The organism is Pseudomonas lijiangensis, from assembly GCF_018968705.1.
Taxonomy (GTDB): domain Bacteria; phylum Pseudomonadota; class Gammaproteobacteria; order Pseudomonadales; family Pseudomonadaceae; genus Aquipseudomonas; species Aquipseudomonas lijiangensis.
Genome location: NZ_CP076668.1, coordinates 974,634 through 1,028,537 on the forward strand (window position 1 = coordinate 974,634; position 53,904 = coordinate 1,028,537).

Annotated in this window: 59 protein-coding genes and 1 riboswitch (2 of these 60 running past the window's edge); of the genes, 26 read left to right on the forward strand and 33 right to left on the reverse strand. The window is 58.4% G+C overall.

Annotation, left to right across the window (positions count from 1 at the left end; all coding sequences use genetic code 11):
* The 5 genes from prfA to KQP88_RS04280 all read left to right on the forward strand — a co-directional run.
* A protein-coding gene (gene prfA, locus KQP88_RS04260) for a peptide chain release factor 1 (protein ID WP_200995376.1) crosses the window boundary here: on the forward strand, positions 1 to 512 show its final stretch. It extends 571 nt beyond the left edge of the window; only the last 512 of its 1,083 coding nucleotides appear in the window; the start codon falls outside the window, past its left edge; its stop codon occupies positions 510 to 512.
* Positions 513 to 1,349: a peptide chain release factor N(5)-glutamine methyltransferase gene (gene prmC, locus KQP88_RS04265; RefSeq protein ID WP_216704931.1), complete on the forward strand. Its 837-nt coding sequence runs from the start codon at positions 513 to 515 to the stop codon at positions 1,347 to 1,349.
* Complete coding sequence (locus KQP88_RS04270) at positions 1,343 to 2,095, forward strand: molybdopterin-synthase adenylyltransferase MoeB (protein WP_216705886.1); 753 nt, start codon at positions 1,343 to 1,345, stop codon at positions 2,093 to 2,095. Before prmC ends, KQP88_RS04270 begins: the two co-directional genes overlap by 7 nt.
* The gene (gene murI / locus KQP88_RS04275) at positions 2,092 to 2,907 is read left to right on the forward strand and encodes a glutamate racemase (protein WP_200995379.1); all 816 of its coding nucleotides are present in this window, start codon (positions 2,092 to 2,094) and stop codon (positions 2,905 to 2,907) included. Before KQP88_RS04270 ends, murI begins: the two co-directional genes overlap by 4 nt.
* A gap of 116 nt (positions 2,908 to 3,023) precedes the next feature.
* Positions 3,024 to 3,542, forward strand: coding sequence for an acyloxyacyl hydrolase (locus tag KQP88_RS04280; protein ID WP_200995380.1), 519 nt, complete (start codon positions 3,024 to 3,026; stop codon positions 3,540 to 3,542).
* 193 nt (positions 3,543 to 3,735) lie between these two features.
* Here KQP88_RS04280 and KQP88_RS04285 read toward each other — a convergent pair whose 3' ends face one another.
* The 12 genes from KQP88_RS04285 to KQP88_RS04340 all read right to left on the reverse strand — a co-directional run bounded on the left by KQP88_RS04285 (position 3,736) and on the right by KQP88_RS04340 (position 13,716).
* Positions 3,736 to 4,050: a YkgJ family cysteine cluster protein gene (locus tag KQP88_RS04285; RefSeq protein ID WP_371856552.1), complete on the reverse strand. Its 315-nt coding sequence runs from the start codon at positions 4,048 to 4,050 to the stop codon at positions 3,736 to 3,738.
* Positions 4,047 to 4,562: a DUF2878 domain-containing protein gene (locus KQP88_RS04290; RefSeq protein ID WP_216704932.1), complete on the reverse strand. Its 516-nt coding sequence runs from the start codon at positions 4,560 to 4,562 to the stop codon at positions 4,047 to 4,049. The genes KQP88_RS04285 and KQP88_RS04290 overlap by 4 nt, the downstream gene beginning before the upstream one ends.
* Positions 4,555 to 5,826, reverse strand: coding sequence for an SAM-dependent methyltransferase (locus KQP88_RS04295; RefSeq protein WP_216704933.1), 1,272 nt, complete (start codon positions 5,824 to 5,826; stop codon positions 4,555 to 4,557). The genes KQP88_RS04290 and KQP88_RS04295 overlap by 8 nt, the downstream gene beginning before the upstream one ends.
* Complete coding sequence (locus KQP88_RS04300) at positions 5,810 to 6,613, reverse strand: DUF1365 domain-containing protein (RefSeq protein ID WP_200995383.1); 804 nt, start codon at positions 6,611 to 6,613, stop codon at positions 5,810 to 5,812. The genes KQP88_RS04295 and KQP88_RS04300 overlap by 17 nt, the downstream gene beginning before the upstream one ends.
* The gene (locus tag KQP88_RS04305; RefSeq protein ID WP_200995384.1) at positions 6,610 to 7,857 is read right to left on the reverse strand and encodes an NAD(P)/FAD-dependent oxidoreductase; all 1,248 of its coding nucleotides are present in this window, start codon (positions 7,855 to 7,857) and stop codon (positions 6,610 to 6,612) included. Before KQP88_RS04305 ends, KQP88_RS04300 begins: the two co-directional genes overlap by 4 nt.
* Positions 7,854 to 8,642 (reverse strand): SDR family NAD(P)-dependent oxidoreductase, encoded by a 789-nt coding sequence (locus KQP88_RS04310; protein ID WP_216704934.1) that lies wholly within the window; start codon positions 8,640 to 8,642, stop codon positions 7,854 to 7,856. The genes KQP88_RS04305 and KQP88_RS04310 overlap by 4 nt, the downstream gene beginning before the upstream one ends.
* Positions 8,639 to 9,061: a nuclear transport factor 2 family protein gene (locus tag KQP88_RS04315; protein ID WP_198726714.1), complete on the reverse strand. Its 423-nt coding sequence runs from the start codon at positions 9,059 to 9,061 to the stop codon at positions 8,639 to 8,641. Before KQP88_RS04315 ends, KQP88_RS04310 begins: the two co-directional genes overlap by 4 nt.
* The gene (gene phrB, locus KQP88_RS04320) at positions 9,054 to 10,502 is read right to left on the reverse strand and encodes a deoxyribodipyrimidine photo-lyase (protein ID WP_216704935.1); all 1,449 of its coding nucleotides are present in this window, start codon (positions 10,500 to 10,502) and stop codon (positions 9,054 to 9,056) included. Before phrB ends, KQP88_RS04315 begins: the two co-directional genes overlap by 8 nt.
* A gap of 9 nt (positions 10,503 to 10,511) precedes the next feature.
* Positions 10,512 to 11,420, reverse strand: coding sequence for a MerR family transcriptional regulator (locus tag KQP88_RS04325; protein ID WP_216704936.1), 909 nt, complete (start codon positions 11,418 to 11,420; stop codon positions 10,512 to 10,514).
* Positions 11,421 to 11,423: 3 nt separating this feature from the next.
* Positions 11,424 to 12,386, reverse strand: coding sequence for a YbgA family protein (locus KQP88_RS04330; RefSeq protein WP_216704937.1), 963 nt, complete (start codon positions 12,384 to 12,386; stop codon positions 11,424 to 11,426).
* A 131-nt stretch (positions 12,387 to 12,517) separates the two neighbouring features.
* A complete protein-coding gene (locus tag KQP88_RS04335; protein ID WP_025258617.1) occupies positions 12,518 to 12,733 on the reverse strand; it encodes a TIGR02450 family Trp-rich protein in 216 nt (71 codons plus the stop codon).
* On the reverse strand, positions 12,730 to 13,716 hold the full coding sequence (locus KQP88_RS04340) for an NAD(P)/FAD-dependent oxidoreductase (RefSeq protein WP_200995388.1): 987 nt from the start codon (positions 13,714 to 13,716) through the stop codon (positions 12,730 to 12,732). Before KQP88_RS04340 ends, KQP88_RS04335 begins: the two co-directional genes overlap by 4 nt.
* 303 nt (positions 13,717 to 14,019) lie before the next feature.
* Here KQP88_RS04340 and KQP88_RS04345 point away from each other — a divergent pair, with 303 nt between their 5' ends.
* Together KQP88_RS04345 and hemH are read left to right on the forward strand one after the other, a co-directional pair.
* Positions 14,020 to 14,922, forward strand: coding sequence for a TIGR01777 family oxidoreductase (locus KQP88_RS04345; RefSeq protein ID WP_216704938.1), 903 nt, complete (start codon positions 14,020 to 14,022; stop codon positions 14,920 to 14,922).
* Between the two features lie 22 nt (positions 14,923 to 14,944).
* Complete coding sequence (hemH, locus tag KQP88_RS04350) at positions 14,945 to 15,970, forward strand: ferrochelatase (RefSeq protein WP_216704939.1); 1,026 nt, start codon at positions 14,945 to 14,947, stop codon at positions 15,968 to 15,970.
* 68 nt (positions 15,971 to 16,038) lie between these two features.
* On the opposite strand, the gene KQP88_RS04355 is transcribed toward hemH, so the two are convergent.
* Both KQP88_RS04355 and upp read right to left on the reverse strand, forming a co-directional pair.
* Complete coding sequence (locus KQP88_RS04355) at positions 16,039 to 17,304, reverse strand: uracil-xanthine permease family protein (RefSeq protein WP_025258621.1); 1,266 nt, start codon at positions 17,302 to 17,304, stop codon at positions 16,039 to 16,041.
* Positions 17,305 to 17,308: 4 nt separating this feature from the next.
* On the reverse strand, positions 17,309 to 17,947 hold the full coding sequence (gene upp, locus KQP88_RS04360) for a uracil phosphoribosyltransferase (RefSeq protein ID WP_025258622.1): 639 nt from the start codon (positions 17,945 to 17,947) through the stop codon (positions 17,309 to 17,311).
* Between the two features lie 208 nt (positions 17,948 to 18,155).
* Between upp and KQP88_RS04365 the strand changes: the two genes are divergently transcribed.
* From KQP88_RS04365 to KQP88_RS04375, 3 genes are all read left to right on the forward strand, one after another.
* Complete coding sequence (locus KQP88_RS04365) at positions 18,156 to 18,713, forward strand: hypoxanthine-guanine phosphoribosyltransferase (protein ID WP_025258623.1); 558 nt, start codon at positions 18,156 to 18,158, stop codon at positions 18,711 to 18,713.
* Positions 18,714 to 18,798: 85 nt separating this feature from the next.
* Positions 18,799 to 19,290: a hypothetical protein gene (locus KQP88_RS04370; protein ID WP_200995391.1), complete on the forward strand. Its 492-nt coding sequence runs from the start codon at positions 18,799 to 18,801 to the stop codon at positions 19,288 to 19,290.
* 66 nt (positions 19,291 to 19,356) lie between these two features.
* Positions 19,357 to 19,644, forward strand: coding sequence for a PA4642 family protein (locus tag KQP88_RS04375; RefSeq protein WP_025258625.1), 288 nt, complete (start codon positions 19,357 to 19,359; stop codon positions 19,642 to 19,644).
* Positions 19,645 to 19,775: 131 nt separating this feature from the next.
* Here the strand turns inward: KQP88_RS04375 and KQP88_RS04380 are convergent, their stop codons facing one another.
* Together KQP88_RS04380 and KQP88_RS04385 are read right to left on the reverse strand one after the other, a co-directional pair.
* Complete coding sequence (locus KQP88_RS04380; protein ID WP_200995393.1) at positions 19,776 to 20,606, reverse strand: amino acid ABC transporter permease; 831 nt, start codon at positions 20,604 to 20,606, stop codon at positions 19,776 to 19,778.
* Positions 20,603 to 21,424, reverse strand: coding sequence for an ABC transporter substrate-binding protein (locus KQP88_RS04385; protein ID WP_025258627.1), 822 nt, complete (start codon positions 21,422 to 21,424; stop codon positions 20,603 to 20,605). Before KQP88_RS04385 ends, KQP88_RS04380 begins: the two co-directional genes overlap by 4 nt.
* A gap of 110 nt (positions 21,425 to 21,534) precedes the next feature.
* Between KQP88_RS04385 and KQP88_RS04390 the strand changes: the two genes are divergently transcribed.
* Positions 21,535 to 22,431, forward strand: a complete 897-nt coding sequence (locus tag KQP88_RS04390) for a homocysteine S-methyltransferase family protein (protein ID WP_025258628.1) — start codon at positions 21,535 to 21,537, stop codon at positions 22,429 to 22,431.
* Positions 22,432 to 22,502: 71 nt separating this feature from the next.
* Here the strand turns inward: KQP88_RS04390 and mqo are convergent, their stop codons facing one another.
* Positions 22,503 to 24,014, reverse strand: coding sequence for a malate dehydrogenase (quinone) (gene mqo / locus KQP88_RS04395; RefSeq protein WP_200995394.1), 1,512 nt, complete (start codon positions 24,012 to 24,014; stop codon positions 22,503 to 22,505).
* Between the two features lie 718 nt (positions 24,015 to 24,732).
* Positions 24,733 to 24,966: a hypothetical protein gene (locus KQP88_RS04400; protein WP_200995468.1), complete on the reverse strand. Its 234-nt coding sequence runs from the start codon at positions 24,964 to 24,966 to the stop codon at positions 24,733 to 24,735.
* 162 nt (positions 24,967 to 25,128) lie between these two features.
* Here KQP88_RS04400 and KQP88_RS04405 point away from each other — a divergent pair, with 162 nt between their 5' ends.
* Entirely contained in the window at positions 25,129 to 25,713 is a 585-nt protein-coding gene (locus KQP88_RS04405; protein WP_025258632.1) for a YajG family lipoprotein, read from the forward strand.
* A 69-nt stretch (positions 25,714 to 25,782) separates the two neighbouring features.
* On the opposite strand, the gene KQP88_RS04410 is transcribed toward KQP88_RS04405, so the two are convergent.
* A complete protein-coding gene (locus KQP88_RS04410; RefSeq protein WP_200995470.1) occupies positions 25,783 to 25,989 on the reverse strand; it encodes a hypothetical protein in 207 nt (68 codons plus the stop codon).
* Positions 25,990 to 26,109: 120 nt separating this feature from the next.
* Positions 26,110 to 27,276, reverse strand: coding sequence for a 1-acyl-sn-glycerol-3-phosphate acyltransferase (locus KQP88_RS04415; protein WP_122321111.1), 1,167 nt, complete (start codon positions 27,274 to 27,276; stop codon positions 26,110 to 26,112).
* A 102-nt stretch (positions 27,277 to 27,378) separates the two neighbouring features.
* Between KQP88_RS04415 and KQP88_RS04420 the strand changes: the two genes are divergently transcribed.
* The 4 genes from KQP88_RS04420 (at position 27,379) to KQP88_RS04435 (ending at position 29,582) form a co-directional block, all read left to right on the forward strand.
* Positions 27,379 to 27,561, forward strand: a complete 183-nt coding sequence (locus tag KQP88_RS04420; RefSeq protein ID WP_117182301.1) for a CPXCG motif-containing cysteine-rich protein — start codon at positions 27,379 to 27,381, stop codon at positions 27,559 to 27,561.
* Positions 27,561 to 27,821, forward strand: a complete 261-nt coding sequence (locus tag KQP88_RS04425; protein WP_198726857.1) for a putative signal transducing protein — start codon at positions 27,561 to 27,563, stop codon at positions 27,819 to 27,821. The genes KQP88_RS04420 and KQP88_RS04425 overlap by 1 nt, the downstream gene beginning before the upstream one ends.
* Positions 27,822 to 27,850: 29 nt before the next feature.
* Complete coding sequence (locus tag KQP88_RS04430; protein ID WP_198726740.1) at positions 27,851 to 28,477, forward strand: SOS response-associated peptidase; 627 nt, start codon at positions 27,851 to 27,853, stop codon at positions 28,475 to 28,477.
* A gap of 286 nt (positions 28,478 to 28,763) precedes the next feature.
* The gene (locus KQP88_RS04435; protein ID WP_216704940.1) at positions 28,764 to 29,582 is read left to right on the forward strand and encodes a M48 family metallopeptidase; all 819 of its coding nucleotides are present in this window, start codon (positions 28,764 to 28,766) and stop codon (positions 29,580 to 29,582) included.
* Between the two features lie 56 nt (positions 29,583 to 29,638).
* On the opposite strand, the gene KQP88_RS04440 is transcribed toward KQP88_RS04435, so the two are convergent.
* The 3 genes from KQP88_RS04440 to KQP88_RS04450 all read right to left on the reverse strand — a co-directional run bounded on the left by KQP88_RS04440 (position 29,639) and on the right by KQP88_RS04450 (position 32,463).
* The gene (locus KQP88_RS04440; RefSeq protein ID WP_198726744.1) at positions 29,639 to 30,223 is read right to left on the reverse strand and encodes a TMEM165/GDT1 family protein; all 585 of its coding nucleotides are present in this window, start codon (positions 30,221 to 30,223) and stop codon (positions 29,639 to 29,641) included.
* A 69-nt stretch (positions 30,224 to 30,292) separates the two neighbouring features.
* Positions 30,293 to 30,431, reverse strand: a riboswitch (yybP-ykoY riboswitch).
* 39 nt (positions 30,432 to 30,470) lie between these two features.
* Positions 30,471 to 31,469, reverse strand: a complete 999-nt coding sequence (locus tag KQP88_RS04445) for a class I SAM-dependent methyltransferase (protein ID WP_216704941.1) — start codon at positions 31,467 to 31,469, stop codon at positions 30,471 to 30,473.
* Between the two features lie 28 nt (positions 31,470 to 31,497).
* On the reverse strand, positions 31,498 to 32,463 hold the full coding sequence (locus KQP88_RS04450; RefSeq protein WP_200995478.1) for a 2-hydroxyacid dehydrogenase: 966 nt from the start codon (positions 32,461 to 32,463) through the stop codon (positions 31,498 to 31,500).
* A gap of 83 nt (positions 32,464 to 32,546) precedes the next feature.
* On the opposite strand from KQP88_RS04450, the gene KQP88_RS04455 reads away from it, so the two are divergent.
* The 6 genes from KQP88_RS04455 (at position 32,547) to KQP88_RS04480 (ending at position 42,548) form a co-directional block, all read left to right on the forward strand.
* Positions 32,547 to 33,176 (forward strand): LysE family translocator, encoded by a 630-nt coding sequence (locus KQP88_RS04455; protein WP_216704942.1) that lies wholly within the window; start codon positions 32,547 to 32,549, stop codon positions 33,174 to 33,176.
* 117 nt (positions 33,177 to 33,293) lie between these two features.
* Entirely contained in the window at positions 33,294 to 34,976 is a 1,683-nt protein-coding gene (locus KQP88_RS04460) for a fatty acid--CoA ligase (RefSeq protein ID WP_216704943.1), read from the forward strand.
* Between the two features lie 365 nt (positions 34,977 to 35,341).
* Positions 35,342 to 37,279, forward strand: coding sequence for a DUF1302 domain-containing protein (locus KQP88_RS04465; protein WP_025258644.1), 1,938 nt, complete (start codon positions 35,342 to 35,344; stop codon positions 37,277 to 37,279).
* Positions 37,280 to 37,305: 26 nt separating this feature from the next.
* Complete coding sequence (locus KQP88_RS04470; protein WP_216704944.1) at positions 37,306 to 38,670, forward strand: DUF1329 domain-containing protein; 1,365 nt, start codon at positions 37,306 to 37,308, stop codon at positions 38,668 to 38,670.
* Positions 38,671 to 38,944: 274 nt separating this feature from the next.
* Entirely contained in the window at positions 38,945 to 41,677 is a 2,733-nt protein-coding gene (locus tag KQP88_RS04475) for a LuxR C-terminal-related transcriptional regulator (protein ID WP_216704945.1), read from the forward strand.
* 163 nt (positions 41,678 to 41,840) lie between these two features.
* The gene (locus KQP88_RS04480; RefSeq protein WP_025258647.1) at positions 41,841 to 42,548 is read left to right on the forward strand and encodes an OmpA family protein; all 708 of its coding nucleotides are present in this window, start codon (positions 41,841 to 41,843) and stop codon (positions 42,546 to 42,548) included.
* 46 nt (positions 42,549 to 42,594) lie between these two features.
* Here the strand turns inward: KQP88_RS04480 and KQP88_RS04485 are convergent, their stop codons facing one another.
* The 3 genes from KQP88_RS04485 to KQP88_RS04495 all read right to left on the reverse strand — a co-directional run bounded on the left by KQP88_RS04485 (position 42,595) and on the right by KQP88_RS04495 (position 46,048).
* Positions 42,595 to 43,491, reverse strand: a complete 897-nt coding sequence (locus KQP88_RS04485) for an acyltransferase (RefSeq protein ID WP_198726760.1) — start codon at positions 43,489 to 43,491, stop codon at positions 42,595 to 42,597.
* An 82-nt stretch (positions 43,492 to 43,573) separates the two neighbouring features.
* Positions 43,574 to 45,664 carry a phosphate acetyltransferase gene (gene pta, locus KQP88_RS04490; RefSeq protein WP_216704946.1) on the reverse strand — a complete coding sequence of 697 codons (2,091 nt, stop codon included), beginning with the start codon at positions 45,662 to 45,664 and terminating at the stop codon, positions 43,574 to 43,576.
* Positions 45,665 to 45,730: 66 nt separating this feature from the next.
* On the reverse strand, positions 45,731 to 46,048 hold the full coding sequence (locus tag KQP88_RS04495) for a DUF3565 domain-containing protein (RefSeq protein ID WP_216705887.1): 318 nt from the start codon (positions 46,046 to 46,048) through the stop codon (positions 45,731 to 45,733).
* Between the two features lie 13 nt (positions 46,049 to 46,061).
* Between KQP88_RS04495 and KQP88_RS04500 the strand changes: the two genes are divergently transcribed.
* Together KQP88_RS04500 and KQP88_RS04505 are read left to right on the forward strand one after the other, a co-directional pair.
* Entirely contained in the window at positions 46,062 to 46,547 is a 486-nt protein-coding gene (locus KQP88_RS04500; protein ID WP_025258650.1) for an FKBP-type peptidyl-prolyl cis-trans isomerase, read from the forward strand.
* A gap of 125 nt (positions 46,548 to 46,672) precedes the next feature.
* Entirely contained in the window at positions 46,673 to 47,155 is a 483-nt protein-coding gene (locus KQP88_RS04505; RefSeq protein ID WP_025258651.1) for a glutathione peroxidase, read from the forward strand.
* Positions 47,156 to 47,191: 36 nt separating this feature from the next.
* On the opposite strand, the gene KQP88_RS04510 is transcribed toward KQP88_RS04505, so the two are convergent.
* Positions 47,192 to 48,370 (reverse strand): glycosyltransferase family 4 protein, encoded by a 1,179-nt coding sequence (locus KQP88_RS04510; protein WP_216704947.1) that lies wholly within the window; start codon positions 48,368 to 48,370, stop codon positions 47,192 to 47,194.
* Positions 48,371 to 48,784: 414 nt separating this feature from the next.
* On the opposite strand from KQP88_RS04510, the gene KQP88_RS04515 reads away from it, so the two are divergent.
* Positions 48,785 to 49,207 (forward strand): flagellar protein FlhE, encoded by a 423-nt coding sequence (locus tag KQP88_RS04515; RefSeq protein ID WP_200995490.1) that lies wholly within the window; start codon positions 48,785 to 48,787, stop codon positions 49,205 to 49,207.
* Positions 49,208 to 49,256: 49 nt separating this feature from the next.
* Here KQP88_RS04515 and KQP88_RS04520 read toward each other — a convergent pair whose 3' ends face one another.
* The 3 genes from KQP88_RS04520 to cysZ form a co-directional block, all read right to left on the reverse strand.
* Positions 49,257 to 49,760, reverse strand: coding sequence for a hypothetical protein (locus tag KQP88_RS04520; protein WP_200995491.1), 504 nt, complete (start codon positions 49,758 to 49,760; stop codon positions 49,257 to 49,259).
* A 55-nt stretch (positions 49,761 to 49,815) separates the two neighbouring features.
* Positions 49,816 to 50,100: a hypothetical protein gene (locus KQP88_RS04525; RefSeq protein WP_216704948.1), complete on the reverse strand. Its 285-nt coding sequence runs from the start codon at positions 50,098 to 50,100 to the stop codon at positions 49,816 to 49,818.
* Between the two features lie 289 nt (positions 50,101 to 50,389).
* Complete coding sequence (gene cysZ, locus KQP88_RS04530; RefSeq protein WP_200995494.1) at positions 50,390 to 51,115, reverse strand: sulfate transporter CysZ; 726 nt, start codon at positions 51,113 to 51,115, stop codon at positions 50,390 to 50,392.
* Positions 51,116 to 51,511: 396 nt separating this feature from the next.
* On the opposite strand from cysZ, the gene trxB reads away from it, so the two are divergent.
* Entirely contained in the window at positions 51,512 to 52,474 is a 963-nt protein-coding gene (gene trxB, locus KQP88_RS04535) for a thioredoxin-disulfide reductase (protein WP_216704949.1), read from the forward strand.
* Between the two features lie 92 nt (positions 52,475 to 52,566).
* Here trxB and KQP88_RS04540 read toward each other — a convergent pair whose 3' ends face one another.
* The 3 genes in view from KQP88_RS04540 to folM are tightly spaced (at most 40 nt apart) and all read right to left on the reverse strand, a layout consistent with a single transcriptional unit that may run on beyond the window.
* Positions 52,567 to 52,908, reverse strand: coding sequence for a HopJ type III effector protein (locus KQP88_RS04540; RefSeq protein ID WP_216704950.1), 342 nt, complete (start codon positions 52,906 to 52,908; stop codon positions 52,567 to 52,569).
* Positions 52,901 to 53,197, reverse strand: coding sequence for a DUF1244 domain-containing protein (locus KQP88_RS04545; RefSeq protein WP_117182335.1), 297 nt, complete (start codon positions 53,195 to 53,197; stop codon positions 52,901 to 52,903). Before KQP88_RS04545 ends, KQP88_RS04540 begins: the two co-directional genes overlap by 8 nt.
* 40 nt (positions 53,198 to 53,237) lie before the next feature.
* On the reverse strand, positions 53,238 to 53,904 hold the 3' portion of the coding sequence (gene folM / locus KQP88_RS04550; RefSeq protein ID WP_216704951.1) for a dihydromonapterin reductase. Its footprint extends 32 nt past the window's final position; only the last 667 of its 699 coding nucleotides appear in the window; its start codon lies beyond the right edge, outside the window — the gene reads right to left on this strand; its stop codon occupies positions 53,238 to 53,240.

Below are 53,904 nucleotides of genomic sequence, written 5' to 3' on the forward strand. Positions count from 1 at the left end.
AAACCGAGTCGCAAGGTCGTATCCATACCTCGGCCTGTACCGTGGCGGTGTTGCCCGAGCCTGACGAGCAGCAGGCGATCGAAATCAACCCGGCAGACCTGCGTATCGACACCTATCGTTCTTCCGGTGCCGGTGGGCAGCACGTCAACAAGACCGACTCGGCCATTCGCATTACCCACTTGCCATCGGGTATTGTCGTGGAGTGTCAGGAAGAACGTTCGCAACACAAGAACAGAGCCCGGGCAATGTCCTGGTTGTCTGCCAAACTGAATGATCAGCAGACCAGTGCCGCTGCCAATGCCATCGCCAGCGAGCGCAAGCTGCTGGTGGGGTCCGGTGATCGTTCGGAGCGTATTCGCACCTATAACTTCCCTCAAGGGCGAGTGACGGATCACCGCGTCAATCTGACGTTGTATTCACTGGACGAAGTTCTGGCCGGTGGCGTCGATGCAGTGATAGAGCCGCTACTCGCTGAATATCAGGCTGATCAACTTGCGGCACTGGGTGAGTAAATGACCATCATCGCCAGCTTGTTAAGAAGCGCTGAACTTCCCGACTCACCAACTGCGCGCCTGGACGCCGAGTTGCTGCTGGCCGCTGCCCTGGGCAAGCCGCGCAGCTTCCTGCATACCTGGCCCGAGCGCATTGTCAGCACCGAAGCGGCGCTGACGTTCGCCAGTTACCTGCAACGCAGGCGCACCGGTGAGCCCGTGGCTTATATTCTGGGTCAGCAGGGTTTCTGGAAGCTCGATCTGGAAGTCGCGCCGCACACACTGATTCCACGTCCCGAAACCGAAATGCTGGTCGAGGCGGCGCTGGAACTGATACCGGCGTTTGCGCCGGCTCAGGTTCTGGATCTGGGCACCGGCAGCGGGGCGATTGCCCTGGCACTGGCCAACGAGCGTCATCTGTGGAAGGTGACGGCCGTGGATCGGGTGCTGGAAGCCGTGGCCCTGGCCGAACGCAACCGCCAGCGTCTGCAACTGGACAACGCCGTGGTGCTCAACAGCCATTGGTTCAGTGCGCTGGAGCAGAACCGGCAGTTCGACCTGATCATCAGCAACCCGCCTTACATCGCCGATGCCGACCCGCATCTGGAGGCCGGTGATGTCCGTTTCGAGCCGAGCAGCGCACTGGTTGCGGGTGCCGATGGCCTGGACGACCTGCGAGCTATTGTCCAGCAGGCTCCAGCCTATCTGCGCAGTGGCGGCTGGTTGTTGCTCGAACATGGCTATGACCAGGGCACCGAAGTGCGCAACCTGCTGACTGCCAATGGTTTCGACCGGGTGCAGACCCGACGTGATCTGGGCGAGCACGAGCGCATCACCTTTGGATGCCTGCTGTGCTGACCGATCAGGAACTGCTGCGTTACAGTCGGCAGATCCTGCTGCAACACGTCGATATCGACGGGCAGATACGGCTCAAGAGCAGCCGTGCCCTGATCGTCGGCCTGGGCGGCCTGGGTTCTCCGGTGGCGCTCTATCTTGCTGCTGCCGGCGTGGGTGAGTTGCATCTGGCCGATTTCGACAGCGTTGACCTGACCAATCTGCAGCGTCAGGTCATTCATGATAGCCAGAGCATCGGGCAGGCCAAGGTGGATTCCGCCATGGCCCGTCTGACGGCCATCAATCCCGAAGTGACACTGGTCGCCCATCGCGCTGCACTGGATTCCGACTCCCTGAGTACTGCCGTGCAAGGCGTTGATCTGGTGCTCGATTGCTCGGACAACTTCGCGACCCGCGAGGCTGTGAATGCGGCTTGCGTCGCTGCCGGCAAGCCTCTGGTCAGCGGCGCGGCGATCCGCCTTGAAGGTCAGTTGTCGGTGTTCGACCCGCGCCGTGCCGAGAGTCCTTGCTATCACTGCCTGTACGGTCACGGCAGTGAGGCCGAACTGACGTGCAGTGAAGCTGGCGTCATCGGGCCTCTAGTGGGGCTGGTGGGCAGCCTGCAGGCCCTGGAAGCCCTGAAGCTGCTGGCGGGTTTTGGCGAGCCGCTGGTAGGACGTCTGTTGCTGATCGATGCCTTGAGCACCCGTTTCCGGGAACTGAAGGTCAAGCGCGATCCGGCGTGCGGTGTATGCGGTGCTGCTCAATGACCGGCACTTCCACGCCTTTTAGCCGTAATGCGCCAGTAGGGGTTTTCGACTCAGGTGTCGGCGGGCTTTCGGTACTCACCGAAATCCGTCAGTTGCTGCCCAACGAATCCCTGCTGTATGTCGCCGACGGCGGGAATATTCCCTACGGCGAAAAGCCCCCTGAATTCATCATCGAGCGTTGTCTCACGATTGCCGGTTTCTTCCGGGAGCAGGGCGCCAAGGCGCTGGTGCTGGCCTGCAATACGGCGACGGTGGCAGGTGTTGCGCACATACGCCAGCGCTACCCCGGCTGGCCTGTTGTCGGTATGGAACCAGCGGTCAAGCCGGCCGCTGCCGCGACTCGCAGCGGAGTGGTGGGGGTTCTGGCCACAACCGGCACCCTGCAAAGCGCCAAGTTCGCGGCTTTGCTCGACCGCTTTGCCAGCGATGTGCGGGTGATCACCCAGCCTTGTCCTGGGTTGGTGGAACTGATCGAAACCGGTGATCTGCTCAGCCCGACCATTCGCCAGTTGCTCTGGCGCTATGTCGAGCCTCTGCTGCTTGAAGGCTGCGACACCATCATTCTGGGTTGCACACACTATCCGTTTATCAAGCCACTGCTGCGTCAGATGATTCCTGATTCCATCAGCCTGATCGACACGGGCGCGGCCGTCGCCCGTCAACTCCAGCGTTTGCTGGCCCAATCCGATCTGTTGTCCACCGGTCCTGTGTGCGAAACATCCTACTGGACGAGTGGCAATCCAAATGATTTCAAAAAAATTCTGCCTGCCCTATGGCAAAGCGCTGGCAGTGTGCGAAGCTTAGGTTTGTAAAAAAATCGTGAAAAAGCTTTTTGGGCGCTGAACCAACGCTTTGCTGCTGCTTTCTATAACTGCGTCTGCCAAGTTCCAGCACTTTCCAATAACTACCATATGAAATGGATGTTTCTATGAAGCGACTTTTATGTGCGGCCGTGTTTTCGGCTGCTCTCGCAGGGCAAAGCTCGATGGTACTGGCTGATGGGGTCGAGTTTTCGGTAGGCCACACCAGCCAGTCGACCATGACCTATCGTCTGGGCGTACAGTTTGATTGGGACAAAAGCTGGCTGAAAAGCGATGTCGGCCGTCTGACCGGCTACTGGGACGGTGCCTACACCTACTGGGATGGCGATAAACGCTCCAGCAACAACAGCCTGTCGTTCTCGCCAGTGTTTGTTTATGAGTTCGCAGGCCAGAGCGTGAAGCCTTACATCGAGGCGGGTATCGGGGTTTCGGTGTTCTCCAACACCCAGGTCGAAGACAACAAGCTGGGCTCGGCCTTCAACTTTGAAGACCGTATCGGTTTTGGTCTGCGCTTCGCAGGCGGTCATGAAATCGGCATTCGTGCCACTCACTATTCCAACGCTGGCATCAAGCAGCCGAACGACGGGATAGAAAGCTACGCCCTGCATTACAAGATGCCGTTCTGATAGTGAACGACAAGGCGGGGGGAGAGTTTGTGGTAATGCTGATCAGTTAAGGTCACAAATCACTGTGTGGGAGGGGCCTTGGCCGCGACGATATGCTGAAGACAACACATTTTCAGCGCCTGAACTGGCTGTCGCGGCCAAGGCCCCTCCCATGGATTGTGTTCCAGCCACCTGTTTTTGAAGTCAGCCTCTTTCAAAGATAAGCCGTAGCAATCCCCAGCCGTTCATTCAGGCACTCTTCAGAACCCTCTTCGAATTCGCGGCAGATCAGCGGGCGTTTTTCGTAGATGGTGCACATCATGGTGTTGCGATCCAGCGCCGCGCACCAGCCGTCATCCAGGCGCAGCATGACTTCGCCGCCCCATTCATCGGTATCGATATAACGCGCGGGCACGCCTGTGTCTGTGATGAGCATCACTTCCAGTTGGCAACAGCAGGCTGCGCAGGTCGAGCAGGTGACTTTCGGTTCGCTTGGAATCTGGGTCAGGGTAATGAGCGGGGCTTTCAGTGGTGGGCTCCGGTGTGTCGGTTGATGAGTGGATGAGCAGCCAGCCCCTGAAGCAAAGGAAAGACGACGGCCCAGACCGCGCCCAGTATCAGCAGGCTTGGCCATAACCCCATTGGAAACTGGGCCTGCGCCAGTTGTGAGCCGGCATAGTAAGACATCGGACCGCCAATCGCGCCAAGCAGGCTGGCACGCCACCAGGGTTTGGCAGTCCAGGCCAGACAATGATTGAGCGTGGTTGCCAGCACCGCCCAGAGTAGTACCAGCCATGCAGGAATCAGTGGGCCACTGGTGCCGAAATCGAATACCCCGAGATTCATCAGGACACTGTCCAGCAGAGTCCCCAGAACTGTGACGGCCAGCAGCAATCTGCCCTCACGCGCCCAGGAACTTGTCCACAACAGGTGTATGACCAGTACACCGGCTGCAATCAGCAGCCAGTAACTGTTGCCGCCCAGCACACAGGTGAACCAGCCGATCTGGAACAGCACTGCATTGGCGACGGTTTTAAGCATCGAAGAGCCCCAGTACCGGAGCACGCAATGCCTCGGGTTTGGCCAGCAGCAACTGCGCGGTGCCGATGGTTCGCTCCAGAAAACCACCTTCGCAATAGCACAGATAGAACTCCCACAGACGCAGGAAGTATTCGTCGTAGCCCAGGTCCAGCAAGGCGCTGTGTGCCTGTTTGAAGTTTTCGTGCCACAGGTGCAGGGTGCGGGCGTAATGCAGGCCGAAGTCTTCCATGTGCAGCAGGTTCATGTCGGTGTCGCCGCCGACGATTTCCAGCATCTTGTGGACCGATGGCAAGGCACCACCCGGGAAGATATAGCGCTGGATGAAGTCCACGTTCTTCCTGGCCTGCTCATAACGCTGCTCGCGAATGGTGATGGCCTGCAAGAGCATCAGCCCGTTGCTCTTGAGCAGGTGCGAGCACTGCTTGAAGTAGGTCGGCAGAAACCTGTGGCCCACTGCTTCGATCATTTCGATGGACACCAGCTTGTCGTACTGGCCGGTGAGGTCGCGATAATCCTTGAGCAGCAGGGTCACGCGGTCCTGCAGGCCCAGTTGCGCCAGCCGCTGTTCGGTGTAGGCGAACTGCTCTTTTGACAGCGTGGTAGTGGTAACCCGGCAACCGTAATGCTGCGCGGCATAAATCGCCATGCTGCCCCAGCCTGTACCGATTTCCAGCAGATGATCCTCGGGTTTGAGGGCCAGTTTCTGGCAGATGCGCTCCAGCTTGTTCAACTGGGCTTGTTCGAGGCTGTCGTTCTCGTTCAGGAATTGAGCGGCGGAATACATCATCGTCGGGTCGAGAAACTGCTCGAACAATTTATTGCCCAGGTCGTAATGGGCCGAGATGTTTTTCTGCGAGCCTTTACGGGTATTGCGGTTGAGCCAGTGCAGGCCCTGGACCATGGGGCGTGTCAGGCGTGCAATGCCGCCTTCCATGGCATCGAGCACATCGAGGTTGCTGACGAACACCCGCACCACTGCCGTCAGATCCGGCGTGGTCCAGTAGCCATGAATAAAGGCTTCGCCTGCGCCGATGGAACCGCCGCTGGCAACCAGCCCCCAGATCGCGGAATCGCGGATATGGATTTCTGCCTGAATCAGCGCTCCGGCCTTGCCGAATACATGGCGTTCCGAGCCGTCATTGACTACCAGCTGGCCGTTGCGCAGTTTTGCGAGCTGGCGCAATACGCCACGGCGCAGGAAGTTGGTGGTCAGATTATGGGTACCCAGATTGGCAGAAAAACCACTACTACTGATGTTTTTCATTATGTCGATCCTTGGGTTGCGGGGTGCCAGTACGGTATTCACCGTCAGCAGTCTGATGATTGAAAATCGGGATGCGCTTGAGAAGCAGGCGTACGGCCTGCCAATAGATCGCAAGACAGGTTTTGGCGGTCATCCAGGGATAGGCAAGCAGATAGCGATGCAGCGTCTGGCGGCTGAGAGGCTGGCGATTGAGGTTGAGTGTGGCGTCGAACACCTTCAGCTCACCTTGCCAGTCAGCCATGTGCACGCCGATTCTTTCGGCGGGCTGGCTGAAGCTCATGCGGTATTCCAGGTCGCGTGGCAGAAACGGAGACACATGAAATGCCTTGGCCACGGCGAAGTGCTGATGGCCTTCGCCAGTGGCGGGCAGGACGTAGTGATACCGCTCGCCCCAGGGTGTATTGGTGACTTCACACAGGATGGCGGCCAGTGATCCGTCGACTTCATGGCAGTAGAAAAAACTCACCGGGTTGAACGACAAACCCCAACTGCGGGCCTGGGTCAGCAGGCAGACCCGACCCAGCGGCATATGACCCAGCGCTATCCCGACCCGCTCGCGTACCGCTTCGATCAGCGGCACGCCGCGCCCGGTCAGTTCCGGCAGATAGTCATGCTCCCGGAATGAAAACGGCGAAAAGCGCTTGTCCCCGGCCAGCGGTGACAAGTTGAGCACGGCGTCCTGCTCGTCCAGATCCAGATAGAGCAGGCCGATTCGATAGTTGAATTCGTGGGCCCTTGGCGCAAAGCGCCGATGGGTGATCCAGCCGCTGTAAAGGGCGCTGTTCACAGCGACTCACCCAAGGCTTCGGCCACGCGCAGGCCGCTGACGACACCGTCTTCGTGGAAACCGTTGGCCCAGTAGGCGCCGCAGTACAAGGTGTTTTCGACGCCGTTGATTTCCTGCCAGCGCGCCTGGGCCGCAATGGCATCCAGGCTGTATTGCGGGTGAGCGTAGCGATAGCGGCCGAGAATCTTCGCCGGGTCGATGGCGTCGGTCTGGTTCAGGCTGACGCAGAACGTGGTATCGCTCTGGATGCCTTGCAGAATGTTCATGTCGTAAGTGACCGCCGCCAGTTGCTGTTCGCCACCGCCAAGACGGTAGTTCCAGCTGGCCCAGGCCAGCGTGCGCTTGGGCAGCAGTTTGGTGTCGGTGTGCAGGACCACATCATTCTCGGCATAACGCAGGGCGCCGAGGATGTCCTGTTCGGTCTGCGAAGGCTGGGCCAGCAGTTGCAAGGCCTGATCGCTGTGACAGGCGAAGATCACCTTGTCGAAGCGTTCGCTGCCCGCCGCGCTGTGCAGTGTGACGCCTTCGCTGTCGCGTTCGACCCGATGCACGGGGCAGGACAGGCGAATACGGTCTTTGAACGATGCGGTCAGCGGCTCGATATAACTTCTGGAACCGCCCTCGATCACGCACCACTGTGGGCGGTGAGTGACAGAAAGCAGCCCGTGGTTCTTGAAGAAGCGCACGAAGAATTGCAGGGGGAAACCCAGCATGTCTGCCAGTGACATCGACCAGATGGCTGCGCCCATGGGCACGATGTAATGATCGATGAAGCGCTGGCCATAACGACCGTTTTTCAGATACTCGCCCAAGGTCGTGTCTGCCGCGATGCGCTGGTTTTCCAGGTCGGCCACTGACTGGCGATTAAAGCGCAGGATATCGCTCAGCATGCCCCAGAACTTTGGCGACAGCAGGTTGCTGCGCTGGGCGAACAGACTGTTGAGGTTGTTGCCGTTGTATTCGACGCCACTGCGCGGGTCATGCACCGAAAAACTCATTTCGGCCGGTTTGAATGACACGCCCAACTGGCCGAGCAACTTGATGAAGTTGGGGTAGGTCCAGTCATTGAAGACGATAAAGCCGGTATCGATGGCGTAGGCACGTCCCGCGACTTGCACATCCACGGTATGCGTGTGGCCGCCGATCCAGTCGGATGCCTCGAACACGGTGATCTCATGGGAGCGGTTGAGCACGTAGGCGCTGGTCAGGCCCGAGATGCCGCTGCCGATGATGGCGATCTTCATTGAACGTCCTTATTCGAGGTAGGGGTGCGAGCCATGCGTTTGCCAATGGCGAACCTTGCACGGGCTGGCAGCAGGGCCAGCAGGCGCAGGCTGAGAATGAACGGGCCGGGGAACGATATCTCCAGCGGGCGCCGGGGCAGCTCCATTTTTTTGGCAATGTAGCTGGCTGCCTTTTCCACCGGCCAGCGCATGGGCATCGGGAAATCGTTTTTTGCGGTCAGTGGCGTCTCGACGAAGCCCGGGCTGATCACGGTGACGTCGATATCTTCACAGGCCAGGTCCAGGCGCAGCGATTCCAGCAGGTAACGCATGCCGGCTTTCGAGGCGCCATAGGCTTCGGCCCGTGGCAGTGGCAGATAAGTCACCGCACTGGCCACGCCAGCCAGATGGGGTTTTATTCCTTTGCGCAACAAAGGCAGTGCTTCCTGAATACAGAAGCTGGTGGCCAGAAGGTTGGTACGAATCACCCGTTCAACCAGCGCGGCGTCGAAATGTTGGGCGTCAAGGTACTCGCAGGTCCCGGCATTGAGGATGGCGCTGTCCAGAGCCCCCCATTCCTGCTGGATACGATCGCCCATGTTCTTGACTTGCTCTCCATCGGTGATATCGCCGATGAGCACCATCACCTGACCCGGATAACGGTTCGACAAATCCTGCAAGGGCGCTTCGGTTCTGGCAGTCAGCGCCAGTTGGTGCTTCGCGTCGAGCAACTCTTTTGCCAGGGCGAGGCCAATACCGCTGCTGGCACCAGTCAACCAGATACGACGTGCATATGACGTGTTCATGCCAACCTCTTCTTCAGCCAGGCAATCAAGCCTCCCATGATGGGGAGGTGTTCATAGAGCAATGCGCCGGCATCGAAGTAATCCCGGTGCCGGTAAACCTTTTCGTGCCAATGCAGATGCGAACAGCCTTCGACCTTGATGACCCGACCCTTTTTCAGGCGCGGGTGTGAGTAACTCATGGTCCAGACCAGATAGCCTTCGCCGGGCCTGACTTCATCGAAGTGGTGGAAATCGAAATGCAGGTCACTGACATTGCTGTACAGCTGGGCGAAGTAGTCCTGCATGGCCGACAGGCCCTGAATATGGTGCAGCGGGTCTGTGAACGACACGTTGTCGCTGTACAGGTCGGCCACCCGCTCAAGGTTGTCCTTGTTCAGGGCTGCGAAGTCATGGGCGAAGCGTTGCAGGAATTCACTCATGGAGCGCATCCGCTGCAGGCTGGCGATGGGGCAGGGCCTTGAACGCGGCCAGGGCCCGCTCGCGGCTCTTGCTCAGGTCGACAATCGGGGACGGATAGTTGGCGACACCGAACAGCCCGCCCACAAGCGCCGGGTTATGCACCTCTTTCTTGTTGAGGCTGGCCAGTTCCGGCAACCAGTGCTTGATGAAACGCCCTTCAGGATCGAATTTTTCCGATTGCGACAGTGGATTGAAGATGCGGAAATAAGGGGCCGAGTCGGTGCCTGTGGATGAGCTCCACTGCCAGCCGCCGTTATTGGCTGCCAGATCCCCGTCGATCAGGTGGCGCATGAAAAAGCGCTCGCCCTCGCGCCAGTCGATCAGCAGGTTCTTGGTGAGGAACATTGCAACGACCATCCTTAGTCGGTTATGCATCCAGCCTGTTTCCAGCAACTGGCGCATGGCAGCATCGATGATGGGCAAACCGGTGCGGGCTTCCTGCCACGCGGCCAGTTCGCTTGGAGCATTACGCCATTTGACGGCTTCGGTTTCCGGGCGAAATGCGCGATGCCTTGAAACACGAGGGTAGCCCACAAGAATGTGTTTATAGAACTCCCGCCACAACAGTTCATTGATCCAGGTCACTATTCCGGTGTTTCCGGTCTCGAACTCTCCGTCATTGCTCATCAGTGCGGCGTGCAGGCATTGGCGGGGTGAAATCACACCGGCTGCGAGGTAGGCCGATAACTGGCTGGTACCGGGCTTTGCAGGGAAATCCCGTTCGCTCTGGTAGTAGCGGATCTGATCGTCGCTGAAGGTAGCCAGGCGCTGGCGGGCTTCGTGTTCGCCAGCAGGCCAGAGTTCGCGCAGTGTTTTGGACGGGGTGGCAAAACCTTCGACCTGATCGGGCACCGAATCGCTTTTGATCGACAGCGGCTGCTGGGCTTTTGGCAGATTGATGAGGCGCGGCATCGCTTCGTGCAGGCGTGCATAGCAGACCTTGCGGAACTGACTGTAGACCTGAAAGTAGCCACCGGTCCTGGTCAGAATGCTGCCAGGCTTGAACAGCAGTTGATCCAGATAGCTGTTGAAATGGACACCGGCTTTTTCCAGCGTCTGGCCTACCGCCTGATCGCGGTTGCTTTCATTGATGCCGTATTCTTCATTGGTGTGCACGCCTTTGACGGCATGCTCCGCACAGAGCGTTGCCAGCACTTCAGGGGCTTTGTCCCAGGTGTCGGCTTCGCGGATCAGCAATGGAACATTCAGCCCGGCGAGGGCTTTTTCCAGCTCGACCAGATTGCGCAGCCAGAAATCCACCTTGCAGGCGGCATCGTCATGGTTCTGCCATTGAGTGGGACTGACCAGATACACCGCAAGCGTCGGACCCCGCTCCATGGCAGCGGCCAGGGCGGTATTGTCGTGAACGCGCAAATCGCTACGCAGCCAAAACAGTTGCATGTGAAATCCTTAAATGAGTCCGAGCCTGTTCAGTTCGATCTGTGCACTGAGCGGATCTTGAGCAAGGGTCAATCCTGCAATCTCGTTCGCACATACGAGCAAATCGGCATAGTGGATCTGTACCGTTGATCCGCTGAGAACGATCGGGCAGGAAATGTTGCTCAATAACCTTGGCAATTGAGCAGGATTCAGCGATTTACTGGAATAAAGCAGCACGCCGCGTGGTTGCAGGTATTCGGTGGCCAGCGCCAGTTCGCCTGGGGGCAGCGGCCAGTCGAAGACTTCCACCGGGCAGTCGGCGCTGCTGACCAGCCAGGCCACGAGCCACAAATGCGGCTCCAGCGGCAGGTCGGACTGGTTCACCAGCAGTAACGGCTTGCCATTGAGTTGCCGGTTGTTGTGGTAGATGCGTGCGCCGAGCTTGCTGCGCAGCCACGAATAAAAGAACGCCCGCTCCATCTGCGCGCCGAACTTGCCCTGCCAGCGCTTTTCCAGCTCGGCCAGCAGCGGCAGCAACAATTGCTCACACAAAGTCCGGGGTGGATACAGCGACATCGCCTGATTGAACACATCGTCGACCCGGCGCTCGGCCAGTTCGCCGATGGCCTGCAACAGCGTCTGGCGCAAGGCATCCCAGTCGTTGCCGGGGGTGAAGCTTTCCGGTTGTTGCTCATCGATCAGGGCCTTGACCTGACTCACGGATACCCCGCGGTTGAGCCAGGTCAGGATCGTCATCACCCGATGCACATGCTCCTGGGTGTACAGCCGATGTCCCTTGGCGGTGCGATGAGGGACGATCAAGCCATAGCGTCGTTCCCAGGCTCGCAGGGTAACGGCGTTGACTCCGGTCAGGCGTGCGACTTCACGGATCGGCAGCCAGTCATCCTGCTGGTGCGCTTCCTGGTTTGTATCGTTCATGGTTCAGATCGCATTTCGCAGGCTCAGGTTTTCCGGATGCGGCTGCATGTAAACCTGCAGCGCAATATACGGATCGGGGTGTTGGCGAAAGTGGTGCTTGAGCAGGGTCAGCGGCACGATCAAGGGCACGATGCCCTGATGGTACTGAGAGATAAGGCGCTGGATTTCCTGCTTGTCCTCGGTATCGAGGTGATTCTTGAGGTAGCCGCTGAGGTGTTGCAGCACGTTGGTATGGGTGCGGCGGGTGGCGCATTTTTTCAGTGCTGCCATCAGTTGGCTGAAATAGCGTGGGGCGATCTCGTTGGGATCGCTGCGGCCCATGCTGCCCAGCATGTTGCCCAATACCTTGTATTGCTGTGGATTGCTGGCCATGAGCTGATATTTGTAGCGCGAATGGAATTCGCTCAAGGCGCGGCGGGTCACGCCGTCTTTCAGCAGCTTTTGCCAGGCAGCGTAGGCGAATACCCGGGTGACGAAGTTTTCCAACAGCACGGCGTCATTGAGCCGGCCATCTTCTTCGACCGGCAAGTCGGGGTGACTGGCACAGAAGCTCTGGGCATAGATGCCGCGTCCACCGCCATCCACGGGCGAACCGTTCTCGTGGTAGACCTTGACTCGCTCCAGGCCACAGGACGGTGATTTCTGCATGAAAATATAACCGCAGATATCGCCCATTTCGCCAGCCATGTGCAGCCCGTAATCGGCCAGAGCCTGAGTGACATTCAGCTCTCTGTTGACGGTGCCCACTGCCTGGGGATTTATCGGGTCGCCCACCAGCCGGATCGGCTCTCGTGGAATGCCCATGCCGATGGCGACTTCCGGGCAGGCCGGTACGAAATCGAAATACTCACTCAGGGCGCGAGTACACAGGCGCGACTCTTTATGGCCGCCATTGAAGCGTACCTCCGCACCCAGCAGGCAGGCGCTGATTCCCAGTTTTGGCTTATCGATCACAGGCGCTGACATCACAAACCCCTACGCAAGACTTGTACAGATCAATAAGTCTGTACAACTTGTCTCATCATAGGTTTGTAGCTGTACAAGTCAAATTCTTTGTACAAGAATTTCAGGCGTGTTTATTCAGGAAGCGGGCCCGCTCACTTCCAGCCCATGCGCCAGACCTCGGAGTTCTGCAGGACCTGCCACGGCAAGCGTTCGCTGCGGTGAGTCATCACGGCTTGCAGTTCAATCTCCAGGACCGTGCCTTCCTCGTCCTTGAACAGCTCGGTCACCAGAAAGTGTTTTTCGCGGTTGAGCGGCACTGCTGCGGTCCATTTCGACAGCAGCAGTTTGCGGGGATTGATGGTATTCACTTGAGGTGTTCCAGCAGACGGCGTGCAGCTTCCTGGCCGCTGAGCCATGCGCCTTCGACGCGACCGGACAGGCACCAGTCGCCACAGACGTAAATGCCCAGGTCGGCATCGGAAAGTGCGCCCCATTCGTGAGAGCCGGCCGGTCGTGCATACAGCCAGCGGTGTGCCTGGCTGAAGACCGGAGCAGGCATCGGGCAGTCGATCAGCTCTGCAAATGCACCATGCAGATGTTCGATGACTTGCTCTTTGGGCATGTCCAGATGTTGCCTGCTCCAACTGCTGGAAGCATGCAGAACCCAGGTGTCCAGGGTGTCGTCACGTTGAGGTTTGCTGCGATTGCGCGCCAGCCAGTCCAGCGGGCTGTCCTGTACGAAACAGCCTTGCATCGGGGTTTGCAGCGGGGTGGAGAAGGCCAGGGCAACGGCCCAGGTCGGGTCCATTTTCACGCCGGTGACCACGCTTGCCAGTTTCGGTGCCGCCGCCAGCAGCGTCGCTGCCTGAGGCGCCGGTATGGCGAGGACAACATGGCTGAAAGGGCCGTGGTTGTTGCCATCGGCGTCTTGCAGGTTCCAGTGCTCTTCACCGAGAAAGACTTCGGTGATGCGGCACGAGAATGTCACGGGCAAATCGTCCAGAAGGGCGCGGGTAATGGCGCTCATGCCCGGTGTGCCGACCCAGCGTACCTGCTCGTCCGGCGACGGGCTGAGCCTGCCGCCATGGAAGTTGTACAGCAAGGGTGTCCATTCGGCCACGTGACCTTTGGCCTGCCACTGATTGACGGCTGCCACAAAGCGACGATCACGGGCAGTGAAATACTGCGCGCCCATGTCGAGAGAACCTGCCTCACTTCGCTTGCTCGACATTCGTCCGCCGCTGCCGCGGCTTTTGTCGAAAAGATGTACGTCGTGCCCGGCAGCCTTGAGCGCCTGAGCAGCAGAGAGTCCGGCGATACCGGTACCGATGATTGCGATAGGTACAGTCATAGGGGCCTCGTTACCTTGTCTGCACAGACTACGCCGTAGTTAAAACCTGTACAATCTCCGTTTTTGGTATAACTTGCAGTCGTTCTCGATTTTACGGCTTATAGTCAACTGCAACCCATGCGCTTCACGACGGTCAGTCTGTTGCCTGTAGACAATGGGCCAACTGCCCGGGCTGGGCAGTAAAGCTCCGATTCATTCAGGCGTGGCCTATGGTTGAGCAAAGGATTTTGCTTTTGCGGATAAGCCAGACCCGTAAAAAATAGACTACTCAATTGCCACGAACGCCACGCGAGGTAACCTGCCATGCACATATTGCTGACCGGCGGTACAGGTTTGATCGGACGAGCACTCTGCCGACTCTGGTCTGCGCAAGGTCATCAATTGACGGTCTGGAGCCGTCGGCCCGCTGACGTGGCTGGGCTCTGTGGTCCGTCGGTGCGTGGCATCGCCCGTCTGGAAGAACTGAACGAGCAATCCATCGATGCCGTCATCAACCTCGCGGGCGCTCCGATAGCCGACCGGCCCTGGACGCGCAAGCGCAGGTTGCAACTGTGGAGCAGCCGTATTGGCCTGACCGAGCAACTGCTGGCCTGGCTGGAAGGGCGGCAGCAAAAGCCCGAAGTGCTGATTTCCGGCTCTGCGGTCGGCTGGTATGGCGATTCGGGTGAACACGAGCTTGATGAAAGCTCGCGACCGATCAAGGAAGACTTCGCCAGCCAGCTTTGCAGCGCCTGGGAAGAAACCGCTCAGCGTGCCGAAGCCTTGGGCATTCGCGTGGTGCTGCTGCGTACGGGCCTTGTGGTGTCGGATCAGGGCGGTTTTGTGAAGCGCTTGCTGCTGCCTTTCAAGCTGGGCCTGGGTGGCCCGATCGGCAATGGCCGGCAATGGATGCCCTGGATTCATATCGAAGATCAAATCGCGGCGATTGATTTTCTGTTGAACCGTCGCGATGCCCGAGGTCCTTATAATCTCTGCGCGCCCACACCGGTGCGCAATCGTGAGTTTGGCAAAACGCTGGCGGGTGTCCTGGGGCGGCCCGCCTTCATGCCGTTGCCGGGGCTGGTGTTGCGTGTGGCGCTGGGTGAGTTGTCCGTGCTGCTGCTGGGTGGCCAGCGTGCCCGACCGGCGCGTTTGCTGGAGGCAGGTTTTACCTTCCGATTTACTGATCTGCGCGCTGCCCTGAGTGACTTTTCGGGCCGCCACTGAAGCCATTGAAATAGGATGTTGCATGACCGATCACGCGCTCTTGCTGGTCAATCTGGGTTCGCCTGCTTCCACAGCAGTGCCGGACGTACGCCGGTATCTCAATCAGTTCCTGATGGATCCTTATGTCATCGACTTGCCGTGGCCGGTTCGCAGGCTGCTGGTCTCGCTGATCCTGATCAAGCGTCCCGAGCAGTCGGCGCATGCGTATGCATCCATCTGGTGGGATGACGGCTCTCCGCTGGTTGTGTTGAGCAAGCGCTTGCAGGAGGCCATGAAAAAGGAATGGACCCAGGGTCCGGTCGAGCTGGCGATGCGTTATGGCGAGCCCTCCATCGAAACAGTGCTCACGCGTCTGGCCGGGCAGGGCATCAGGAAAGTGACGCTTGCCCCGCTTTATCCACAGTTCGCCGACAGCACCGTCACGACGGTGATTGAAGAGGCCAGGCGGGTCGTGAAGGCCAAGTCGCTGGCAATGGAATTTTCACTGCTCAAGCCTTTTTTCGATCAGGACGAGTACATCGACGCCCTGGTGGAAAACGTTCGCCCGCATTTGCAGCAGCCTCACGATCACCTGCTGCTGAGTTTTCACGGCCTGCCGGAAAGGCACCTGACCAAGCTCGACCCTACCGGCAACCACTGCCTCAAGAATGAAAACTGCTGCATGACCGCTCCGCCGGAAGTGGTCGCTACCTGCTATCGCGCGCAATGCATACGCTCGGCGGCAGCCTTTGCCGAGCGCATGGGGATTCCTGATGGTAAATGGTCGGTGTCGTTTCAGTCGCGTCTTGGACGTGCCAAGTGGATCGAACCCTACACCGAAGCGCGTCTTGATGAGCTGGCAGCCCAGGGCGTGAAGAAGCTGCTGGTGATGTGCCCGGCATTCGTTGCCGACTGCATCGAGACGCTGGAAGAGATCGGGGATCGTGGAGCGGAGCAGTTCAAGGAGGCGGGCGGCGAAGAGTTGGTGCTGGTGCCTTGCCTGAATGACGACCCGAACTGGGCCAGGGCCTTGAACCGGTTGTGTGAAAAGGCACAACCGATGCAATAAGTCCAACCCGCAGTAGGAGCGAATTCATTCGCGAACAGCATCACGAATGAATTCGTTCCCACCCGTATTTATGGCAACTGCTTGTTCTTCCAGCTGTCATTGCCCGGCAGAATCAGGTTCAAGGCAATCGCAGTAATGGCGCACAGGGCGATGCCCTTGAGGCCGAAGTCATCGGGACCGTTGCCGGTGCCGATCAGCACGCCGCCGATACCGAACACCAGGGTCACCGAAACAATCACCAGATTACGTGCCTCGGCCAGATCGACCTTGTGCCGAATCAGTGTGTTCATCCCCACCGCAGCAATCGAACCGAACAACAGGCACAGAATCCCGCCCATGACCGGCACGGGAATGCTCTGCAGCAGCGCACCGAACTTGCCGATGAAGGCCAGGGCAATGGCGAAGACCGAAGCCCAGGTCATGATGGCCGGGTTGTAGTTCTTGGTCAGCATCACCGCGCCTGTCACTTCGGCATAGGTGGTGTTGGGCGGGCCGCCGAACAGGCCGGCTGCCGTGGTCGCGATACCGTCGCCAAACAGGGTGCGATGCAGGCCCGGTTTTTTCAGGTAGTCGCGTCCGGTCACGCTGCCGACCGCGATCACTCCGCCGATGTGCTCGATGGCCGGAGCCAGTGCCACCGGCACAATGAACAGGATGGCTTGCCAGTTGAACTCAGGTGCCGTGAAGTGCGGCAGAGCCAGCCAGGGTGCTGCGGCAATCTTCGCGGTGTCCACCACGCCAAAGTAGAACGACAGCGCAAAGCCCACCAGCACGCCGGAAATGATCGGCACCAGACGGAAAATGCCTTTGCCGAACACGGCCACGATCAGCGTCGTCAGCAGGGCTGGCATCGAGATCAGCATGGCGGTCTTGTAGGGGATCAGCTCGGCGCCGTCACCCGACTTGCCCATCGCCATATTGGCGGCAATCGGCGCCATGGCCAGACCGATGGAGATGATCACCGGGCCGATGACGACCGGTGGCAGCAGGCGATCGATAAAGCCCGTGCCCTTGATCTTCACGGCCAGGCCCAGGAAGGTGTAGACGAAACCCGCCGCCATGACACCGCCCATGGTCGCGGCCAGGCCGAACTGGCCCTTGGCGAGAATGATCGGAGTGATGAAGGCAAAGCTCGAGGCCAGGAAGACCGGCACCTGACGGCCCGTAACCATCTGGAACAGCAACGTGCCCAGGCCCGCAGTGAACAGCGCCACGTTGGGGTCGAGGCCGGTAATGAGCGGCATCAGCACCAGGGCGCCAAAGGCCACGAACAGCATTTGGGCGCCGGAAAGTACCGTGCGCCACAGTGGATCGTTGAATTCGGACTGCTTCATCGAATTACGCGTCCTTTTGCTTGGTGCCGAAGATCTTGTCACCCGCATCACCCAGACCCGGAATGATGTAGCCATGTTCGTTCAGGTGCTGGTCGATGGACGCTGTGTAGATGATCACGTCCGGGTGAGATTTCTCCACGGCAGCGATGCCCTCGGGCGCAGCGACCAGCACCATGGCGCGGATTTCCTTGCAGCCCGCTTTCTTGAGCAGGTCGATGGTCGCGATCATCGAACCGCCGGTGGCCAGCATCGGATCAATGATCATCGCCAGACGCTCGTCGATTTCCGGGACCAGCTTTTCCAGGTAAGTGTGGGCTTCCAGGGTTTCTTCGTTGCGTGCCAGGCCCACGGCGCTGACCTTGGCGCCCGGAATCAGGCTCAGCACGCCGTCGAGCATGCCGATACCGGCGCGCAGGATCGGTACGACGGTGATTTTTTTGCCAGCGATCTTCTCGACCTGTACGGTTCCGCACCAGCCTTCGATGTCGTAGCTTTCCAGCGGCAGATCCGAGGTGGCTTCATAAGTAAGCAGTGCGCCGACTTCCTGTGCCAGCTCACGGAAATTCTTGGTGCTGATGTCAGCGCGGCGCATCAGGCCGAGCTTGTGGCGGATCAGCGGATGACGGATTTCACGAATGGGCATAAGAAAAGGCTCCAGCAGGGGGCAAAAAAACGGCCTAGATTAATCTATTCAGCTGTGACTGTCTTAAAGCGCATGCAGTATCGTGACGCAAGGTATGAATCCTTGCCCTTGGGCACCACTCGCAACGTTAGTCCATAATCGCTTGCCCTGAATGAACGGGATGCGTACCTTTGCCCGCTTTTCTCAAACTGCCCATCTGGAGAGCTTCATGTCCGCTGATCTCGAGCATATCCGTCAAATCATGCGCGAGGCCGATTGCCTCTACACCGAGGCTGAAGTCGATGCTGCCATCGCTCGCGTCGGAGCGCAGATCAACGCTGAACTGGCCGACCGTAATCCTGTTGTTTTCTGTGTGATGAATGGCGGCCTGATCTTCTCGGGCAAACTGCTGACGCATCTGAACTTCCCGCTGGAAGCGTCTTACCTGCACGCGACCCGCTATCGCAACGAAACCACCGGTGGCGACCTGTTCTGGAAAGCCAAGCCGGAAGTCTCGTTCATCGATCGTGACGTGCTGATCATCGACGACATTCTCGACGAAGGTCATACCCTGGGCGCCATCATCGACTTCTGCCGCCATGCCGGCGCTAGTGCGGTGCACACCGCGGTGTTGATCGACAAGGATCACGACCGCAAGGCCCGTCCTGATCTGAAAGCCGATTTCGTTGGCCTGCCATGCGTGGACCGTTATATCTTCGGCTACGGCATGGACTACAAAGGTTACTGGCGCAATGCTGCCGGGATCTATGCGGTCAAGGGCATGTAATTGATCGTCGCGCCAGGAATGCCCCCAAGGGGTATTCCTGCGCTGTGGCACAGGAATGAGTGCGGGTTTCTCAGGGAAGTTCTGAATGAAATTATCGATTTCCGGCGCCATGGCGCTTGCGGTGTTCTGCGGTCTGGCATCGGTTGCACCGGCTTACGCTGAACCCATGCATGGCCAGTACCTGCCTCCCGATGATCTGAACCTGCGCGCAGGTGTGCCCGAACAGCAGCAGTTGCTGCAGATAACCGAATACTCGGTGGTGATTGGCAATCAGCGCCAGTCCAGCCAGCAGCCGATCCCCATTACGTCACCGACGCTGCTGCGCCTCAAGGGCAAGCCGCTGAACAAGGGCGCGACCATTTCCGAAGTGATCATTCACTTCGATGCCGAAAGCAAGAGTCTGAAAAAGCCGACCTACGATGAGTCGTCCCGGATTCTGACGCTCTATTACCCGGTCAACCAGTATCGGGCCGTGGTGGACCTGCTGCGCAATGAAAAGGTTTATTGCCAGTTTCTTGTCTATGCCAACGGCCATGTCTGGGCCGATCTGCATACTGCGGTGCTACGCACGCGTTGAGCCGCGCACGCGCACAAGGGTAAACTGCCCGCCCGTGAAAGTGTATGCGACCAGTTGGAGCCCGCAATGCGTAAAGACAAGAAGCAGTTGATTGGGGACGAGATCGGCGATGAGCAGATCAAACTGTTCCTCGACTTCGAGCCGTACGATGCCACCTCGCCGTCGCTGCACAAATTGATCAAGGCTTACCGTGGCCTGCGGATCGATGACTTCGAGCGTTTCCTGGTGTTCTTCAAGGAAGCCGGTTACGACCTGGATGGCAAGGATGAGCAAGGCAACGATTTCGTCGCCCTGATCAAGGATCAGCGCAATGCTGAAGACTATATCGAGCTGATCGCCCAGGCTCGCGGATAAATCTGTTCCTGCGGCGTGGGAGCGAATTTATTCGCGAAACGGTATTTGAGGCGACGCATCACTGTTGGATGTACCCTTTCGCGAATGAATTCGCTCCCACACAAGCTAATTCATTCGCGAAAGATCGCTACTTACTTTCTGGCCTGATAAGCCTTCCCGTAGTGGCGTTCCAGCCGCGCCTGCAACAACTCCAGCCCGATGGACATGATCCAGTAAAGCACCGCCGCCGTGGTCAGCATCTCGATATAGCGATAGCTGGAGCGACCGTAGGACTGGGCCAGGAACATCACTTCCCAGACACCCATCACCGAAATCAGCGACGAATCCTTGAGCATCGAGATGAACTGGTTGGTGGTGGGCGGGATGATGGTGCGCATGGCCTGGGGCAGGGTGACGCGCCAGAAGATCTGCGCAGGCCGCAAGGCCAGTGCCAGTGCCGCTTCACGCTGACCGGCTGCGACACCGATGATGCCCGCCCGGAATATCTCGCTCAGGTAAGCGCCATAGTTCAGGGACAGTGCGATGATGCCGGCCACGATTGCTCCGGGCACGATTCCTACCTGAGGCAGGCCCAGGTAAATCAGCATGATTTGGATCAGCAGCGGTGTGCCGCGGAAGAACGAGGCATAGAAGCTCGCAATGCCAAAGGCCACCGCACTGCTGGACAGCCGTGCCAGAGCCACGACAAAACCCAGCAGCACCGAGACGACAATCGAGCACAGGCACACGAACAACGTCAGCGCCGCGCCCTGCAGAAAACCGTTGGGTGACAGGCTCAGGCCGACCAGATTCGGCAGTTTGTCGAGAATGATCGAGAACTTCAGGTCGAAGCTCAGGAAGAACCCGGCAAACAGGGCGAACATCGCCGCCCAGGTCAGATAGAGCCTTGTACGGAAACCGAAGACACGCTTGAGCAGGCTCTGGGCCTGCTCGGGTGGGCGTTGAGGCTGGAAGGAAGTCATTTGCTGATGTCAGCGCCGATCCACTTCTGCGACAGCTTGGTCAGAGTGCCGTCCTGTTTGAGTTCGGCAAAGACCTGACGAACCTTGGCGTCCCATTCGGCATCGCCTTTCTCGATGGCGACGAAGTTGGGCTCTTCGTACAGCGAGGCACCAGCCAGCTTGAAGCGCTTGTCCTGATCCAGGCGTGGCTGGGCCGTGACCAGATTGGTGAGGATGGCATCCAGGCGCACACCGGCACCCAGGCCCAGATCCTGGAACGCAACGTTATCGTTGTCGTAAGGGGCAATCTGAACGTTCTCGAACGGGTATTCCAGCGGCTTGTCTTCAGCGCCTTCGATCACCAGGTTCTTGTTCAGGTAGCTTTCATAGCTGGACGCGCTGGTGAGGCCGACCTTCTTGTTGCTCAGGTCCTTGGCCGAATGGATGCGATCATCCTTGGCGTTGACCACGATCACCGCAGGCGAGGCGTAGTACTCGACAGGGAAGTTGAAGACTTCAGCGCGGGATTTGCTCGGGGTCATGGAGCAGACGCAGATGTCGTAGCGACCACTCCAGCGGCCAGCGGCGATCACGTCCCATGAAGGCGTTTCAAGACGCAGCTTGACGCCCAGCTTGTCTGCGACAGCTTTGGCGACGTCGACATCGAAGCCGTCCAGCTGGTTTTTATCATTCAGGAAAGAGAAGGGCGGGTAACTTTCCATCAGGACGTTTACCAGTTCCTTGTTCTTCTGTACGCGGTCCAGTGTGGCACCGGCGAAGGTCTGAGTCGATGCAGCCAGAGTGACCAGGCCAATGCCCAGCAGAGCGCTAAGTTTCAAAGCTATCCCCTGAAAAAATGATTGTAGTTTGGATAAAGCGCTGTATTAAATACGTTATACCAAGCTCATTCCTAATGAGTTTTTTTCATAAAGATATAAGTAGATGGCATATGACTCAGCGCTCGACTGTAATTCTTGACGGCGGCATGGGCCGCGAGCTTCAGCGCCGAGGCGCTCCCTTCCGCCAGCCCGAGTGGTCGGCCCTCGCCCTGAGCGAGGCACCCGAAGCGGTGCGTGCCGTGCATACCGCCTATATCGACAGTGGCGCCCAGGTGATCACCAGCAACAGCTACGCCGTCGTGCCTTTTCATATTGGCGAGGAACGCTTTGCTCGCGAAGGCCAGGCACTGGCTGATCTTGCCGGTCGACTGGCTCGCGAGTCGGCGGATGCCTCGGGCGGACGTGCCAAGGTAGCTGGCTCCCTGCCGCCGCTGTTCGGTTCCTACCGTCCGGACCTCTACAAGCCGGAACTGGCTGCTGAAGTCCTGAAGCCGCTGGTGGCCGGTCTGGCCCCGCATGTGGATCTGTGGCTGGCCGAAACTCAAAGCTGCATCATCGAAGCCCGGACCATCCGTGCCGGTCTGCCTGCCGATGGCAAACCGTTCTGGCTGTCCTTCACGCTTCAGGACGAAGACACTGACGAAGTGGCGCGTCTGCGTTCCGGTGAGCCGGTGGCCGATGCGGCCCGTGCCGCTGCCGAACTGGGTGCTGCTGCGCTGCTGTTCAACTGCAGCCAGCCTGAGGTGATCGGTGCAGCCATCGATGCCGCTCGCGAAGTGTTCAAGTCATTGAACGTCGAGATCGCCATCGGTGCTTACGCCAATGCCTTCCCGCCGCAACCCAAGGATGCCAAGGCCAACGATGGTCTGGATGAGCTGCGCGCAGACCTTGATCCTCAAGGCTATCAGCAGTGGGCGGCGGACTGGGTCAAGCGTGGCGCTACGCATATCGGTGGTTGCTGTGGCATTGGCCCGGAGCACATTGCGGTTCTGGCCAAGAGCCTTTAAATACTGAGCTGTTCTTACAAAGAAAAAACCCGTGGCTGCAAGGCTCACGGGTTTTTTTATGCCTCAGGCAATCAGGCGATGCTGCTTTGTTCCTGATTGGTCTGCTCGACCAGTTCCAGGCTCTCGTCGCTCTGGCGGCTGACGCGCTGGTACAGCTGCGCATCGGTTTCCAGTGCTTTTTCCCGGGCCGGAAATATTTCGTTGAGCTTGGCGGCCCACTCGTTGCGAGCCTTGTCCGGGAAGCAGCGCTCGATCAATTCCAGCATGATCGAAACCGTGACCGACGCGCCCGGAGAAGCACCGAGCAAGGCGGCCAGAGAACCGTCCTTTGCAGACACCAGTTCGGTACCGAACTGCAGAATGCCGCCTTTCTTGGCGTCTTTCTTGATGATCTGCACTCGCTGACCGGCAACTTCCAGACGCCAGTCTTCGGCCCTGGCTTGAGGGTAGAAGCGGCGCAGGGATTCCAGGCGCTGCTCCATCGACTGCATCACTTCACTGACCAGATACTTGGTCAGATCCATGTTGTCGCGAGCGACGGCCAGCATCGGTTTGATGTTGGCCAGTCGTACCGACAGCGGCAGGTCAAGGAACGAGCCGTGCTTGAGGAACTTGGTGGTGAAGCCGGCGTAAGGTCCGAACAGCAGGGATTTCTTGCCATCGACCACGCGGGTATCCAGGTGAGGAACCGACATGGGCGGCGAACCCACGGCGGCCTGGCTGTAAACCTTGGCCTGATGCTGCTTGACCACTTCGGGGTTGTCGCAACGCAGCCACTGGCCACTGACCGGGAAGCCGCCGAAGCCCTTGCTCTCTTCGATGCCCGACATCTGCAGCAGCGGCAAGGCCGCGCCACCCGCGCCGAGGAATACGAATTTTGCGTCGATCTGGCGAGTGCTGCCGCTGTTCACGTCCTTGATGGTGACGGTCCAGCCGCTGCCGTTACGGGTCAGGTCGGTAACGCGCTTGCAGTATTTGACCTGAGCGTCGGGAGCACTGCCCAGGTGAGTGAGCAACTGGTTGGTCAGCGCGCCGAAGTTGACGTCCGTACCGTTCATTACCCGAGTGGCGGCGATAGGTTCGTCAGCCGGACGACCTGGCATCATCAGTGGCATCCACTCGGCCAGCTTTGCCTTGTCTTCGGTGTATTCCATCGAAGAGAAGGCGTGATGCTTGTGCATCGCTTCAAAACGGGTCTTGAGGAAGGAAATCCCGCTCTCGCCCTGAACGAAGCTCAGGTGCGGAACCGAGTTGATGAAGGATTTCGACGAGCCGAAGGTGCCTTTGCGAGCCAGGTAAGCCCAGAACTGCTTCGATACCTCGAACTGTGCATTGATGTGCACAGCTTTCTTGATATCGATGGAGCCATCGGCCGCGGGCGGCGTGTAGTTCAGCTCGCAGAGACCGGCATGACCGGTCCCCGCGTTGTTCCAGGGGTTGGAACTCTCCGCAGCGCCGGAATCCATGAGCTCAACGACTTCCAGCTTGAGGCCGGGGTCGAGCTCCTTGAGCAGCACGGCCAGGGTGGCACTCATGATGCCCGCTCCGACCAATACTACGTCGACTGCTTCGTTATGCGCCATTAACGCGTCTCCAAAATCTGCAGCACCAAATTGACGGCATACGTTCCTGAGGCTAGATGCCAAGGGTACAGGGCGTCGATAAAAGTTGTGCCCCATGTGTCCTGGCCAGGATCGCCTGTCCGATTCTTCGCAATTTTTCGCATCTAAAGCGCAGGTCCCGGTCAGGCTGAACAAGAGTCTTCATCAAGGATGCATGAACTCATTTTTCAACCCGTTCGGCCATTCGACCATCGTCAAGGCATCGCATGCCCGGACGACAGGCCTCAGGCTCCGGTGATGGAGGCGCAGTCGCGGTCAGTCCTGTTCAAAGGGGCCGGTTCAGACGCTGATGGTGCATTTACAAACGCGTACCTATTCATTTTGCTCGCCACACTCTTGTGAAGTAGTGAAACCCGTTTTTTCACGCTCTTTTGGAAACGTGAACCAAACCTCAAAAAGGGCTGCGATGGCAGCTCTGGCAGATCAGGTGCATACAGATTGAGGCGTTGTCGGGGGCAAAAGGTTCGATATCAATCGAGCGATTGCTCACCGTTCATCGAGCACAACTGTGTGCAAATGACCTGTGTGGGCGGCTCTCTGTGGGCATTACGGAGGAGCTAATCCGGGGATTAGCGATGCTGCGAGGCCCGATCAGGAGACGTCCTTATAATCGGGGGGAGATTATAGCGATGAAACGAAAGGAATTGATCGGGTTTATGTGACTTTTATCAGGTATTCGTCATGCCGTGATCAACTGACGTGGCATTGAACCTGCGCAGTGCTGCGTAACCTGTGCGCTGGAGGGCAATTGCTGGTTCAGCCAGTTGGCACGTTGTTCGTTGACTTCGACCCAGTCGCTGCTCAATGGACGCTCGGTGCAATGCTTGAGTGCGCGGCAAATGCCGTTCTTGTCCACGAGTGCGTAGTGGCGCAATGGGCGACGCAGGTTGAACAGCGATTGGAAAAGACCCATGACGTAGCTCCTGTCGAGTTGATGGGGGCTATCCTGACTTCCCGGCGTTACACCCCGATTACATTCCTGTGGCTGAACCATTGCGATGGTTCAGCGGTCCCATTTTTCGCTGGCATCGCTATACTGCGGCACATTTAGTGTCTGGCCTCTGGAGAGATGAGCATGTTGCGTCGCCTTTTGTTCGGTTTGCTTGCTGTAAGCAGTTTGACGCTGGTCGGGTGTGCCCACAGCCCGCAGCAACTGAGTCCTCAACCCAAGCTCAACGCGCAGTTCGCGCCGGTGGGTCAGGGGCAGCAGGTTGTCGTGCGTGTCGTGGATGGTCGTTCCAGCCCTACATTGGGAACCCGTGGCGGTCTGTACCCTGAAACCAGCGCAATCAGCGTAAATGGTGCCGATCTGTTGCCAAAGCTGCAGGCACAGGCTGAAGCGGCCGTTCGCCTGCTGGGCTTTACCCCGGTTTCGGGTGGCGGTAATGGTGCACAACTGACCCTGACCCTGGCCGACCTGAAATATCAGTCGCCCAAGGAAGGCCTGTACGTGACCGAGGCAACCATCAGTTCCACGTTCCGTGCGGACGTGCGCAACAATGGCCGCAACTACGGTGGCCGTTATTCTGCTTCGCTGGATCAGCGTTTCGGTATGGCGCCCAATCAGGAAACCAACACCAAGCTGGTGAGCGACGTGCTGAGCGATGCGCTGACTCGCGTGTTCCAGGACCCGACGATCGGTGGCACCCTGGCGCAATAAGCCTTGCCCCAATGAAAAGCCCGGCCCTTTTTGCAAGGGGCCGGGCTTTTTTGTATTCGGGTGCGGGGTTCAAGCGGCTTGCTGATAGAGATTCAGAAAGCTCAGGCCTGTTTCCAGATCCATGTCCGGAAGATCATGATGCTGATGCCCGCCCAAGGCGCAGTAGACCAGCCAGTGGCGGTCCTGGACGTTGAAGGCCAGTGCGTCCACCAGCTCTTGTTGTTCATCGCTCTGGGCGATCAGATACAGGCGATCCTGGTTGTGTGCGTGCAACATGAACAGCTCCAAAAAAGGGTCGGTCATTCCTTGAGGAGCCATACAGTGCACGAGCTGTGTGACGTTCAGGTGACACCATCAAAAACGGCGTCCCATGGACGCCGTTTCTGTGAAGTCGTATCAGAGAGGCAAGCCTGCCTTGACCCGATACTGATTGCGCACCGGCGTCGCATATTGCTGGATCAGGTAAGGGCGATGTTCGGCAGGTGCCTCGGCCAGCCTGCTTTCCCATTCTTCCCTGGCACGCGCCAGTTCGTCGGCCGGGAACACGTCTGCCGCCAGCGGCACATCAAGTGCCGGATCGGCATCTGCCCATTGTGCATAAGCCAGGTAATGCACCGGGAACAGCCGGTAACCGCCGAGAATCTGCCGGTCCATTTCGGCGGCCAGCAGCTTGGTGTCCTCGAAGGATTCGGTGATCGGTGGTGCGAAGTTCACGTGCACACGGCCTTTATAGCCCGTGATACCCAGCGCAATGCTGACATCGTCCTCGCCCGGTGTCTTGGTGTAGCTGCCGGTGGTGGCGCGGATGTACAACTCCCGTGCCTTGGCGTGGTCACAAGGATCGTATTCGTAGCTGATCGACACCGGAATGAGGTTCAGCGAACGGATCACTTCGCTGAAAGGCTCGTCCTTGCGGCTCATGTGGAACATCTTGAGGATGGCCGACTCGGTACGGTCATCCCCGTCCTTGGCGCGACCTTCGGCCTGGGCGATCCAGATCGACTGGCCGTCGTGGGTAATCGAATGATTGATGTACGCCGAAAGCAGTTGATACGCCGCCATCTTCTCGCGCCGCCCGATAATCGAGCGATGCACGATGAAGCTCTTGTTCAGGCGCATCAGGTCGCTGACGAAAGGCTTCTGCAGCAGGTTGTCGCCAATGGCAATACGCGGCGTAGGCAGGCCTGCGTGATAAACGGCGTAGTTGACGAAGGCCGGGTCCATCACGATATCGCGGTGGTTGGCCAGGAACAGATAAGCCGTGCCGGACTTGAGCAATTCCACGCCGGTGTAGGTCACACCGTCTGTAGCCCGCTCGATGGTGTGGTCGACGTAATACTCGACCTTGTCCTGCAGGGTAGCGACCGAGTCGATTCCGGCGAATTCACGACGCAGTTTGCGGGCGAGGGTCGGTTGCAGGAACCACCCGAACGCACCCGCCAGACGCGGAAAGCGGAATTTGGTCAGGATCGCGAGAAAGGCTTTATCGCTCAGCAGACGTGCCAGTACGGCTGGGACTTCTGCATCGTTGTAAGGTCGGATGGCATCGAATTCGCCCATCATGCTCTCTTGTTGGAAACGGATAGGGTAAAAAGAAGGCAGTTTGATCTGGCAGCCTTCAAAAGAATGGGGCAATTATACGCATAACTGACAGCGGAGGCCGCGATGCAGGAATTACAGAGTTACGACTGTCCGTACTGCGGGGAGCCCGTGGAGGCCGTACTGGACCTGTCCGGCGGCGATCAGCAGTACATTGAGGACTGCCCGGTCTGTTGTCGGCCGATCATATTCGACCTGAGGACCGATGGTGAAGACTGGAGTCTGGACGTTCGCAGTGAGAACGAATGATGCAGAGAATCTACGAGCCTGAAAACCTGATGGAAGGCGAGTTGCTGCAAGGCATGCTTGCCAGTGAAGGGGTCGAAGCGCATCTGGTCGGGCGCGACTTGCTGGGTGGTATGGGCGAGTTGCCGGGACTGGGCTTGCTGGGCCTCTCGGTGGATGACGATCAGGTCGAGCGCGCGCGGGCCTTGATCACTGCGTACAATGCTGCCCTGCCGTTGTCCGGTGACGAGCCGGACAGTTTTCCCGATGTGCTGGTGTGTTGAACACCTTCGAATAGAGTTGCCTTAGCCTCATGTGTGGACGTTATGCCCTGTTTCGCTGGAACCCTGCCTTTGCGGCCTTGCCCGGTTTTCCGGCAGACCAGCAGCCGCAATGGAATATCTCTCCGGCCGACACCGTGCTGATCATGCGTGCGGCCGAGGCTGAAGGCGATCTGGAACTGGCACGTGCCCGCTGGGGGCTGACACCTGCGTGGCTGACCGATCTTTCCCGCACGCCTGCCCATGCGCGTGCCGAAACCCTGGCCGAGCAGCCGATGTTCCGGGAAGCCTTTCGCCAGCGTCGCTGCCTGCTGCCGGCCAACGGTTTCTACGAATGGCGCGGCACCGCTCGCAAGCGTCCATTCTGGCTGACACCGGGCGAGGGCTCGGCCTTGTTCTTTGCTGCGGTCTGGGAAGCCTATCCGGTGCAGGGGCATACCTATCTGAGCGTGGCGGTGGTCACCCAGGCTGCGTCCAGCCAGCGCCGCCCGCTGATTCTCGATGCCCAGGGCCAGAAAGACTGGCTGGCAGCCGACACCCCGCTGCACACCTTGCAGGCACTGCTTGCCTCCGTACAGATGCCGCTACGCGAGAGACCGCTGGCCAATCTGGTGAACGATCCAAAGCTCAATGCCCCGGAATGCCTGACGCCGTTGTGACGATGTCTGATGCTGCCCTGAACTTGTGGGAGGCAGCTTGCTGGCGACAGCGGCCTGAAAAACGACAGATATTCTGCGTCTGTACGTGAAGTCGCCAGCAAGCTGCCTCCCACAGAATGATTCATTGGCCTTGCAGCAAACCGGGTAGCGAATTCCAGTCGCACACATTTATATCCGTGCCGGAACCAACCTGTTACAACGCTGACAAACATGGCTGTTTGCCGCTATCTGGTGCCGAGCCTCTTGTCCGCCTAGGATGACCGTCTCGCTAATAAGGAGAAACATCATGCGTCAGTCATTGGCCCTGTGTGTGTTGGGGGGCGGTTTATTGCTTGGCGGCTGTCAGGCTGTAAACACAACCACCGGTGATTCGGTGGGGGTCGAGCGCAAGCAGTACATGTTCAGCATGCTCTCGACAGATGAAGTCAACAAAATGTACGCCCAGTCCTACAAGGAAACCGTAGGAGAGGCGAGTGGCAAAGGGATATTGGATACCACCAGCACCAACGCCAAGCGGGTCAATGCGATTGCCGACCGCTTGATTGCTCAGGCGCCGAAGCTGCGTCCTGACGCGGCCCAGTGGCAGTGGGAAGTGAATCTCATCAAGAGCGATGAGCTCAATGCCAACTGCGGACCGGGCGGCAAGATCATTTTCTATACCGGCCTGATCGAAAAACTGAAGCTGACCGACGATGAAATCGCCGCGGTAATGGGTCATGAAATCGCCCATGCCTTGCGTGAGCACGGGCGCGAAGCGATGTCCAAGGCTTACGGTGTGGCCATTGCCAAGCAGGGCGCGGGTGCCTTGCTGGGTATGGGGGAAACCGGCATGGCGCTGACCGATACGGTTGTGAACTACAGCCTCACGCTGCCCAACAGCCGCAGCAACGAAAACGAGGCTGATCTGATTGGGCTGGAGCTGGCGGCGCGAGCGGGTTACAACCCCAACGCCGCCGTGACCCTGTGGCAGAAGATGACCCAGAACGCCGGTGGTTCGCAGCCGGAGTTCATGAGTACTCACCCGGCCTCGGCCAATCGCATTGCTTCTCTGGAAGCTGCGATTCCCAAGGTGATGCCGCTGTACCAGCAAGCCAGCAAATCCTGAGCGGCTGATGGCACCAGAGCGCTGTGGCTTTCGTTGCAGCGCTCTTTTCATTTCGCTCAGACCCAGCCGCTGACTTGCATGGCCTTGTAGACCGCGACCAGAGCCAGTACGAAAAAGGCGCTGGCGGCCAGACGGCGGATCAGGGTCAGAGGCAGCTTTTCGGCGGCAAAGTTGCCTGCCAGTACCACTGGAACGTTGGCGATCAGCATGCCCACGGTGGTGCCGATGATGACCAGCCACAGGTAGGAATACTGCGCAGCCAGCATCACGGTCGCTATCTGCGTCTTGTCGCCGATTTCCGCGATGAAGAAGGTGATCAGGGTCGTCATGAACGGGCCGAACTTGCGTGCCGTGCTCGCTTCGTCGTCGTCCATCTTGTCGGGAACCAGTGTCCACAGGGCCGTGGCCGTGAAGCTGGCGGCGAGAATCCAGTGCAGGACCGCGTCGGAGAAGAAGCTGCTGAACCATGCGCCGACTGCACCCGCTGCTGCGTGGTTGGCCAGGGTCGCGGCAACGATGCCGGCGATGATGGGCCAGGGCTTGCGGAAGCGTGCAGCAAGAATGAGTGCGAGCAATTGCGTTTTGTCGCCGATCTCGGCAAGCGCAACGACTGCGGTAGGGATTAACAGGGATTCCAGCATCAGGGTTCCTAAGGGGCGGGTCGACACGGCTATGACACGTACAGCCTTCCCGCCCCGGGTAAGGTGTTCGTGTCATAGGTCTTGTCAAACCACCGATCCGTCTGAGCGGATTCTGGGTCGCACGCACCATGGTCTGAGGACCAAGTATGTTGATGCGTGCCGGACGAGCATGTTGCTCGTGGGAGACTACTCCCCTAGGACGGAGCGGATTCTGCCTTCGCAAAATCCATTCGGCAAGCTCTTATTTTCAAGAACGTTTCGCGCTGTAGATCCGGAAGCCATTTCCCTGGGCCCGGATTTCACAGGCCCCGACATGCTCTTCGATCAGCGGCTGATAGCGCAGGAAACTATTGGCAACCAGGCGCAGTTCGCCACCTGATTTCAGATGTTGGCGTGCTTTTCTCAGCAGGGTTTCAGTGGCCAGATAGTCGGTATGCACCCCGACATGGAAGGGCGGATTGCTCAGAATCGTGTTCAGGCCCATGGGGGCGGCATCGATGCCATCGCCGGTCAGAATCTTTGCTTCAAGGCCGTTGGCTGCCAGGGTCAGAGCGGCACTGGCCGTGGCGAATGCATCCACATCGAGCATCACGACGTCGTTGTGCGGGTAGCGACGTTTTACCGCAGCACCCAGCACGCCCGCGCCGCATCCGAAGTCCAGCAAATGACCGCTGGGGAGTTTGTCGAGGTTTTCCAGCAGCAGGGCCGAGCCGCGATCCAGACGGCCATGGCTGAATACGCCCGGCAGGCTGATGACCGTGAGCGGACCGTCTTCGAGTTCGATCTGGTAAGGCTTGGCCAGGCTTTGCAGCTCGACCGCCTGTGGTGCGTTTTCCACCGTGACTTGCCAGAGCTGGCAATGGCGTGCGCTGTCGAGCTTGCGGGCCCGGCCCAATGGGCTCAGCTGTTTGGCAGCGGCTTCGATGCCGCCACGTTTTTCACCCACCAGAAACAGCTCGCGTCCTGCCAGCCGGGAGGAAAGGGCATTGAGCATGTACTCGGTCAGGTCGCGAGCCTTGGGCAGAAACAGCACGGCGGCCTCGAAAGGCTCCTGTGGTGCGTCTACGCCAAAATGCGTGCGCCCGGCGAAACGGGCGTCCAGTGCCGCCTGGTCGCCCGCATGCCAGCACCATCCGCGAGCGTTCGGCAGCTTCCCCAGCAAGTCGTCGGCTGGCAAACCGGCCAGCAGCAACGAGCCTTGAAAGAGTTCAGCCTGGCGAAGTAACACTTCACTGCGCGGGTCCATGTTTTCGCTCCTGAAAAAGGGGCGAATTCTAGCTGACTACCCGCTTCGGCGCCCCTGCAAAAAACGCCTGGGCGTTCTCGATGAGCTGGCTGACGATGCGCTGGCGAGCTTCCCGGGCGCCCCAGGCGCTGTGCGGAGTGATGATCAGGCGTGGAATGTCGTCGGCCAGCAGCGGGTTGCCCGCGACGGGTGGTTCCACGCTCAGCACGTCCGACGCTGCGCCGCCCAGATGTCCACTGCGCAAGGCATCGGCCAGAGCCTGTTCATCGATCAGACCGCCGCGAGCGGTGTTGACCACCAAGGCTTGTGGCTTGAGCAACTGGAGTTCCCGGGCGCCGATCATGTTGCGGGTGTGCTCGTTGAGCGGGCAATGCAGGGTCAGGGCGTCGATTTGCGGCAGCAGCTCTTCAAGAGGCAAGCGGTCCGCACGGGCAGGGCGACCGGGAATCTGTCCCAGCAGGACGCGCATGCCGAAAGCCTCTGCCAGCCTGGCCACCGCACTGCCCAGTTCGCCATGGCCCAGCAGGCCGAGGGTCTTGCCTTCAAGCTCTACAATCGGGAAATCCAGAAGGCAGAACTGGGAAGACTTTTGCCACAGACCCTGTTGCACGGCCTTCTGGTAATCGGGCAGGCGCGTGGCGAGTGCCAGCAGCAACAGCAAAGTGTGTTGCGCCACTGACGGCGTTCCATAGCCCTGGCAGTTGCAGACGGTTACACCGTGTTCGCGGGCTGCGGCCAGGTCCACATTGTTGGTGCCGGTCGCAGTGACCAGCACCAGTTTCAAGTCAGGGCATGCAGCGAACGTGTTGGCATCCAGCACGATCTTGTTGCTGATCGCCACCTGCGCGCCCTTGAGGCGGTCGATGACCTGATCCGGGGAAGTACTGTCGTGCAGCACCAGTTCGCCGAAGTTTTCACGCAACGCGCCGAGATCCAGATCCCCCAGATCCAGGGATGTGTGATCGAGGAAAACTGCTCTGCCCGGATTGCTCATTAGCTGTACCTTTTTTGTAATAAATTGAAAGAGTAGTGTTGCGAGCCTATCAGCAAACGCTCATCAATATTTTTGGAGGCCCCATGTACTGGGCAGAATTTCTCACTGTAGCCTTGATCCATCTGCTGGCGGTCGCCAGTCCCGGTCCCGATTTTGCGGTCGTGGTTCGTGAAAGCGTCACCCACGGTCGCAAGGCGGGCATCTGGTCGGCGCTGGGTGTGGGGTCGGCGATTTTCGTCCATGTGGGGTATTCGCTGCTGGGTATCGGCATCATCGTTTCCCAGTCCATCGTGCTGTTCAATGCCCTCAAATGGGCGGCAGCCGCTTACCTCTTGTACATCGGTATCAAGGCCCTGCGCGCCAAGCCTGCGGCTATTGGCGACGATCCGGTCAAGTCGCCTGTCGGTGAGAGAACGGCCCGTGGTGCCTATGTCAGCGGCTTTGTGACCAATGGCCTGAACCCCAAGGCGACGCTGTTTTTTCTGTCGCTGTTCACGGTGGTCATCAACCCTCACACGCCTCTGCTGGTGCAGGGCGGCTATGGCGTTTATCTGGCGGTTGCGACCGCTGCCTGGTTTTGTATGGTTGCCTGCCTGTTCAGCCAGGCTCGGGTGCGCGCCGGCTTTGCCCGCATGGGGCACTGGTTCGATCGGGTCATGGGTGGCGTGCTTGTGGCGCTGGGCCTGAAACTGGCATTGACCGAGGTTCGTTGAGTGCTTGCGACACGCTGGCTTGTCGGCAAATCGCCCCTTTGGCTGATTTGGCTGGCGGACTAGAGCGCTAGAGTCCATATTTCAAGCTTCGCCTGTGAACTTTGAAAAGGGACTCATATGTTACAGACTCGCGTTCTTCCGCCAGCCGATGGCGCTTACCAGTACCCTCTGTTGATAAAGGGGCTGCTGTTGTCCGGCAGCCGCTACGAAAAAACGCGTGAAATCGTTTACCGCGATACTGTTCGCTTCACCTATCCCACCCTAAACGAACGCGTTCGCCGCCTGGCCAATGTGCTGACAGCGGCAGGCGTGAAGGCGGGCGATACAGTGGCTGTCATGGATTGGGACAGCCATCGTTATCTGGAATGCATGTTTGCGATCCCCATGATCGGTGCGGTGGTGCACACCATCAACGTGCGGCTTTCGCCCGAGCAGATCGTCTACACCATGAACCACGCCGAAGACCGGCTGGTGCTGGTCAACAGTGATTTCGTCGGGCTGTATCAGGGCATTGCCGGGCATCTGACCACGGTGGACAAGACCCTGCTGCTCACTGATCTGCCGGAAAAGACCGCCGATCTGCCGAATCTGGTCGGGGAGTACGAAGAGCTGCTGGCAGCGGCGAGTCCTGATTACGACTTCGAGGACTTCGACGAAAACTCGGTCGCCACGACTTTCTACACCACCGGCACAACGGGCAATCCCAAGGGTGTATATTTCACCCATCGCCAACTGGTGCTGCACACCATGGGTGTGGCGACGATCATGGGCAGTGTCGAACATGAGCGCCTGCTGGGTTCAAGCGATGTGTACATGCCGATCACCCCCATGTTTCACGTGCATGCCTGGGGTATGCCTTATGCGGCAACCATGCTGGGCTTGAAACAGGTTTATCCCGGCCGTTATGACCCGGAGTTTCTGGTGGAACTGTGGCGCAAGGAGAAGGTGACGTTCTCCCATTGCGTACCGACCATCATGCAGATGTTGCTGCACTCCAAGGCGGCCAAAGATGTGGATTTCGGCGGCTGGAAAATCATCATTGGCGGCAGCTCGCTGACCCGCAGCCTGTATCTGGCCGCCAAGGCCAAGGGCATTCAGCTTACCGCCGCCTATGGCATGTCCGAAACCGGGCCGCTGATTTCCGTTGCCCACATGAACGAAGAGTTGAGAGAAGGGCCTGAGGACGATCGCATCACCTACCGCATCAAAGCGGGTGTGCCGGGCATGCTGGTAGACGCGGCCATCGTCGACGAAAACGGAAACTTCCTGCCTGCCGATGGCGAAACCCAGGGCGAACTGGTGCTGCGCGCACCCTGGCTGACCGAGAGCTATTTCCGCGAGCCGCAAAAAGGGGCCGAGTTGTGGGCGGGTGGCTGGCTGCATACCGGCGATGTGGCGACTCTGGACGACATGGGGTTCATCGATATCCGCGACCGCATCAAGGACGTGATCAAGACGGGCGGCGAGTGGATATCGTCGCTGGAACTCGAAGACCTGTGCAGTCGACATGCCGCCGTGCGCGAAGTCGCGGTGGTAGGGGTCGCCGACCCGCAATGGGGTGAGCGGCCTTTTGCACTGCTGGTGGTCCACGAAGGACAGAAAATCGATGCCCGGATATTGAAGGAACACCTCAATCCGTTTGTCGAGCAGGGCCATATCAACAAGTGGGCCATACCCAGTCAGATCGCGGTTGTTACTGAAATTCCCAAGACCAGCGTCGGCAAACTCGATAAAAAACGCATGCGCCTGGACATCGTCGAATGGCAAAGCAGTAACAGTGCCCTTCTGTCGACGCTTTAAACCTGCGGGATAACTCCTATCCAGCCTGACCGCATGCTGTGCTCATCGAGCACGGCATGCGTCTGCGTCGGCCATAAAATGAAATTTGCCAAATGATCGAATTGCTCCATCCTGCGCCGGTCTGTTACTCAACCTTGTCGTAACAGGCATTCCAGAGGCTCTGATACGTGCAAATCACACTTTAGAGGGATCAAGCAGCAGGGCGCGCTGGATATAGTCGGGACAGGGGACTTGGCAAGAGCGTAAAGATGCATTTTGCATGGCGGCCCTCAGGGGGGCCGGTGAGTGTTGACAGCCAATCCATGGCTGATTCGTTTCTGGAAGTTCCCACTGCCATAAAAATAAAAGCACATGGAGTCGCATCGATGACAACAGCAATCCCTTTCTGGCGCCGGGCGAAACTTCCTCTGGCAGTCAGTCTCGCTTCCTCGCTCGCCAGTCCCGCGTTCGGCGTCACTTTCAATGTCGGTGAAATCGAAGGCAGCTTCGACTCATCCCTCTCGGTGGGTGCCAGCTGGTCTACCGCAAGCCCCAACAAGAACCTCATCGGCGCCAACAACGGCGGACGTGGTCTTTCCCAGACCTCAGATGACGGCCACTTGAACTTCAAGAAGGGCGAAACCTTCTCCAAGATCTTCAAGGGTATTCATGACCTTGAACTGAAGTACGGCGACACCGGTGTATTCGTGCGTGGCAAGTACTGGTATGACTTCGAACTCAAGGATGAAAGCCGCGAGTTCAAGGACATCAGCGACTCCAACCGCAAGGAAGGCGCCAAGTCTTCCGGAGCGCAATTGCTCGATGCATTCGTCTATCACAATTACGCCATTGGCGATCAGCCAGGCACCGTGCGTCTCGGCAAACAGGTTATCAGCTGGGGTGAAAGTACCTTCATCCAGGGCGGGATCAACAGCGTCAACCCGGTCGATGTCTCGGCGTTTCGTCGTCCCGGGGCCGAGATCAAGGAAGGCCTGATTCCGGTCAACATGTTCTACCTGTCGCAAAGCCTGACCGACAACCTGTCCGCGCAAGGTTTCTACCAGCTTGAGTGGGACCAGACGGTTGTGGATAACTGCGGCACCTTCTTCTCGCAGCCAGACGTGATCGCCGATGGCTGCGACAGCAACCTGGCCGTATTGCGCAGCCGCAGCGGGCTCAATACTTCCCTGGCTGCAGCAGGTCTGCCAGCCGGCGCACGGGGTGCGATTTTCAACTCCCTGGCGCAGCAGGGCGTCAACTTCGGCTCTCCCGATGAGGGCGCGATCGTGCGTCGCGGTCCGGACCGGGATGCCCGTGACGGCGGCCAGTTCGGCTTTGCCGTGCATTACAACTTCGAGCCTCTGGACACCGAGTTCGGCGCCTACATGATGAACTACCACAGCCGTCTGCCGATCTTCAGTGGTCGCGGCGGGTCAGCGGCTTCGTTCAGTGGCGCCGGGTTGGTCGGTTCGCTTGTGGGCAACGGCATTCCGCTGGGTACGGCGACTGCGTTGGCGCCGACCTTGCTGCCACTGGTGGTGGCAGGCAACTCCAGCTACTACGTTGAATACCCTGAAGATATTCGCCTGTACGGGTTGAGCTTCTCCACCACGCTGCCTACCGGCACGGCGTGGAGCGGTGAAATCAGCTACCGCCCGAATGCCCCGGTTCAGATCAACACCACCGACATTCTCTATTCGGGCATTTCGCCGTTGAACCCGAACGTGTCGCTGCTCAGTGGCCGTCCCAATACCGATCAGCCGGGTTATCGCCGCAAGGAAATCACCCAGTTGCAAACCTCCCTCGTCCAGTTCTTCGATCAGGTGATGGGCGCCGAGCGTCTGACCCTGGTGGGTGAAGTGGGCTGGACCCACGTCGGCGGCCTGGAAAGCACTTCGAAAATCCGCTACGGCCGTGACCCGGTCTACGGCCCAGGCCCGTTGCCGGGTGGCCAGTGTGCAACCTTGAACGCCGGCACCCTGACCGGAGCCGATCAGAACAACCTCACCCGTTACTGCGAAGACGACGGTTTCACCACCGCCAACTCCTGGGGTTATCGCGCACGTGCCATCTGGGATTACAACAACGTATTTGCCGGTGTGAACCTCAAGCCAAGCGTGGCCTGGTCCCACGACGTCAAGGGTTACTCCCCGGGCCCTGGCGCCAACTTCGAGGAAGGTCGCAAGGCCGTCAGCCTCGGACTGGATGCCGAATACCAGAACACCTACACCGCCAACCTTTCCTACACCAACTTCTTCGACGGGAAGTACACCACGGTCGATGACCGGGATTTCGTGGCACTCAGCTTTGGCATGAACTTCTAAGAATACGGTTTGGGATAACTATGAAAATGAAAATAACAAAGGGTCTGTTGCAAGCGGGTGCGCTGGGATTGTCCTTGATGGCGTCCGGCGTCATGGCTGCGGTGTCTGAATCCGAGGCGGCGAAACTGGGGACCAGCCTGACCCCGATGGGTGCCGAGAAGGCCGGTAACGCCGCTAACACTATTCCGGCCTGGAGCCCCATGCCCAAGAATGCCGGTGCCGTGGACAGCAAAGGCTTCCTGGCCAATCCGTATGCCAGTGAAAAACCCCTGTTCACCATCACGGCGCAGAACGTTGAGCAGTACAAGGACAAACTGGCCCCGGGCCAATACGCGATGTTCAAGCGTTACCCGGAAAGCTACAAGATTCCGGTTTATCCGACCCATCGCGGCGCCACCGTGCCTGATGACGTGTTTGCCGCCATCAAGAGAAACGCCACCAACACCAAGCTGGTGGGTGGCGGCAATGGCCTGGAGAACTTTGAAACCGCGATTCCTTTCCCGATTCCGTCCAGCGGTGTCGAGGTGATCTGGAACCATATCACCCGTTATCGCGGCGGCAGCGTGAAGCGCTTTGTGACCCAGGCCACGCCGCAGCCCAATGGCTCCTACAGCCTCGTGTACTTCTCTGACCAGTTCGTGTTCCGCGACAAGATGAAGGACTTCGATCCGAAGAATCCGGGCAATATCCTGTTCTACTTCAAGCAGGAAGTGACCGCTCCGGCGCGTCTGGCCGGTGGCGTGCTGCTGGTCCACGAAACCCTCGATCAGGTCAAGGAGCCTCGCTCGGCCTGGCTCTACAACGCCGGTCAGCGTCGTGTGCGCCGTGCTCCGCAAGTGTCCTATGACGGCCCGGGTACTGCGTCGGACGGTCTGCGTACTTCCGACAACCTGGATATGTACAACGGCGCGCCGGATCGCTATGACTGGAAACTGATCGGCAAGCAGGAAATGTACATTGCGTCCAACAGCCACAAGCTCGACGACACGTCCCTCAAATACGCTGACATCATCAAGGCTGGCCATATCAATCAGGACCTGACCCGTTACGAACTGCGCCGCGTCTGGCATGTGACGGCAACCCTGAAGGAAGGTCAGCGCCACATCTACGCCAAGCGTGACTTCTTCATCGACGAAGACACCTGGCAGGCTGCGGTCATCGACCATTACGACGGTCGTGGCCAGTTGTGGCGCGTTGCCGAGGCTCACTCCGAGAACTACTACGACAAACAGGTTCCGTGGTACGCCATTGAGACCCTGTACGACCTGCAATCGGGCCGTTACGTGGCACTGGGCATGAAAAACGAAGAGAAGAGTGCCTATGTCTTCGGTTTCACCGCCGGCACCAGCGACTTCACGCCCAACGCCTTGCGTCAGGAAGGGGTACGTTGATCACACAAACCGGATGAGTTGTCACAACATTCAGGCAGCGTGTTTTTGAGTCTGCCTGTATGTAAACGGACCGGTAAAAGTGCCAACAACCGATAAGTTTCAATGAGTTATCACCAAAGCCCCTTTATAGGGGCTTTTTTATGTGTAGGTATTCGTCTCACAAATTGTAGGAATTTTGTTACGGGCTTTTCAGTAGTTGCCTTCAAAAGGACGGTTTTACCCGCTAGTCTCCGGAGAGCTGCTATGGCTAAACAATATTCCTGAAGAACTGGCCATGACTGATCTGTCACGTATGCAAGGCATCTCAGGTAGCGCAACCGCCGCGCTGGAAGGGCGATTCTTTCGGCCTCCCTTGCCCGATGGTTACCTGCCTCGCTCCCGCTTGTGCGAACGCCTGACCGAAGGGTTGTCCGGGCGTCTGCTGCTGATCTGCGCACCTGCCGGGTTCGGCAAGAGTTCGCTGGCCGTGGAGTTTTGTCAGAACCTGCCAGCCCAATGGCAGAGCATATGGCTGGGCCTGAACCCTCGCGAAAGCGATCCGGGCCGTTTCCTTGAGCGGTTACTGGCAGGGTTGCAACAGTTCTTTCCGCAATTGGGCGCCCAGGCCATGGGCTTGCTGAAGATGCGCCAACGCAACCAGCCCTTTGCCTTCGAGGAATGGCTCGATGGCCTGCTGGATGAGCTGGCCATGCACCTCATGCTGAGCAAACCCTTGCTGCTGGTGCTGGACGACTACCATCTGGTGCAGGGTTCGGTGCTGGATCGTTGCGTACAGTTCTTCCTCAATCACTTGCCGACCGGTCTGGTGGTCATGGTCACCAGTCGGCAGCGTCCGAACTGGCATCTGGCGCGTCTGCGCCTGTCCCGGCAATTGCTCGAACTCAACGAAAGTGACTTGCGGCTGACTGATGCCGAATCCCTTGCAGTGCTTGATCGACACAGGTGCTCACTGGACAGCGATGCCCAGCGAAGTCTGATCCGGCGCAGCGAGGGCTGGGTTGCAGGTTTGCGCTTCTGGCTGATGGCCGCTTCCGAAGCTGGCGACGGTCCTGCCTTGTCGCAAGCCCTGCGCGACGGTGAGGTCTTGATCGGCGAGTATCTGCTCGAAGAGGTCATCGACTGTCTTCCGGCCGATGTTCAGGCCTTTCTTTATGAAACCGCCTGCCTTGAACGCTTTTGCAGCGAATTGTGCGATGCCTCCCGGGAAACCCATGACAGCGCCGAAATGCTCCGCTATTTGCAGGCGCATCAGGTGTTCCTGGTCCCGCTGGACGAGCAGGGGCGCTGGTTTCGTTATCACCATCTGTTTTCCGATCTTTTGCGAGCCCGCCAAGGGGCAGGTCCTCAACAGAATCGCCTGCACCTGAATGCCTGCCGCTGGTTCAACGAACAAGGCCTGCTGGACGAAGCCATCGAGCAGGCATTACGTGCGGGGCATCTGGATGTCGCCGCCAACCTGGTGCAGAACCTTTCCGAAGAGCAACTGCTGGCCGAGCAGAATGTCGGCATGCTGCTGCGCTGGAGAATGGACTTGCCGGACAGCTTGTTGACCAGCACGCCGCGCCTGATTGTGCTCTATGCCTGGGCGCTGGCGCTGGCCTGTCAACTGGATGCAGCTGAAGAGCTGGCCGAAAATCTCAGTCGTTTTCTGCCAGCGCCGTCTGCCACTGCGCAAAAGTCCATGCTCGCCCAGTGGCTGGCGCTTAGCGGCATCATTGCCCGTGGTCGCGGTGACAGCGAAAAGACCGAGCGTTATTGCAACGAAGCACTGCACAGCCTGCCGGAAAAACGTTATGGCCAGCGGCTGTTGTGTCTGTCCACCCTGGCCAACCTGGCAATCGCCAACAGCGACCTGCTGCGCGCCCGGGCCTTGAACCGCGATGCCCTCGAACTGGCGCAGCGGGTGGCGAATCCTTTATTCGAGGCGCTGGCGCATTACGACCGAGCCAGGGTGTTGCAGGCCCGTGGCGAGATACTGCGTGCTCTGGACGAAGTCCATCAGGGGCAGCAGCGCCTCAAGGATTTACCCACATCGCGCCTGTATGCCGTGCGGGCGCGCCTGACGATTTACGAAGGCTATCTGCTGACCCTCCGGATGCAGGCCGATGCCGGACGTGCGAAATTGCTCGCCGGTCTGGTCGAGGCGCGAGCCTGCCGGGATATCAGCGTGTTGATCGGGCATTGCGTGATTGCCGGTCTGGAAGGGCGTGAAGGGCGCTTTGCCGAAGCCTTCGCCGAGCTTGGCGAAGCCGAGCGTCTGATGCACATCTGGGATGTGCCGCCGATCTACTATCTGGCGATGATCACCCTGGTCAAATGCGAGCTGTGGCTGGTGCAAGGGCGCATCGACCTGGCCGAAGCCTGGTTGCTGCGCCTGACCCAGACTTACAGCGGCGGGCTGGCGACAGCGGCTCCGGAGTGTTATCCACAACTGCCGCAACAGGTCGAATTGTTGCGCGCAACCCTGGAACGGATTCGCGGTGACGCCTGTGCCTCTGCGCAGCGTTTGCAGGAGCTGGATCAGCATGCCCAGAGCATGGGCGCGCAATTGCTGAGTCTCAATGCAATCAATCAGCATATTCGCCTGCTGCTGGACAATGCCCGGCAGCATGAGGCGTGCGAGTTGTTGGGCCGCAGTCGGCGTGCGGCGCAAGGCGGTGCGCTGCTGCCTTTCCATGAGCTGATCGACGGCCACCCGCTGTGGCTGCGGGAACAACTGCTGATACGACCTTCGTGCTCTGTGCGCGATGCGCTGCTGGAAAAACTCCCGTCATGCCTCGCGCCGCCCGCCGCCGAGCTGTCTCATGGCAGCGACAGCCTGAGCGTACGTGAACTGGGCGTGCTGCAACTCATCGCCCAGGGCTGCTCGAATCAGGAAATCAGCGAGCAGTTATTCATTTCCCTGCATACCGTCAAAACCCACGCCAGCCATATCAACAGCAAGCTCGGCGTCGAGCGCCGCACTCAGGCAGTGGCGAGGGCGAAAGTTCTTGGGTTGTTGGGCTGATCGGTATTCAAGTGTCGGTTCTCAAGGCTTGAGTGATCTCGTCATGCGGTACAGGCAGAAGAGTCCCTCTGGCCGGAAACGGTTCAGGTGGCGTTAAGGAATTTTTGACGGATGTCATGCTCTAATCCGGTCATTAGCGTTCGTTAAATCAGGAGTTTCATCAATGTCTAGCTCGCGCCATTTGATTCTTGCTGCTCTTGCCGTGGCCATGCTTTCCGGATGTGCGTCGCCCAACCCTTACGACAGCAATCAAGGGCAGGCACAAAGCTCGGGCGGCATGAACAAGACCGCCAAGTACGGTGGCCTTGGAGCATTGGCCGGTGCCTTGGCGGGTGCGGCAATCGATCACAACAATCGTGGCAAGGGCGCATTGATCGGCGCAGCAGTGGTCGGTGCCGCTTCGGCTGGCTACGGTTATTACGCCGACAAGCAGGAAGCTGCTCTGCGGGCGAGTATGGCCAATACCGGTGTGGAAGTGCAGCGTCAGGGTGACCAGATCAAGCTGATCATGCCGGGCAACATCACCTTCGCCACCGACTCTTCTTCCATCGCCAGCAGTTTCTACTCGCCGCTCAATAACCTGGCGGGTTCGCTCAAGCAGTACAGCCAGAGCAACATCGAGATCGTGGGCTACACCGACAGCACCGGCAGCCGCCAGCACAACATGGACCTGTCGTTGCAACGTGCCCAGAGTGTCAGCACTTACCTGACTTCCCAGGGTGTGGATGCTGCTCGTCTGTCAGTGCGAGGCGCAGGTCCTGACCAGCCAATTGCCAGCAACGCCGATGTCAACGGCCGCGCCCAGAACCGTCGTGTCGAGGTCAACCTCAAGCCTATTCCGGGGCAGCAGTACGAGCAGTATCAGCAGTAATCCATTGTTCGCGAATGAATTCGCTCCCACACACGTAGGAACGAATTCATTCGCGATGACCCTTGAGCCTATCCAGCAAACGATCCTTCTCTTCCCACAACCCGTTGATCCACTGCTGGAACTCCTGGCGGTAGGCTTGATCCTGATCGTAGTTCTTGCCGATGAATTGCGGCGGGATCGCTATCTCTTCAAAGTGCGCCACAACCTCTTTCACGTTGCCACACAGCAGGTCCCAATAGCCTGGTTGCCCGCCTGGGTAATGAATGGTGACGTTGACGATCGACTCAAGCTGTTCGCCCATGGCATCCAGCACGAATGCCAGCCCGCCGGCCTTGGGCTTGAGCAGGTTGCGAAACGGTGAGTTCTGTTCGGCGTGCTTGGCTTTGGTAAAGCGTGTGCCTTCGGCAAAGTTGAAAATGCCTACCGGGTTATGACGGAATTTGGCGCAGGTGCGGCGAGTGGTTTCCAGGTCTTTGCCTTTCTTTTCCGGGTGCTTGGCCAGATAGGCCTTGGAATAGCGCTTCATGAACGGAAAGCCCAGTGCCCACCAGGCTAGGCCAATCAGCGGCACCCAGATCAGCTCCTGCTTGAGAAAGAACTTCAGGGGGCGGATACGTCGATTGAGTACGTACTGCAGGACCATGATGTCGACCCAGCTCTGATGATTGCTGGTGATCAGGTACGAGTGCTCGTAATCCAGCCCTTCAAGACCGCTCAACTGCCAGCGTGTACGGCCCAGCAGCCTGATCCAGGCATTGTTGCAACTGATCCAGGTTTCCTGGATGTGAATCATCAGCCAGTCGGTCAGGCGCTGGGCAGGCTTGAAGGGCAGGCAGATCTTGAAGACGGTGACCACGAACAGCACTGCGCAGCAGGCAATGGTGTTGAGCGCCAACAAAAGCGAGGCGATAACGCCGCGCAATGGGGCAGGCAGGGAATCCATGACGGATAGTGACTCCAGATGATAATGGGGTGCGGTGCAGACTGCACAACGGCAGTCTGCACAGATGGCATCGTGATGTGTATCAGGAAAGTGTGTCTGCTTGAATCGCGGTCAGGGCGATGGTGTAGACGATGTCGTCGACCTGTGCACCGCGTGGCAAGTCGTTCACCGGCTTGCGCAGCCCTTGCAGCATCGGCCCGAGACTCACGCAGTCGGCGCTGCGCTGCACCGCCTTGTAGGTGGTGTTACCGGTATTCAGGTCCGGGAACACGAATACCGTTGCGCGTCCGGCCACCGGGCTGTCCGGTGCCAACTGGCGAGCCACGTTTTCGTTGGCGGCGGCATCATACTGCAACGGGCCGTCGATCAGCAGGCTGCGCTGGGTTTCACGAGCCAGTTGGGTGGCCTCGCGCACCTTTTCCACTTCCTCGCCACTGGCAGAATTGCCACTGGAATAACTGATCATCGCGACCCGTGGGGCAATGCCGAATGCCACGGCGGAGTTGGCACTCTGCAGGGCGATTTCTGCCAGTTCGCCAGCACTTGGATGCGGGTTCATGATGCAGTCGCCATACACTAGCACCTGCTCGGGGAACAGCATGAAGAATACCGATGAAACCAGTGTGCAGCCGGGTGCGGTCTTGATCAGTTGCAGGGCCGGGCGAATGGTATTGGCGGTGGAGTGAACGACGCCCGACACCAGGCCGTCCACTTCATCCAGCGCCAGCATCACGGTGCCGATCACCACCGGATCCTCCAGTTGCTGCTCGGCCATGGGAGCATTGAGGCTTTTGTTCTTGCGCAGTTCGACCATCGGCGCGACATAACGCTCGCGAATCAGGTCCGGGTCCAGAATCTCCAGTCCCGGCGGCAATTCGATGCCATGCGCCTGGGCAACCGCCTGGACTTCTTCAGGCTTGGCCAGCAGGACACAGCGGGCAATTCCGCGCGCCTGGCAGATCGCTGCTGCCTGAATGGTCAGTGGCTCGTTGCCTTCAGGCAGCACGATGCGCTTGTTGGCGGCCTGGGCGCGCTGGATCAACTGATAGCGGAACACCGCAGGCGAAAGGCGCAACTCCCGCGGCGTACCGCAGCGTTGATGCAGCCAGGTGGCATCCAGATGGCTGGCAACGAAGTCGGTGATTATTTCCGCGCGCTCGCGGTCATCGATGGGGATTTCCTTGTTCAACTGGTTCAGGCGCGTGGCGGTGTCGTAAGAGCCGCTGCTCACCGAAAGCACCGGCAGACCGGCCTGCAATGCGCCCCGGCACAGCTCCATGATGCGCGGGTCGGGAATGGTGTCGCTGGTCAGCAACAGACCGGCCAGCGGCACGCCATTCATGGCTGCCAGACTGACCGCCAGGATGATGTCGTCGCGGTCGCCCGGCGTGACCACCAGAACGCCGGGTTTGAGCAATGGCACGGTATTGAGCACGGTTCGGGCGCAGATGATGATTTTCGACATGCGCCGTTGTTCGTAGTCCCCGGCGTTGAGCACCTGGGCACCCAGCAATTCCGCCACGTCACGGGTGCGCGGGGCATTGAGTTCGGCCTGGAACGGAATACAGCCCAGCAGCCGGAAATCGCCACTGCGCAGCAGAGGAGAGTGCTCTTTCAGACGCGCCGCGAAGACTTCCATGCTCTCTTCGGTACGCACCTTGTTGAGGATCACGCCCAGCACTTTCGGGTCCTTCGGACCGCCGAACAGTTGGGCCTGCAATTCGACCCGGCCCGAAAGTTCGGTGAGCACTTCATTTTCCGGTGCGGACACCAGAATCACTTCGGCATCCAGGCTCTTGGCCAGGTGCAGGTTGACCCGTGCTGCATAACTGGCGCTGCGGGTGGGCACCATGCCCTCGACAATCAGCACATCCTTGCCGATGGCTGCCTGCTGATAAAGGCTGATGATTTCTTCCAGCAACTCATCCAGCTGGCCATCGCCCAGCATCCGTTCCACATGCGCCAGCCCCAGAGGCTTGGGTGGCTTGAGGCCGTGGGTGCGGGCCACCAGTTCGGTGGAGCGTTCAGGGCCGAGATCGCCCGGATGGGGTTGTGCGATCGGCTTGAAAAAACCGACTTTCAGGCCTGCACGTTCAAGGGTGCGAACCAGGCCAAGGCTGATGGAGGTCAAACCCACGCCAAAATCCGTGGGGGAGATGAAAAAAGTCTGCATACCGGCTTCTCGATTGAGCAGTGCAATGGTCGCGGCGAAATGAACAACCCTTCGACCAGAAAAAAATCAGGAAGTCGTCTGGCGCGACTCCTCGGCGCCAAGACTATCGTTATCTGACGACTTCGCACACCAGCCACAGCGAAAGCCCTGACCTATTTTTTGCTGGCGCTGTTGCGGGTCAAGTACCCAGGCACGGGATTGCCATGGGGGCTGATGGCGAAGGTGTTGGGTGTGCCCGCAGGACAGCACCACGATCCAGTGATCGTCTTCATCCTGCCGAAAATCGATAACCGTTGAGTTTTCCAATCGGGGCCGTCTGTCAGAGTTGCGTTCGCTTTCGAGCGATGGCTTGGTTAAACTTGCGCGTTCTTCAATCTTAAGCAAAAGGTCCTGCCCCATGCCGATCGCCGCCAACAAGGCTGTCTCTATTGACTATACCCTGACCAACGACGCTGGTGAGGTCATCGACAGTTCTGCCGGCGGTGCTCCGCTGGTTTACCTGCATGGCGCCGGCAACATCATCCCGGGCCTGGAAAAGGCACTGGTCGGCAAAGACGTCGGTGACGAGCTGAAAGTCGCCATCGAGCCTGAAGATGCCTACGGCGAATACTCCGCCGAGCTGGTCAGCACCCTGAACCGCAGCATGTTCGAAGGCGTCGACGAACTGGAAGTCGGCATGCAGTTCCACGCTTCCGGCCCGGACGGCAGCATGCAGATCGTGACCATTCGCGACCTGGATGGCGACGATGTCACCGTTGACGGCAACCACCCTCTGGCGGGTCAGCGCCTGAACTTCGAAGTCAAGATCGTGAACATTCGCGATGCCAGCCAAGAAGAAATGGCTCATGGCCACATTCATGGTGAAGGCGGTCATCAGCACTGATTTGTGCTGCTAAGCTCAGGTAGCTGACAAAGGCGCTCTGGCTGTTCTGCGATGACGACTTTCGTTACGCAGGTCTGCCACGGCGCCTTTTTGGTTCGCTCGGGCTTCAAGGGGGAGAGGATTTCATGAGTGCTTTTCACGACATCACATTGAAGGCGCTGAACGGGCAGGAACTGCCTCTGGCGCCTTTGAAGAACACAGTGGTCCTGGTCGTCAACGTGGCCTCCAAATGCGGGCTCACGCCACAATATGCAGCGCTTGAAAGCCTTTACCAGCAGTACAAGGACAAGGGCTTCAGCGTTCTGGGTCTGCCGTGCAATCAGTTTGCCGGACAGGAACCTGGTTCCGAGCAGGAAATCCAGGAGTTTTGCAAACTCAATTATGGCGTGACCTTCGCACTGGGCGAAAAGCTCGAGGTCAACGGGGCGCAACGCCATCCGTTGTATCGTCTGCTGGCCGGAGAGGGCGCCGAGTTTCCCGGTGATATCACCTGGAACTTCGAGAAGTTTCTGGTCGGTCGCAACGGTGCCGTGATTGCCCGATTCTCGCCACGCATGGCGCCGGATGATCCTGTGGTTATCCAGGCCATCGAAAAGGCCCTGGCCTGACGCCATCTGCCGGGTGGCCTTGCGCTTGCCCGGCAATCAGCCTGAAACGGGTTTGACGCTCCGTTCCCTGGCCTCGCTGTCGTTGACGCTCAACAGCTGCTGCTCGAACTGATCGATAATCGTCGTCCAGCCCTGACGACTGGCATGCTTGCGGGCATTGAGCCTTACCCTGCGCAGGGCTTCACTGTCTTCCACCAGCCAGCGTGCAGCATCAATGAATGCCTCTTCGTCACCGGGCATGGCCAGCGCGCCATTGTGACCGTGACGAATATGCTGCCCGGCAGCCGCTTCATCATAGGCCACTACGCCAAGCCCTGAGGCTAGTGCCTCAAGGACGACATTACCGAACGTCTCGGTCAGGCTCGGAAATAGAAACAGATCGCCGGATGCGTAATGCGCTGCGAGCGACTCGCCGCGTTGCGTGCCGCAGAAAACTGCATCGGGTATCTGCTGTTCTAAAGCAGCACGTTGCGGCCCGTCTCCCACCACAATCAGTTTCAGGTCGCGTCGTGGGTGGCTCTCCTTCAACGCCTCGAAGCAGGTTTTGAGCAGGCCCAGATTTTTTTCCGGTGCCAGCCTGCCTACATGCAGAAGAGCGGTATCACCCACCTGCAATCCCCAGCTTTCGCGCAGTGCCTGGGAGCGTCTGGACGGATTGAACAATTGGCTGTCCACGCCGCGAGACAACAACTCGATCCGTTCGAAACCACGCCGCTCCAGCTCAACCTTCTGGCTGATACTGGGCACCAGCGTCATGCGCGAGCGATTGTGGAACCAGCGCAGGTAGTGGGTCAGCAAGCGAGTAATGAATCCCATGCCGTATTGCTGGGTGTACTGCGGGAAGTTGGTATGGAACCCACTGACCACCGCAATCCCCAGACGCCGGGCCGCCCGCAATGCAGAAAGGCCCAGCGGCCCTTCAGTCGCGATATACAACACATCCGGACGCCGCCGCTGCCAACGACGCAACAGCTTGTGCATCGAAGACTGACCCCATTGCAGCCCCGGATAACCCGGTATTGGCCATCCCCGACACAGCATCAAGTCGTCGGCTGCAGCAAAACCGGCTTCCTCCCCCTGACGCGGCCGAATCAGCTCGACCCGATGCCCGCGCAAACGCAACCCGTCACAAAGTCTCCCCAACGTATTGGCGACGCCATTGATCTCGGGAGTGAAGGTTTCAGTAATAAGAGTGACATGCAGAATTTTGCTCATGGGAGCAGTCTCGGCCTGTTGCATGTCGGTTATGTGGCTGTTGGGTGATGGATTTGTGACGGGTCCCATAAAGCTGGATCTGCACGTAGGACCGGATTTATCCGGGAAGAGGCCTGCCCATTCATTACATCTTTCTTGGTAGATATAACGCCTTCCCGGATAAATCCGGTCCTCCATACCCAGAACAATGTCGCCCCGACCGCTTTCGCTTTATAAGTACTACATGGTGGTTGGGTTTTGATCTGGCAAATAAGTAGGTCTTTTCTGTAAGTGTTCAATGTATTTGATTGCGTGTTGAGGTCCAGTGCTTTCTGAATAACGTCAGGCTATCGAGTTTCAGTTCGATAGGCGAAGGCAGTAAGCCGGTCAGACCGGCATGGCCTTCTTGATGTGAAAAAAACAAGGAAGCATGAAATGAAATTTGACTATAAAAAGTCGAAGTGGATTCGCTCGGCCTCGGGAATTGTGCTGGCCCTTTCAGGGTATTCAGAAATGGCCATGGCTGGTAGCTATCAGTCCTCGGTCAACTTGCCAACGGTTCATTCACGAGGTTATCTCTATACCGCCAATATTCCATTGCGCGGAGCTCCGCCAGAAGGTGCGTGGATCAAGAATGTCAGTTGGAACTGGAATGTGACGGGATGGCCTCGAGGGTTGGAGGTTTATCTATGCCAAGGAGTCAATAACTGCTTGGATATTTCTCGGCAACGAACAGGCTCAAGCAGCTTTTTTACAGGGAAGCTCGCCAAAAAAGAATTTTACTATGCGATCAGGATAGGGGCTTCGGGAATCGTTCCTGTGGCCAGCCAGTATGGGCGCATAACCGTGAGTTGGTAGGTTAATTAGTACCCTCCTTACTCACAATGAGTAAGGAGGAGTTGATAGGTTACCAATTCGCCATGTCGCGAAATTTTTTGGGCAATGAATCATTGAAGTCCAGAACTTTTTCCAGAATTTTCGCCGGAGGACTGCCTTTGATTAGCTCTGATTCATATAAAAGTGATCGTTCCTTTTGCATCCACGCCATGGTTTTTCCAAAGTAGGCCGTCGTTTCACGGGTTACAACTTCTCCAGTCGCACAGTAGCGAATAACGGGGTAGTCAGTAAGGTCAACTCCTTCACCGTTTAGTGAGTTGTAAGCATAGTTACGGGCCAGCGTTGCCGCTTCAGTTGAGTCATCATTGGCTTTCTCAAGAAGCCATTGCCTGAGTGATGAGCCATTGGACGGTCTGTTTTCCTTTACCTGACTGGCAATCGAACCCTCGCTCTGAGCTGCATTCAATACTTGCTTGAATGACATCCCTTCTTCAGTTTGCGCAGTCGCCATTGCTTTTGATCGCGGACCCAGGCTTGTGACATTGATAAATGGTGAATCGGTATGAGTGTGCATTTTTCGACTCCATTCAGACTAAACAGCATCGTGCTTGAGTTGACGGCTCTGCTGGCTAGCCTCTTTCCAGCGCTGCTGGCCTGGGCTCGAAGTCTTTGTCGTTGACGGCGGACTTCCTTTGTTCCGGGGTCATGCTTTGCAGGAAGAAGGTGGATCGTGGCTGTACCAGACGGGTCAGCGTTGCGGCTGCCGGGATGATTGCGGTGCCGGGGCCTGATGCCGCTTTTTTAGCGTTACTGAAAATTTGGGCAAAACGGCTGGAGCGCGGTTCAGGAATTCTTTCCAGTGCGGCAGGTTTGTAAGCGGTTTGTGCAGCGGCAGTTTTTGTTTTGACTTCCATGGTGTTGCCTCCTGTGGGTTTATTGCAGGAGAGCAAAGAGGGTGCCAGTTTTTATAATTTGTTTTTAACGGAAGGTGATGCTTAGTGTTTAAGGGGTTTTAACAAGTGTCCTACATAAAGATCCTACAGCTTGTTTTGTTTTGATATCACGGCAAGGTTTTGCCCGTGCCGGTAATGTATTGCCAGTGTTTTTAAGTTGTTTATAGAGGCGTAAAAGAGTGTTCTTTTTGTTGCGTGGGATGTTTCTTTTTATAAGTTTCAGGAGCGCCTCCATGCGCTCCTGTAAAAATCACCGTTCCCTCACCCAGAATAACGTTGCCCCGGCCACTGCCGCTGGCATCATCAGGATATTGAGCATCGGCACCAGCAACGCCAGATAAACGATGCCGCCGAAGCTCAGGCTTTGCCAGCGTTTGCTTTTCAGCCAGTCGAGCATTTCGTTCCAGCCCAGCTTGTGGTTGTCCGCCGGGTAGTCGATGTACTGGATAGCCATCATCCAGATCCCGAACAGCAGCCAGAGCGGAGCGGCGATCAGGTTGACCACCGGGATAAAGGACAGAATGAAAAGTCCGAGCATGCGCGGCAGCATGTAACCCAGTTTGCGGGCTTCACGTGCCAGGGTGCGGGGGATCATGGCAGCCAGTTCGGACCAGCTGAAGTCGGGCGACTCATCCTTGCCCCGAATCACGGCTTCGACTTTCTCGGACAGGAAGCCATTGAAGGGCGCGGCAATGATGTTGGCCAGCATGGTGAAGGTGAAAAACACCATCAGCAGCACCAGCGTCACGAACAGTGGCCAGAGAATGTAGTTCAGAAAGCTCAGCCAGTGCGGCAAGGTCGGCATGAAGGCATCGACCCAGATACCGAACTGATGCAGGGCCAGATAGATCAGGCCACCGAACAGCACCAGGTTGATGCTCAGCGGCAGCAGGACGAACAGGCGCAGGCCGGGACTGAGGATCAGTTTCAGGCCTTCTTTCAGGTATTGCGGGCCTGTCAGGGCAGGGGCGGGCATGGCAGCCTCCGAAAAATGGAAAACGCCCGACCTTACCGACTTTGCCGGGCGCTTGAAAGAGCTGTCATCGGCTCATGATGAGGGGCGTTGTGCATAGAAGTGGCCTATTAGGTGGATTGTGAATCGATATTTCCTTACCCTTCTTCACCCCGATAGGCTTTGCACCAATTTCATGACCTATCCTTTTCAACTTTCGATGGAGTCATCAATGAGTGTACTGGTAAAAAGGCATGACGGCTGACGCCTTGAGCGTGTAATGCATTGTTGCGGCACGGGTCGCAGCTCCAGAACTTTCAGGATTGTCGAGTTACAAAGCACTTCCCCAAGTGTTTCGGCAGTCCTTTTTTATCCAGCCGTTCCGACCGCGGCAAACCGGTCGGTCGATAGGAGTGTGTCATGTCCGACGTACGTCATTCCCGAGTGATTATTCTCGGCTCCGGCCCTGCCGGTTACAGCGCTGCGGTGTATGCCGCACGCGCCAACCTCAAGCCTTTGCTGATCACCGGCATGCAGGCTGGCGGTCAATTGACCACCACTACCGAAGTCGATAACTGGCCGGGCGACCCCCATGGCCTGACCGGTCCTGCGCTGATGGAGCGTATGCGCGAGCATGCCGAGCGTTTCGAAACCGAAATCGTGTTCGACCACATCAACTCCGTGGATCTGGCCGGCAAGCCATTCAGCCTCACCGGCGACAGCGCCGTTTACACCTGTGATGCCCTGATCATTGCCACGGGTGCCAGCGCTCGCTACCTGGGTCTGCCTTCTGAAGAAGCGTTCATGGGCAAGGGCGTTTCCGCTTGTGCCACCTGCGATGGTTTCTTCTACCGCAACCGTGAAGTGGCTGTGGTCGGTGGTGGCAACACCGCTGTGGAAGAGGCGCTGTATCTGGCCAATATCGCCAGCAAGGTGACTCTGGTTCACCGCCGCGAGACGTTCCGCGCCGAGAAAATCCTGATCGACAAGCTTCACGCACGTGTGGCCGAAGGCAAGATCGAGCTCAAGCTGAACGCGACCCTGGATGAAGTGCTGGGCGACGACATGGGTGTAACCGGTGCTCGTCTGAAGAACAACGACGGCACCAGTGACGAACTGAAAGTCGACGGCGTGTTCATCGCGATCGGCCATACCCCGAACACTTCGCTGTTCGATGGCCAGTTGGCATTGAAAGACGGTTACATGGTCGTGCAGGGTGGTCGTGAAGGCAACGCCACTGCTACCAGCGTGGAAGGTGTGTTCGCAGCGGGCGACGTGGCTGACCACGTTTACCGTCAGGCCATCACCTCTGCCGGTGCGGGTTGCATGGCTGCACTGGATGTCGAGCGTTACCTGGACGGTCTGGCGAACGCTTCGTTCTGACCTGACAAAACCTGTGGGAGCGACTTCAGTCGCGAAGAGGCCAGTGGTTTTTACACGCCCCATTCGCGACTGAAGTCGCTCCCACAGCGCGTTTAGCCTTTGCGTTTCAAGGGCTCGCCTTCAAACTTCACACCGGCCAGGCCATGGGCGATCAGTGCCCGGATGTTGCCGTGGTCCGTACCTTCTGGCGTGGCTTGTACCGAGCGGTAATGCTCGCCGAAAGCCAGCAGGGTTTCTTCGTCGCTCAAACCTTCCAGCAACGCCAGGCCCAGCGTCTTGCACGAGCCTTCGTTCTGGCCGGCAGCGTTTTCCACGCCGCCATTGTTGAACGCCTGAGGCTGATAGTCATAGCCCGCAGCAATGAATGCCAGGGTATCGGCAAAGACGTGCTCGCCGCTCTTGAGGCTGGTACGCAGGGTATTCAGATCAGTCATGCTTGGTTTCCTTGGCGAACGCCGCTTTCTGTTCGGCGCTGGCTTCTTTCTGGTATTGGGCTTTCCACTCGTTGTACGGCATGCCGTAAACCACTTCGCGTGCCTCGTCGAGGCTGACATCGATCTGTCTTTCGTCTGCGGCGGCCTTGTACCACTTGGACAGGCAGTTGCGGCAGAAACCGGAGAGGTTCATCAGGTCGATGTTCTGGACGTCCTTGCGGCTGTCCAGGTGCGCGACCAGACGGCGGAAGGCGGCGGCTTCAAGTTCGAGGCGTTGTTGCTCGGTCATGATGGGCTCTGTTGGCTAGGGATTGAGGGGAGGCAATGAGTCATTCACCGGATCTCCCTTTCTTCAGGTGTCGGCCACCATTGATGACGACACTGCTTCCTGTGGTGTATCGGGCTTCCAGCAAATAGAAGACGGCTTCGATCAAGGGCTCTGCGCCAGGCTCAAATTGCAGCAGCGCCTTTTTCAGCGTCTGGCGGCGATAGTCTTCGTCGCTGTCCGGCTTGAGGATCAGCAGCCCCGGCAGGATCGCGTTCACGCGAATGTCGGGTGCGTATTTCTCGGCGAACGACAGCACCATGTTCTGCAGGGCGGCCTTGGTGGCGGCATAGGCAATATGGCTTTTACTGCCGCGAGACGAGGTGTCGTCGCAGATATGGATGATGTCGGTTTTTTCCGGCCCGGCCAGCAGCTCACCCAGTGCCAGGTTCAAATGGTAAGGCGCTTCGACGTGGAGCCTGAACATGATGTTCAGGTTTTCCAGGCTGTCGTCCAGCCACAACGAGGCATTGTGGATGATTGCGCGCAGGCCATCGTAGTTGGAGGAGATGTGGTCGATCAGCGCCAGGCGATCCTGCTCCACGCCCAGATCAGCCTGAAATTGCACGATATTGGGGTGAGGCGAATGCTCTAGCAGGGTGCGGCTGACACTGATGACGTTATAGCCTGCCTGTGCCAACTGGATGGCCAGTTCCAGGCCGACTCGCTGG

Excerpts from the sequence above, each read along its gene's own strand:
- mqo (WP_200995394.1), bottom strand. The coding sequence starts at position 24,014 with ATGGCGCATAACGAAGCAGTCGACGTAGTATTGGTCGGAGCGGGCATC.
- upp (WP_025258622.1), bottom strand. The coding sequence starts at position 17,947 with ATGCCCATTCGTGAAATCCGTCATCCGCTGATCCGCCACAAGCTCGGC.
- KQP88_RS04390 (WP_025258628.1), top strand. The coding sequence starts at position 21,535 with ATGACTCAGCGCTCGACTGTAATTCTTGACGGCGGCATGGGCCGCGAG.
- murI (WP_200995379.1), top strand. The coding sequence starts at position 2,092 with ATGACCGGCACTTCCACGCCTTTTAGCCGTAATGCGCCAGTAGGGGTT.
- trxB (WP_216704949.1), top strand. The coding sequence starts at position 51,512 with ATGTCCGACGTACGTCATTCCCGAGTGATTATTCTCGGCTCCGGCCCT.
- KQP88_RS04295 (WP_216704933.1), bottom strand. The coding sequence starts at position 5,826 with ATGAAAAACATCAGTAGTAGTGGTTTTTCTGCCAATCTGGGTACCCAT.
- KQP88_RS04330 (WP_216704937.1), bottom strand. The coding sequence starts at position 12,386 with ATGTCAGCGCCTGTGATCGATAAGCCAAAACTGGGAATCAGCGCCTGC.
- KQP88_RS04370 (WP_200995391.1), top strand. The coding sequence starts at position 18,799 with ATGAAATTATCGATTTCCGGCGCCATGGCGCTTGCGGTGTTCTGCGGT.
- KQP88_RS04475 (WP_216704945.1), top strand. The coding sequence starts at position 38,945 with ATGACTGATCTGTCACGTATGCAAGGCATCTCAGGTAGCGCAACCGCC.
- KQP88_RS04375 (WP_025258625.1), top strand. The coding sequence starts at position 19,357 with ATGCGTAAAGACAAGAAGCAGTTGATTGGGGACGAGATCGGCGATGAG.
- KQP88_RS04455 (WP_216704942.1), top strand. The coding sequence starts at position 32,547 with ATGTACTGGGCAGAATTTCTCACTGTAGCCTTGATCCATCTGCTGGCG.
- KQP88_RS04355 (WP_025258621.1), bottom strand. The coding sequence starts at position 17,304 with ATGAAGCAGTCCGAATTCAACGATCCACTGTGGCGCACGGTACTTTCC.
- KQP88_RS04405 (WP_025258632.1), top strand. The coding sequence starts at position 25,129 with ATGTTGCGTCGCCTTTTGTTCGGTTTGCTTGCTGTAAGCAGTTTGACG.
- KQP88_RS04315 (WP_198726714.1), bottom strand. The coding sequence starts at position 9,061 with ATGAGTGAATTCCTGCAACGCTTCGCCCATGACTTCGCAGCCCTGAAC.
- KQP88_RS04365 (WP_025258623.1), top strand. The coding sequence starts at position 18,156 with ATGTCCGCTGATCTCGAGCATATCCGTCAAATCATGCGCGAGGCCGAT.
- KQP88_RS04430 (WP_198726740.1), top strand. The coding sequence starts at position 27,851 with ATGTGTGGACGTTATGCCCTGTTTCGCTGGAACCCTGCCTTTGCGGCC.
- KQP88_RS04380 (WP_200995393.1), bottom strand. The coding sequence starts at position 20,606 with ATGACTTCCTTCCAGCCTCAACGCCCACCCGAGCAGGCCCAGAGCCTG.
- KQP88_RS04485 (WP_198726760.1), bottom strand. The coding sequence starts at position 43,491 with ATGGATTCCCTGCCTGCCCCATTGCGCGGCGTTATCGCCTCGCTTTTG.
- KQP88_RS04460 (WP_216704943.1), top strand. The coding sequence starts at position 33,294 with ATGTTACAGACTCGCGTTCTTCCGCCAGCCGATGGCGCTTACCAGTAC.
- pta (WP_216704946.1), bottom strand. The coding sequence starts at position 45,664 with ATGCAGACTTTTTTCATCTCCCCCACGGATTTTGGCGTGGGTTTGACC.
- KQP88_RS04540 (WP_216704950.1), bottom strand. The coding sequence starts at position 52,908 with ATGACTGATCTGAATACCCTGCGTACCAGCCTCAAGAGCGGCGAGCAC.
- KQP88_RS04445 (WP_216704941.1), bottom strand. The coding sequence starts at position 31,469 with ATGGACCCGCGCAGTGAAGTGTTACTTCGCCAGGCTGAACTCTTTCAA.
- KQP88_RS04480 (WP_025258647.1), top strand. The coding sequence starts at position 41,841 with ATGTCTAGCTCGCGCCATTTGATTCTTGCTGCTCTTGCCGTGGCCATG.
- KQP88_RS04340 (WP_200995388.1), bottom strand. The coding sequence starts at position 13,716 with ATGACTGTACCTATCGCAATCATCGGTACCGGTATCGCCGGACTCTCT.
- KQP88_RS04465 (WP_025258644.1), top strand. The coding sequence starts at position 35,342 with ATGACAACAGCAATCCCTTTCTGGCGCCGGGCGAAACTTCCTCTGGCA.
- KQP88_RS04410 (WP_200995470.1), bottom strand. The coding sequence starts at position 25,989 with ATGTTGCACGCACACAACCAGGATCGCCTGTATCTGATCGCCCAGAGC.
- prmC (WP_216704931.1), top strand. The coding sequence starts at position 513 with ATGACCATCATCGCCAGCTTGTTAAGAAGCGCTGAACTTCCCGACTCA.
- KQP88_RS04500 (WP_025258650.1), top strand. The coding sequence starts at position 46,062 with ATGCCGATCGCCGCCAACAAGGCTGTCTCTATTGACTATACCCTGACC.
- KQP88_RS04400 (WP_200995468.1), bottom strand. The coding sequence starts at position 24,966 with ATGGGTCTTTTCCAATCGCTGTTCAACCTGCGTCGCCCATTGCGCCAC.
- KQP88_RS04470 (WP_216704944.1), top strand. The coding sequence starts at position 37,306 with ATGAAAATAACAAAGGGTCTGTTGCAAGCGGGTGCGCTGGGATTGTCC.
- KQP88_RS04305 (WP_200995384.1), bottom strand. The coding sequence starts at position 7,857 with ATGAAGATCGCCATCATCGGCAGCGGCATCTCGGGCCTGACCAGCGCC.
- KQP88_RS04520 (WP_200995491.1), bottom strand. The coding sequence starts at position 49,760 with ATGCACACTCATACCGATTCACCATTTATCAATGTCACAAGCCTGGGT.
- KQP88_RS04435 (WP_216704940.1), top strand. The coding sequence starts at position 28,764 with ATGCGTCAGTCATTGGCCCTGTGTGTGTTGGGGGGCGGTTTATTGCTT.
- KQP88_RS04310 (WP_216704934.1), bottom strand. The coding sequence starts at position 8,642 with ATGAACACGTCATATGCACGTCGTATCTGGTTGACTGGTGCCAGCAGC.
- KQP88_RS04545 (WP_117182335.1), bottom strand. The coding sequence starts at position 53,197 with ATGACCGAGCAACAACGCCTCGAACTTGAAGCCGCCGCCTTCCGCCGT.
- KQP88_RS04415 (WP_122321111.1), bottom strand. The coding sequence starts at position 27,276 with ATGATGGGCGAATTCGATGCCATCCGACCTTACAACGATGCAGAAGTC.
- KQP88_RS04515 (WP_200995490.1), top strand. The coding sequence starts at position 48,785 with ATGAAATTTGACTATAAAAAGTCGAAGTGGATTCGCTCGGCCTCGGGA.
- KQP88_RS04325 (WP_216704936.1), bottom strand. The coding sequence starts at position 11,420 with ATGAACGATACAAACCAGGAAGCGCACCAGCAGGATGACTGGCTGCCG.
- cysZ (WP_200995494.1), bottom strand. The coding sequence starts at position 51,115 with ATGCCCGCCCCTGCCCTGACAGGCCCGCAATACCTGAAAGAAGGCCTG.
- phrB (WP_216704935.1), bottom strand. The coding sequence starts at position 10,502 with ATGCAACTGTTTTGGCTGCGTAGCGATTTGCGCGTTCACGACAATACC.
- KQP88_RS04290 (WP_216704932.1), bottom strand. The coding sequence starts at position 4,562 with ATGCTTAAAACCGTCGCCAATGCAGTGCTGTTCCAGATCGGCTGGTTC.
- KQP88_RS04420 (WP_117182301.1), top strand. The coding sequence starts at position 27,379 with ATGCAGGAATTACAGAGTTACGACTGTCCGTACTGCGGGGAGCCCGTG.
- KQP88_RS04280 (WP_200995380.1), top strand. The coding sequence starts at position 3,024 with ATGAAGCGACTTTTATGTGCGGCCGTGTTTTCGGCTGCTCTCGCAGGG.
- hemH (WP_216704939.1), top strand. The coding sequence starts at position 14,945 with ATGACCGATCACGCGCTCTTGCTGGTCAATCTGGGTTCGCCTGCTTCC.
- KQP88_RS04525 (WP_216704948.1), bottom strand. The coding sequence starts at position 50,100 with ATGGAAGTCAAAACAAAAACTGCCGCTGCACAAACCGCTTACAAACCT.
- KQP88_RS04450 (WP_200995478.1), bottom strand. The coding sequence starts at position 32,463 with ATGAGCAATCCGGGCAGAGCAGTTTTCCTCGATCACACATCCCTGGAT.
- KQP88_RS04440 (WP_198726744.1), bottom strand. The coding sequence starts at position 30,223 with ATGCTGGAATCCCTGTTAATCCCTACCGCAGTCGTTGCGCTTGCCGAG.
- KQP88_RS04425 (WP_198726857.1), top strand. The coding sequence starts at position 27,561 with ATGCAGAGAATCTACGAGCCTGAAAACCTGATGGAAGGCGAGTTGCTG.
- KQP88_RS04505 (WP_025258651.1), top strand. The coding sequence starts at position 46,673 with ATGAGTGCTTTTCACGACATCACATTGAAGGCGCTGAACGGGCAGGAA.
- KQP88_RS04345 (WP_216704938.1), top strand. The coding sequence starts at position 14,020 with ATGCACATATTGCTGACCGGCGGTACAGGTTTGATCGGACGAGCACTC.
- KQP88_RS04510 (WP_216704947.1), bottom strand. The coding sequence starts at position 48,370 with ATGAGCAAAATTCTGCATGTCACTCTTATTACTGAAACCTTCACTCCC.